Annotated in this window: 59 protein-coding genes (2 of these 59 cut by a window edge); 36 read left to right on the plus strand and 23 right to left on the minus strand. The window is 64.6% G+C overall.

Annotated features, from left to right (window positions below; all coding sequences use genetic code 11):
* On the minus strand, positions 1–53 hold the start of the coding sequence (locus tag C7G42_RS00270) for an arylesterase (protein WP_199580578.1). 592 nt of this gene lie to the left of the window's left edge; 53 of the gene's 645 nt are visible here — the first part of the coding sequence; its start codon is at positions 51–53; the stop codon falls past the left edge of the window.
* A 55-nt stretch (positions 54–108) separates the two neighbouring features.
* On the opposite strand from C7G42_RS00270, the gene C7G42_RS00275 reads away from it, so the two are divergent.
* From C7G42_RS00275 to C7G42_RS00290, 4 genes are all read left to right on the plus strand, one after another.
* A complete protein-coding gene (locus C7G42_RS00275) occupies positions 109–828 on the plus strand; it encodes an ABC transporter ATP-binding protein (RefSeq protein WP_106947128.1) in 720 nt (239 codons plus the stop codon).
* Positions 825–3,395 carry an ABC transporter permease gene (locus tag C7G42_RS00280; RefSeq protein ID WP_106947129.1) on the plus strand — a complete coding sequence of 857 codons (2,571 nt, stop codon included), beginning with the start codon at positions 825–827 and terminating at the stop codon, positions 3,393–3,395. Before C7G42_RS00275 ends, C7G42_RS00280 begins: the two co-directional genes overlap by 4 nt.
* Before the next feature lie 282 nt (positions 3,396–3,677).
* Positions 3,678–4,469 carry a Bax inhibitor-1/YccA family protein gene (locus tag C7G42_RS00285; RefSeq protein WP_028139228.1) on the plus strand — a complete coding sequence of 264 codons (792 nt, stop codon included), beginning with the start codon at positions 3,678–3,680 and terminating at the stop codon, positions 4,467–4,469.
* A gap of 222 nt (positions 4,470–4,691) precedes the next feature.
* Positions 4,692–5,222 (plus strand): GNAT family N-acetyltransferase, encoded by a 531-nt coding sequence (locus C7G42_RS00290; RefSeq protein ID WP_106947130.1) that lies wholly within the window; start codon positions 4,692–4,694, stop codon positions 5,220–5,222.
* Positions 5,223–5,332: 110 nt separating this feature from the next.
* Here C7G42_RS00290 and C7G42_RS00295 read toward each other — a convergent pair whose 3' ends face one another.
* The 3 genes from C7G42_RS00295 to acnA all read right to left on the minus strand — a co-directional run bounded on the left by C7G42_RS00295 (position 5,333) and on the right by acnA (position 9,936).
* Entirely contained in the window at positions 5,333–5,701 is a 369-nt protein-coding gene (locus C7G42_RS00295) for a DUF2794 domain-containing protein (protein ID WP_106947131.1), read from the minus strand.
* A 501-nt stretch (positions 5,702–6,202) separates the two neighbouring features.
* Positions 6,203–6,994 carry a DUF1223 domain-containing protein gene (locus C7G42_RS00300; protein WP_106947132.1) on the minus strand — a complete coding sequence of 264 codons (792 nt, stop codon included), beginning with the start codon at positions 6,992–6,994 and terminating at the stop codon, positions 6,203–6,205.
* A 221-nt stretch (positions 6,995–7,215) separates the two neighbouring features.
* Positions 7,216–9,936, minus strand: a complete 2,721-nt coding sequence (acnA, locus tag C7G42_RS00305) for an aconitate hydratase AcnA (protein ID WP_106947133.1) — start codon at positions 9,934–9,936, stop codon at positions 7,216–7,218.
* A gap of 239 nt (positions 9,937–10,175) precedes the next feature.
* On the opposite strand from acnA, the gene ccmA reads away from it, so the two are divergent.
* The 5 genes from ccmA to C7G42_RS00330 all read left to right on the plus strand — a co-directional run bounded on the left by ccmA (position 10,176) and on the right by C7G42_RS00330 (position 13,186).
* On the plus strand, positions 10,176–10,778 hold the full coding sequence (gene ccmA, locus C7G42_RS00310) for a heme ABC exporter ATP-binding protein CcmA (protein WP_106947134.1): 603 nt from the start codon (positions 10,176–10,178) through the stop codon (positions 10,776–10,778).
* Positions 10,779–10,845: 67 nt separating this feature from the next.
* A complete protein-coding gene (gene ccmB / locus C7G42_RS00315) occupies positions 10,846–11,514 on the plus strand; it encodes a heme exporter protein CcmB (protein ID WP_106947135.1) in 669 nt (222 codons plus the stop codon).
* A gap of 105 nt (positions 11,515–11,619) precedes the next feature.
* On the plus strand, positions 11,620–12,411 hold the full coding sequence (locus C7G42_RS00320; protein ID WP_106947136.1) for a heme ABC transporter permease: 792 nt from the start codon (positions 11,620–11,622) through the stop codon (positions 12,409–12,411).
* Positions 12,408–12,593 (plus strand): heme exporter protein CcmD, encoded by a 186-nt coding sequence (ccmD, locus tag C7G42_RS00325; protein ID WP_094890766.1) that lies wholly within the window; start codon positions 12,408–12,410, stop codon positions 12,591–12,593. The genes C7G42_RS00320 and ccmD overlap by 4 nt, the downstream gene beginning before the upstream one ends.
* The gene (locus C7G42_RS00330; RefSeq protein ID WP_106947137.1) at positions 12,590–13,186 is read left to right on the plus strand and encodes a DsbE family thiol:disulfide interchange protein; all 597 of its coding nucleotides are present in this window, start codon (positions 12,590–12,592) and stop codon (positions 13,184–13,186) included. Before ccmD ends, C7G42_RS00330 begins: the two co-directional genes overlap by 4 nt.
* 150 nt (positions 13,187–13,336) lie before the next feature.
* Here the strand turns inward: C7G42_RS00330 and C7G42_RS00335 are convergent, their stop codons facing one another.
* Both C7G42_RS00335 and ftsY read right to left on the minus strand, forming a co-directional pair.
* Positions 13,337–13,939: a septation protein A gene (locus tag C7G42_RS00335; protein WP_106947138.1), complete on the minus strand. Its 603-nt coding sequence runs from the start codon at positions 13,937–13,939 to the stop codon at positions 13,337–13,339.
* A 2-nt stretch (positions 13,940–13,941) separates the two neighbouring features.
* Positions 13,942–14,889: a signal recognition particle-docking protein FtsY gene (gene ftsY / locus C7G42_RS00340; protein WP_106947139.1), complete on the minus strand. Its 948-nt coding sequence runs from the start codon at positions 14,887–14,889 to the stop codon at positions 13,942–13,944.
* A gap of 60 nt (positions 14,890–14,949) precedes the next feature.
* Here ftsY and C7G42_RS00345 point away from each other — a divergent pair, with 60 nt between their 5' ends.
* On the plus strand, positions 14,950–15,651 hold the full coding sequence (locus C7G42_RS00345; protein ID WP_199580579.1) for an RluA family pseudouridine synthase: 702 nt from the start codon (positions 14,950–14,952) through the stop codon (positions 15,649–15,651).
* Positions 15,652–15,875: 224 nt separating this feature from the next.
* Positions 15,876–16,985 carry a DUF2336 domain-containing protein gene (locus C7G42_RS00350; protein WP_106947140.1) on the plus strand — a complete coding sequence of 370 codons (1,110 nt, stop codon included), beginning with the start codon at positions 15,876–15,878 and terminating at the stop codon, positions 16,983–16,985.
* A 42-nt stretch (positions 16,986–17,027) separates the two neighbouring features.
* Here C7G42_RS00350 and mtaB read toward each other — a convergent pair whose 3' ends face one another.
* Complete coding sequence (gene mtaB, locus C7G42_RS00355) at positions 17,028–18,281, minus strand: tRNA (N(6)-L-threonylcarbamoyladenosine(37)-C(2))-methylthiotransferase MtaB (RefSeq protein WP_106947141.1); 1,254 nt, start codon at positions 18,279–18,281, stop codon at positions 17,028–17,030.
* Entirely contained in the window at positions 18,281–19,156 is an 876-nt protein-coding gene (gene dapF, locus C7G42_RS00360; protein ID WP_106947142.1) for a diaminopimelate epimerase, read from the minus strand. The genes mtaB and dapF overlap by 1 nt, the downstream gene beginning before the upstream one ends.
* On the opposite strand from dapF, the gene C7G42_RS00365 reads away from it, so the two are divergent.
* The 3 genes from C7G42_RS00365 to C7G42_RS00375 are packed head-to-tail and all read left to right on the plus strand — an operon-like array spanning position 19,155 to position 20,888.
* Positions 19,155–19,379: a hypothetical protein gene (locus tag C7G42_RS00365; RefSeq protein ID WP_147250220.1), complete on the plus strand. Its 225-nt coding sequence runs from the start codon at positions 19,155–19,157 to the stop codon at positions 19,377–19,379. The genes dapF and C7G42_RS00365 overlap by 2 nt on opposite strands.
* Before the next feature lie 34 nt (positions 19,380–19,413).
* A complete protein-coding gene (locus C7G42_RS00370; RefSeq protein WP_106947144.1) occupies positions 19,414–20,169 on the plus strand; it encodes a GyrI-like domain-containing protein in 756 nt (251 codons plus the stop codon).
* 5 nt (positions 20,170–20,174) lie between these two features.
* Positions 20,175–20,888 (plus strand): SIMPL domain-containing protein, encoded by a 714-nt coding sequence (locus C7G42_RS00375; protein WP_199580580.1) that lies wholly within the window; start codon positions 20,175–20,177, stop codon positions 20,886–20,888.
* 162 nt (positions 20,889–21,050) lie between these two features.
* On the opposite strand, the gene C7G42_RS00380 is transcribed toward C7G42_RS00375, so the two are convergent.
* The gene (locus C7G42_RS00380) at positions 21,051–22,115 is read right to left on the minus strand and encodes an MBL fold metallo-hydrolase (RefSeq protein WP_199580581.1); all 1,065 of its coding nucleotides are present in this window, start codon (positions 22,113–22,115) and stop codon (positions 21,051–21,053) included.
* A gap of 315 nt (positions 22,116–22,430) precedes the next feature.
* Here C7G42_RS00380 and ffh point away from each other — a divergent pair, with 315 nt between their 5' ends.
* The 7 genes from ffh (at position 22,431) to C7G42_RS00415 (ending at position 28,438) form a co-directional block, all read left to right on the plus strand.
* The gene (ffh, locus tag C7G42_RS00385; protein ID WP_106947146.1) at positions 22,431–23,975 is read left to right on the plus strand and encodes a signal recognition particle protein; all 1,545 of its coding nucleotides are present in this window, start codon (positions 22,431–22,433) and stop codon (positions 23,973–23,975) included.
* A gap of 85 nt (positions 23,976–24,060) precedes the next feature.
* Positions 24,061–24,393 (plus strand): 30S ribosomal protein S16, encoded by a 333-nt coding sequence (gene rpsP, locus C7G42_RS00390; RefSeq protein WP_014438992.1) that lies wholly within the window; start codon positions 24,061–24,063, stop codon positions 24,391–24,393.
* An 8-nt stretch (positions 24,394–24,401) separates the two neighbouring features.
* Positions 24,402–24,953, plus strand: a complete 552-nt coding sequence (gene rimM, locus C7G42_RS00395; protein WP_106947147.1) for a ribosome maturation factor RimM — start codon at positions 24,402–24,404, stop codon at positions 24,951–24,953.
* Between the two features lie 116 nt (positions 24,954–25,069).
* On the plus strand, positions 25,070–25,825 hold the full coding sequence (gene trmD / locus C7G42_RS00400; protein WP_106947148.1) for a tRNA (guanosine(37)-N1)-methyltransferase TrmD: 756 nt from the start codon (positions 25,070–25,072) through the stop codon (positions 25,823–25,825).
* A 110-nt stretch (positions 25,826–25,935) separates the two neighbouring features.
* A complete protein-coding gene (rplS, locus tag C7G42_RS00405; protein WP_106947149.1) occupies positions 25,936–26,316 on the plus strand; it encodes a 50S ribosomal protein L19 in 381 nt (126 codons plus the stop codon).
* Between the two features lie 410 nt (positions 26,317–26,726).
* Positions 26,727–28,133 carry a 3-isopropylmalate dehydratase large subunit gene (gene leuC, locus C7G42_RS00410; protein WP_106947150.1) on the plus strand — a complete coding sequence of 469 codons (1,407 nt, stop codon included), beginning with the start codon at positions 26,727–26,729 and terminating at the stop codon, positions 28,131–28,133.
* Between the two features lie 95 nt (positions 28,134–28,228).
* On the plus strand, positions 28,229–28,438 hold the full coding sequence (locus C7G42_RS00415; protein ID WP_106947151.1) for a hypothetical protein: 210 nt from the start codon (positions 28,229–28,231) through the stop codon (positions 28,436–28,438).
* Between the two features lie 53 nt (positions 28,439–28,491).
* Here the strand turns inward: C7G42_RS00415 and C7G42_RS00420 are convergent, their stop codons facing one another.
* Entirely contained in the window at positions 28,492–29,055 is a 564-nt protein-coding gene (locus tag C7G42_RS00420) for a hypothetical protein (RefSeq protein ID WP_106947152.1), read from the minus strand.
* A gap of 177 nt (positions 29,056–29,232) precedes the next feature.
* Between C7G42_RS00420 and C7G42_RS00425 the strand changes: the two genes are divergently transcribed.
* A complete protein-coding gene (locus tag C7G42_RS00425; protein WP_106947153.1) occupies positions 29,233–29,532 on the plus strand; it encodes a DUF1330 domain-containing protein in 300 nt (99 codons plus the stop codon).
* Positions 29,533–29,537: 5 nt separating this feature from the next.
* Here the strand turns inward: C7G42_RS00425 and C7G42_RS00430 are convergent, their stop codons facing one another.
* A complete protein-coding gene (locus C7G42_RS00430) occupies positions 29,538–29,792 on the minus strand; it encodes a hypothetical protein (RefSeq protein WP_106947154.1) in 255 nt (84 codons plus the stop codon).
* A gap of 47 nt (positions 29,793–29,839) precedes the next feature.
* Positions 29,840–30,118 (minus strand): hypothetical protein, encoded by a 279-nt coding sequence (locus tag C7G42_RS00435; RefSeq protein ID WP_199580769.1) that lies wholly within the window; start codon positions 30,116–30,118, stop codon positions 29,840–29,842.
* 154 nt (positions 30,119–30,272) lie between these two features.
* On the opposite strand from C7G42_RS00435, the gene C7G42_RS00440 reads away from it, so the two are divergent.
* The 4 genes from C7G42_RS00440 to C7G42_RS00455 all read left to right on the plus strand — a co-directional run bounded on the left by C7G42_RS00440 (position 30,273) and on the right by C7G42_RS00455 (position 32,868).
* Positions 30,273–30,671, plus strand: coding sequence for a metallopeptidase family protein (locus C7G42_RS00440; RefSeq protein WP_106947156.1), 399 nt, complete (start codon positions 30,273–30,275; stop codon positions 30,669–30,671).
* Between the two features lie 80 nt (positions 30,672–30,751).
* The gene (leuD, locus tag C7G42_RS00445; RefSeq protein ID WP_094972712.1) at positions 30,752–31,357 is read left to right on the plus strand and encodes a 3-isopropylmalate dehydratase small subunit; all 606 of its coding nucleotides are present in this window, start codon (positions 30,752–30,754) and stop codon (positions 31,355–31,357) included.
* A 76-nt stretch (positions 31,358–31,433) separates the two neighbouring features.
* The gene (locus C7G42_RS00450) at positions 31,434–32,219 is read left to right on the plus strand and encodes a glycosyltransferase family 32 protein (RefSeq protein WP_106947157.1); all 786 of its coding nucleotides are present in this window, start codon (positions 31,434–31,436) and stop codon (positions 32,217–32,219) included.
* Between the two features lie 229 nt (positions 32,220–32,448).
* Positions 32,449–32,868, plus strand: a complete 420-nt coding sequence (locus C7G42_RS00455; RefSeq protein WP_106947158.1) for a hypothetical protein — start codon at positions 32,449–32,451, stop codon at positions 32,866–32,868.
* A gap of 79 nt (positions 32,869–32,947) precedes the next feature.
* Here C7G42_RS00455 and C7G42_RS00460 read toward each other — a convergent pair whose 3' ends face one another.
* Complete coding sequence (locus C7G42_RS00460; protein ID WP_106947159.1) at positions 32,948–34,624, minus strand: methyl-accepting chemotaxis protein; 1,677 nt, start codon at positions 34,622–34,624, stop codon at positions 32,948–32,950.
* Positions 34,625–35,148: 524 nt separating this feature from the next.
* Between C7G42_RS00460 and C7G42_RS00465 the strand changes: the two genes are divergently transcribed.
* Positions 35,149–36,111, plus strand: a complete 963-nt coding sequence (locus C7G42_RS00465; RefSeq protein WP_349627517.1) for an AraC family transcriptional regulator — start codon at positions 35,149–35,151, stop codon at positions 36,109–36,111.
* Between the two features lie 81 nt (positions 36,112–36,192).
* Here the strand turns inward: C7G42_RS00465 and C7G42_RS00470 are convergent, their stop codons facing one another.
* A complete protein-coding gene (locus tag C7G42_RS00470; protein WP_106947161.1) occupies positions 36,193–37,074 on the minus strand; it encodes an HpcH/HpaI aldolase/citrate lyase family protein in 882 nt (293 codons plus the stop codon).
* Positions 37,075–37,186: 112 nt separating this feature from the next.
* On the opposite strand from C7G42_RS00470, the gene C7G42_RS00475 reads away from it, so the two are divergent.
* Entirely contained in the window at positions 37,187–37,831 is a 645-nt protein-coding gene (locus tag C7G42_RS00475; RefSeq protein ID WP_106947162.1) for a carbonic anhydrase, read from the plus strand.
* Positions 37,832–37,966: 135 nt separating this feature from the next.
* Here the strand turns inward: C7G42_RS00475 and C7G42_RS00480 are convergent, their stop codons facing one another.
* Positions 37,967–39,001 (minus strand): aspartate-semialdehyde dehydrogenase, encoded by a 1,035-nt coding sequence (locus C7G42_RS00480; RefSeq protein ID WP_106947163.1) that lies wholly within the window; start codon positions 38,999–39,001, stop codon positions 37,967–37,969.
* 116 nt (positions 39,002–39,117) lie between these two features.
* Between C7G42_RS00480 and C7G42_RS00485 the strand changes: the two genes are divergently transcribed.
* Together C7G42_RS00485 and C7G42_RS00490 are read left to right on the plus strand one after the other, a co-directional pair.
* Positions 39,118–39,912 (plus strand): hypothetical protein, encoded by a 795-nt coding sequence (locus tag C7G42_RS00485; protein ID WP_106947164.1) that lies wholly within the window; start codon positions 39,118–39,120, stop codon positions 39,910–39,912.
* A 125-nt stretch (positions 39,913–40,037) separates the two neighbouring features.
* Positions 40,038–40,460 (plus strand): hypothetical protein, encoded by a 423-nt coding sequence (locus tag C7G42_RS00490; protein WP_106947165.1) that lies wholly within the window; start codon positions 40,038–40,040, stop codon positions 40,458–40,460.
* 73 nt (positions 40,461–40,533) lie between these two features.
* Here C7G42_RS00490 and C7G42_RS00495 read toward each other — a convergent pair whose 3' ends face one another.
* A complete protein-coding gene (locus C7G42_RS00495) occupies positions 40,534–41,169 on the minus strand; it encodes a DapH/DapD/GlmU-related protein (protein ID WP_106947166.1) in 636 nt (211 codons plus the stop codon).
* A 131-nt stretch (positions 41,170–41,300) separates the two neighbouring features.
* Positions 41,301–42,413: a 3-isopropylmalate dehydrogenase gene (gene leuB, locus C7G42_RS00500; RefSeq protein WP_106947167.1), complete on the minus strand. Its 1,113-nt coding sequence runs from the start codon at positions 42,411–42,413 to the stop codon at positions 41,301–41,303.
* Between the two features lie 221 nt (positions 42,414–42,634).
* Here leuB and C7G42_RS00505 point away from each other — a divergent pair, with 221 nt between their 5' ends.
* Positions 42,635–43,837, plus strand: coding sequence for a YbfB/YjiJ family MFS transporter (locus C7G42_RS00505; RefSeq protein WP_106947168.1), 1,203 nt, complete (start codon positions 42,635–42,637; stop codon positions 43,835–43,837).
* A 106-nt stretch (positions 43,838–43,943) separates the two neighbouring features.
* On the opposite strand, the gene C7G42_RS00510 is transcribed toward C7G42_RS00505, so the two are convergent.
* The 4 genes from C7G42_RS00510 to C7G42_RS00525 all read right to left on the minus strand — a co-directional run bounded on the left by C7G42_RS00510 (position 43,944) and on the right by C7G42_RS00525 (position 47,229).
* Positions 43,944–44,726 (minus strand): molybdopterin-binding protein, encoded by a 783-nt coding sequence (locus tag C7G42_RS00510; RefSeq protein ID WP_106947169.1) that lies wholly within the window; start codon positions 44,724–44,726, stop codon positions 43,944–43,946.
* Between the two features lie 70 nt (positions 44,727–44,796).
* Positions 44,797–45,426, minus strand: coding sequence for a cytochrome b/b6 domain-containing protein (locus C7G42_RS00515; RefSeq protein WP_106947170.1), 630 nt, complete (start codon positions 45,424–45,426; stop codon positions 44,797–44,799).
* Between the two features lie 183 nt (positions 45,427–45,609).
* Positions 45,610–46,164, minus strand: coding sequence for a fasciclin domain-containing protein (locus C7G42_RS00520; protein WP_106947171.1), 555 nt, complete (start codon positions 46,162–46,164; stop codon positions 45,610–45,612).
* A 303-nt stretch (positions 46,165–46,467) separates the two neighbouring features.
* Positions 46,468–47,229: an SDR family oxidoreductase gene (locus C7G42_RS00525; protein WP_106947172.1), complete on the minus strand. Its 762-nt coding sequence runs from the start codon at positions 47,227–47,229 to the stop codon at positions 46,468–46,470.
* Positions 47,230–47,314: 85 nt separating this feature from the next.
* Between C7G42_RS00525 and C7G42_RS00530 the strand changes: the two genes are divergently transcribed.
* Positions 47,315–48,844 carry a malonate--CoA ligase gene (locus C7G42_RS00530; RefSeq protein WP_106947173.1) on the plus strand — a complete coding sequence of 510 codons (1,530 nt, stop codon included), beginning with the start codon at positions 47,315–47,317 and terminating at the stop codon, positions 48,842–48,844.
* A 117-nt stretch (positions 48,845–48,961) separates the two neighbouring features.
* Here C7G42_RS00530 and C7G42_RS00535 read toward each other — a convergent pair whose 3' ends face one another.
* The gene (locus tag C7G42_RS00535; protein WP_106947174.1) at positions 48,962–49,822 is read right to left on the minus strand and encodes a sulfite exporter TauE/SafE family protein; all 861 of its coding nucleotides are present in this window, start codon (positions 49,820–49,822) and stop codon (positions 48,962–48,964) included.
* Between the two features lie 512 nt (positions 49,823–50,334).
* Between C7G42_RS00535 and sdhC the strand changes: the two genes are divergently transcribed.
* The 4 genes from sdhC (at position 50,335) to C7G42_RS00555 (ending at position 53,869) form a co-directional block, all read left to right on the plus strand.
* A complete protein-coding gene (gene sdhC, locus C7G42_RS00540) occupies positions 50,335–50,733 on the plus strand; it encodes a succinate dehydrogenase, cytochrome b556 subunit (RefSeq protein ID WP_094890231.1) in 399 nt (132 codons plus the stop codon).
* Positions 50,730–51,134: a succinate dehydrogenase, hydrophobic membrane anchor protein gene (gene sdhD / locus C7G42_RS00545; protein ID WP_106947175.1), complete on the plus strand. Its 405-nt coding sequence runs from the start codon at positions 50,730–50,732 to the stop codon at positions 51,132–51,134. Before sdhC ends, sdhD begins: the two co-directional genes overlap by 4 nt.
* 3 nt (positions 51,135–51,137) lie before the next feature.
* Positions 51,138–52,985: a succinate dehydrogenase flavoprotein subunit gene (gene sdhA, locus C7G42_RS00550; RefSeq protein WP_106947176.1), complete on the plus strand. Its 1,848-nt coding sequence runs from the start codon at positions 51,138–51,140 to the stop codon at positions 52,983–52,985.
* 101 nt (positions 52,986–53,086) lie between these two features.
* Positions 53,087–53,869, plus strand: coding sequence for a succinate dehydrogenase iron-sulfur subunit (locus C7G42_RS00555; RefSeq protein WP_106947177.1), 783 nt, complete (start codon positions 53,087–53,089; stop codon positions 53,867–53,869).
* Positions 53,870–53,890: 21 nt separating this feature from the next.
* On the opposite strand, the gene C7G42_RS00560 is transcribed toward C7G42_RS00555, so the two are convergent.
* On the minus strand, positions 53,891–54,226 hold the final stretch of the coding sequence (locus C7G42_RS00560; protein ID WP_199580582.1) for a GAF domain-containing protein. 840 nt of this gene lie beyond the right edge of the window; the window shows 336 of its 1,176 coding nt (coding positions 841–1,176); its start codon lies off the right edge, out of view — the gene reads right to left on this strand; the stop codon is at positions 53,891–53,893.

Consider the following 54,226-nt stretch of genomic DNA (forward strand, 5'->3'; position numbering starts at 1 on the left):
GACGGCGTTGTCGCGATCGTCATCAAACCGAGCATCAACACGGCTATGTGCATGAACAATCCGTAACGCCTCTCGACCGCGCTAGCGGAGTTGCCATATGACCGGACCATGGACACTCGCATCAATTCCTCTTCGCTCGCCGCTGCCGCGGACACCATCTCCATCTCCAACGTCAATCTCTCCTTGGGAACGGGGGCGGCACGCGTTCACATCCTGAAGGATATCAGCTTGCGCGTCGGCCGTAGCGAAACGATCGGCCTGATCGGCCCGTCAGGCTCGGGCAAATCCACGCTGCTGATGGTGATGGCGGGGCTGGAGCGTCCTGATAGCGGAGAGGTGGTGGTGTCAGGCACGCCTTTCAATGCCCTCGACGAGGACGCGCTGGCCCGCTTCCGCGGCCGGCAGGTCGGTATCGTCTTCCAGTCCTTTCATCTGATCCCGACCATGACGGCGCTGGAGAACGTCGCGGTGCCGCTGGAGCTCGCCGGCAATCCCGATGCCGCCAAGCGTGCGGCCCAGGAGCTGCAATCGGTCGGGCTCGGCGACCGCCTGCATCATTATCCGACGCAATTGTCCGGCGGCGAGCAGCAGCGCGTCGCGCTCGCCCGCGCGCTGGCGCCCGATCCCGCCATCCTGGTCGCGGACGAGCCGACCGGCAATCTCGACGAGACGACCGGAAAGCAGATCGTCGATCTGCTGTTTAGCAAGCATGCCGAGCGCGGCATGACGCTGGTTCTGGTCACGCACGATTCCTCGCTCGCGCATCGATGCGACCGCGTGATCCGCCTGCGCTCGGGCCGCATCGACACCCAGTCCGCACCGGCATGAGCATCGCAGCCGAACCCTTCGCGAGGCCAAATGGCATTGCGCTGTCGCTGCGTTACGCACTGCGCGAATTGCGTGGCGGCCTGCGCGGCTTCTACGTCTTCATCGCCTGCATCGCGCTCGGCGTGATGGCCATCGCCGGCGTCGGCTCGGTATCGGCCAGCCTCTCCGACGGCCTTGCCCGCGAGGGCCGCACGCTGCTCGGCGGCGACGTCTCTTTCGTGCTGTTCCAGCGCGAAGCCAAACCGGAAGAGGTCGCTTTCTTGCGCTCGCGCGGCACGGTCTCGACCGCGGCGACCCTGCGCGGCATGGCGCGCGCGGCCGATGGCCAGCTCGCTTTGGTCGAGATGAAGGCGGTCGACGATACCTATCCGATGCTGGGCCAGCTGACGCTGGCACCGCAGTTGCCGATGTCCGACCTGCTTGCGGAACGTGACGGTGCATTCGGCGCCGCCGCCGATCCCACGCTGCTGGCGCGGTTGTCGTTGAAGACCGGCGACCGCGTCACCATCGGCTCCGCGACCTTCCAGATCCGCTCGACCGTCGAGGCCGAGCCCGACAAGCTCGCCGGCGGCATCGGCTTTGGCCCGCGCTTCCTGATCAGCGAGGCGGGCCTGCGCGCCACCGGGCTGATCCAACCCGGCAGCCTGGTGCGCTGGGTCTACCGGGTGAAGCTGCCTGAGGCCGCCAACAGCGAGCGCGCCACCGAAGCCTTCATCGCGGACGCCCGGAGCGCCGCGCCGCAGGCCGGCTGGGAGGTTCGCAGCCGCTCCAACGCTTCGCCGCAGCTCGAACGCAACATCAACCGCTTCACGCAGTTCCTGACGCTGGTCGGTCTTGCCGCGCTGCTGGTCGGCGGTGTCGGCGTCGCCAATGCCGTGAAGAGCCATATCGACCGTAAGCTCGAGGTGATCGCCGCGTTCAAGGCTGTCGGCGCCACCGGACGCGACGTGTTCGGCATCTATCTGGCGCAGGTTCTCCTGCTAGCCGCGATCGGTTCGGTGATCGGCCTCGCACTCGGCGCGGCCATGCCCTTCGCCATCGTCGGCCTGTTCGGCAAGCTCTTGCCGCTGCCGGTGGCGCCGGCCGTGCATCCCGACGAGCTCGCGCTATCCTTCCTATACGGCCTGCTCACCGCGCTTGCCTTCGGCCTGTGGCCGCTCGGGCGCGTCCACGACGTGCCGGTTGCCGCGCTGTTTCGCGACACCATCAGCTCGGAATGGCACCGGCCACGTTTGGGCTATCTCGTGTTCATGGCCGTCGTGGTGGCACTGCTGATCGCGGTCGTGATCGGGCTGTCGTTCGACAAGCGCATCGCGGCGGTGTTCGTGGCCTCCTCCGTCGTCGTATTCGCCCTGCTGCGCGGCATCGCCGCCCTGCTGATGGCGATCGCGCGGCGGCTGCCGCGCTCGCGGCTGCCGATGCTGCGGCTCGCGATCGCCAATATCCACCGGCCGGGCGCGCTGACGCCGTCGGTCGTGCTATCGCTCGGGCTCGGGCTGGCCGTGCTCGTCACCATCACCCAGATCGACGGCAATCTGCGCCGGCAGTTCCTCGCAGCCCTGCCCGACCGCGCGCCGTCGTTCTTCTTCATCGATATCCCGAGCACGCAGGCCGCACCGTTCGACGACTATCTGCGCAAGATCGCGCCGGGCGCGACCGTCGAGGACGTGCCGATGCTGCGGGGGCGCATCGTGGGAGCGCGCGGCGTGCGCGCCGAGGAGCTCAAGCCGACCACCGATTCCGAATGGGTGCTGCAGAGCGACCGCGGCTTGACCTATACGGCAGAGCTGCCGAAGGGTTCCAAGGTGGTCGAGGGCGAATGGTGGCGCGCCGACTATTCCGGCCCGCTGCTGGTCTCGATGGAGAAGAAGATCGCCGACGGGCTCGGCCTCAAGCTCGGCGACGAAATCGTGGTCAACGTGCTCGGCCGCGATATCCCGGCCAAAATCGGCAATCTGCGCACCATCGACTGGCAGGGGATGGGCATCAACTTCGTTCTCGTTTTCTCGCCGAACGCGTTCAAGGGCGCCCCGCACACCCACATTGCGACGCTGACGGAAACCGGTGGAACTGCCGCCGGCGACGGCAGGATCATCAAGCAGGTCGCCGACGCCTATCCGATGGTGACGAGCGTGCGCGTGCGCGAGGTGATGGAGACGGTCGGCTCGGTCGTGACCAATCTGGCGCTGGCGATTCGCGGCGCCAGCGCCGTGACCCTGATCTCGGCGATCCTGGTGCTCGGCGGCGCGCTCGCCGCCGGCCACCGCCACCGGGTCTACGATGCGGTCATCCTGAAGACGCTGGGCGCGACGCGGCTGCGGCTGCTCGGTGCCTATGCGCTCGAATACCTCCTGATCGGGCTCGCGACCGCACTGTTCGGCGTGATCTCCGGCAGCATCGCGGCCTGGATGATCGTGACGCGGCTGATGACGCTGAGCTTCGTCTGGCAGGCCGGCAGCGCGACCGGCGTGGTCGCAGCCGCGCTCGTCGTCACCGTCGGGCTCGGACTTGCCGGAACGCTGCTGGCATTGAACAAAAAGCCCGCCACGGTGTTGCGGAATTTGTGACAAAATGTAGCGGATGGCCGCACGAGAGCGAAATCGCACGATTCCTGCGATTAACCACGACTGCTCGTCAGGTTCGCGTCAGGATTGCCGCCAAGGGCGACATTCAGCCGCGCGTGGAAGGTTGCAGCGGATGTGTTAGTTTCCCACATATCGAATGGGTTCGGAGTCCCGATTGTTAGCCCGAATTTAGTCGGCAGGCATCGGTATCCGAGATAGAATTTGACGAACCGGGCGGCATGGCGACCCTCATGCCGGACCGGACCAACCAACGGGAATTCGACCATGTCGGACCTAGACCGTAACTACGCTTCTCCTTTCGGCAGGGCCGCCGGGCGTGTTGACGCCGCGACGGTCGATGCCGGCCTGCGCGCCTACATGCTGCGCATCTACAACTACATGAGCATCGGCCTCGCCATAACCGGCCTTGCCGCGCTCGGCGTCTACATGGCTGCCGTGACGGACGTGCCGACCGCGGACGCCGTCCGCGTCGGCAAGCTGTTCCTGACGCCGTTCGGCTACGCGATGTTCGTCAGCCCGCTGAAATGGCTGTTCATGCTGGCGCCGCTCGCCATGGTGTTCGTGATCTCGGCGGGCATCAACCGTCTGGCTCCCTCGACCGCCCAGATCCTGTTCTGGGTGTTCGCGGCGCTGATGGGTATCTCGCTGTCGTCGATCTTCCTGGTGTTCACCCACACCTCGATCGTGCGGGTGTTCTTCATCACCGCGGCCACTTTCGGTGCGCTGAGCCTCTATGGCTACACCACCAAGCGTGACCTCACCGGGATGGGCTCGTTCCTGTTCATGGGCCTGATCGGCATCATCATCGCGAGCCTGGTGAACCTGTTCCTCGCGAGCTCGATGCTGCAGTTCATCGTGTCGGTGGTCGGCGTGCTGGTGTTCGCGGGCCTCACCGCCTGGGACACCCAGCGGCTGAAGAACGACTACATCTACGGTTACGCTTCGGCCGGCGGTGACATCGCAGAGCGTGCGGCCATCACCGGCGCCCTGTCGCTGTACCTGAACTTCATCAACCTGTTCACGCTGCTGCTGCAGCTCCTCGGCCAGCGCGACTAAGCGATAGGCCAGGACGAACGGACACGAACCCCGGCCGAGAGGCCGGGGTTTTTGTTTGGGGGCCGTGGCCTCTCCTCGTCATTGCGAGGAGCCCTGGCGACGAAGCAATCCAGAGTCCCTCCGCAGACGCATTTCTGGATTGCTTCGCTGCGCCCGCAATGACGGGTGTGGCAACACCGTTGCCCCTTCCAGCGCACGCGGGAACGCTCTAATCTTTCTCCCATGTCCGCACCTGAAATCAGGCCCACGACCGAGGCCGATCTTCCCGCCATCACCGCCATCTACCAGCAGGCCGTCCGCGAGGGTACCGCGACGTTCGAGCTGGAGCCGCCGGACCTCCCGGAGATGACGCGGCGCTACCGCACGCTGGTCGACGGCGGCTATCCCTATTTCGTCGCCGTGATCGACGGCCGCGTCGCCGGCTATGCCTATGCCGGCGCCTACCGCCCGCGCCCGGCCTACCGCTTCACGGTCGAGAACTCGATCTATCTCGATCCGTCCTTCCACCGCCGCGGCATCGGGGCACTCCTGCTGGACCGGCTGATCGTCGAATGCGAGTCGCGCGGCTTCCGCCAGATGATCGCGGTGATCGGAGATTCCGCCAATGCCGGCTCGATCGGCGTGCACACCAAGGGCGGCTTCAAGATGATCGGCACGCATCCCAATGTCGGGCTGAAATTCGGCCGCTGGCTTGATACGGTGATGATGCAGCGCGACCTCGGCGAGGGCGCGACCACGGTGCCGGGGAAGTAGGATTTGTAGGGTGGGCAAAGCGCAAGCGTGCCCACCATCTCCCCGCGATCGAGAAAAGACATGGGCACGGCGCTTTGCGCCTTGCCCACTCTACGGCACCGGCTTTGCCGCTACACCACCGCCAATTTCCGGTCGATCACCAGCAGCACGCGCTCCAGCTCGTGGCCGCGGCGCAGGATCAGGCCGGTCGCCGAGATCACGCTGTACATGCCCTGCTTGCGCGCCAGCCGCGGGTCCTTCTCGATACGGTAGATCGGCACTTCCGAGGCACGGCGATAGACCGAGAACACGGCGCGATCCCTGAGGAAGTCGATGGCGTAGTCACGCCATTCGCCGTCGGCGACCATGCGGCCGTAGAGATTGAGAATACGGTGCAGCTCGAGCCGGTTGAACGTCACCCGGCTCAGCTGCGTGGCCGCTGCAGCGGGGCGCGCCACCGCGCGCTGCTCGCTCGGATCGGCATCCTCCGACAGACTCATGAAGCGCTTCCTCATCGCACGGCATGACCCCGTCCGCGAAGACCGTCCCCGGAACCGGGATCATGACAGCTGCATGATTGCGCCAACCGGTCAGCGCCGCAAGGGGCTCACTGATTCAACCAATCGAACCGGGTGCGAATCAGTGCACACGCAATGGTGGAACTCTGTCGCGGCAAACCGTCACGGGATCGTTAGCAGGAATCACAGGATCGCCGCTTTTCCGCCTAGCGACTGCCGCCCTGGATTGCGAAAAGATTCGTGTGCGTTGACCCGGTCCTTTCGGTTCCGGATTCCTCAGCCCCCAGCCCCCCGGGGTCGAACAGGATCGGGTCTGTACGCACAACAAGGAGGGCCAACGCAAGTTGGTCCTTTTTTGTTTGTGTCGGGACGTTTCTGTTTCCAGTCATCCCGGGGGGCGTAGCGCGAGCTATGGTGCTCCCGCCAAGAGGCGCGGCCCGGAATGACGACAGACTGCTTATTCTGCGACGATCGTTACGCGCGTCAGTGCAGCGACGTGTAGGCAGCGCCGAGCATCGGTCCTGGCCGCTCGCGGCTGCCGTCCTGGACATAGACCACCGCGCCGTCGACGCCGTCACGCGTGAGGTTCTCGATCGGCACCGTCCAGCTTTCCGAACGCCCGGTCCAGTCCCCGACCTTGAGCAAATTGCGCACCACGTTGTGATAGGTGACCTGCTGACCGCGATTCTCGCCGCGGGTGATCTCAATCGGCACCGACTTGGCAATCGAACAGATCCAGACCTCGCCATGCGAGATGGCCGGCTCGTTGCTGGCAGCCACCGACACGTTGATCTGCTTGCCCGCGAGCGACATCGTCACCGGCACGCTCATTACGCCCTTGTCTTTGTCGCTCTTGCCGATCGCGCTCTCGATGCCGGCACGATCGCTGCCGATGACATGGGTGGAGCCGTTGACCACGACTTGCGGCGTGTAAACCTCGCGGTCGCCGCGCATGCGCGAATAAGCACGCTGCCGTGCAGAGAAGCGCGAATCCGCCAGCGTGTCCTTCCAACCAAGATAGTCCCAATAGTCGATCGGCATGCTCAGCGCGATGACCGAGGGATCCTTGGAGAGATCGCCGATGATCTTGTCGGCGGGCGGGCAGGAGGAGCAGCCCTGCGAGGTAAACAATTCGACGACGGCGCGGGGGTCGGCCTCGGCAGGACGGATGACGGCGACGATCGCACAGATGCCAAGAGCTCCCGACCAGAGCGCACCGGACCACCTTGAGATCACGTTGCGTGAAACCAGATGAGAAGCCGTCATTGCTGTCATGTCGAACGCCGCACACCTAAGCTCGTGGAAAGGAAAATCTTATCGCCTGATGGTCACCGTAGTCTTACGGGTACGGCATAACCCTGCCGTCCTGGGCGGAGTTTCCGCTGGACGGGCCCATCCGAAGCATGCCGCAAACGCGTGAAGGCGGCCTTGTGATAGGCCGCCTTCGTTTAACCTTCTACTCACGTCGCAGTGAGCCACCGTTCACAAATTCGCGCTTAGGCCGCGAGCTTGCGCAGCACGTAGTGCAGGATACCGCCGTTGCGGTAGTAGTCGAGCTCATCAAGCGTATCGATGCGGCAGAGCAGCGAAACGCGCTGCAGCGAGCCGTCGCCGGAGACGATCTCCGCGGTCAGCTTCTGGCGCGGCTTGAGGTCGCCTTGGAGGCCGCGCAGCGTGACCTTCTCGTCGCCCTTGAGGCCGAGCGACGACCAGGATGTGCCATCCTCGAAGGTGAGCGGCAGCACGCCCATACCGACCAGGTTGGAGCGGTGGATGCGCTCGAAGCTCTGGCAGATCACGGCGCGCACGCCGAGCAGACGCGTGCCCTTCGCGGCCCAGTCGCGCGAGGAGCCGTTGCCGTATTCGGCGCCGGCGAACACCACCAGCGGCACTTGCTCCTGCTGGTACTTCATCGCGGCGTCGTAGATCGACATCTGCTCGCCGTCGGGCCAGTGCTTGGTCAGACCGCCTTCCGGAATGTTGCCGTCGGCGCCCTTGAGCATGAAGTTCTTGATGCGGATGTTGGCGAAAGTGCCGCGCATCATGACTTCATGGTTGCCGCGCCGCGTGCCGTACTGGTTGAAGTCGGCGGGGCGCACCTGGTGCTCGCTGAGGTATTTTCCGGCGGGCGAGGTGAGCTTGATCGAACCGGCCGGCGAGATGTGGTCGGTGGTGATCTTGTCGCCGAACATGGCGAGGATGCGGGCCTCGACGATGTCGGTGACCGGCTCCGGCTCCTTCTTCATGCCGTCGAAATAGGGCGGATTCTGCACATAGGTCGACGACATGTTCCAGCGATAGGTCTCGCTCTCGACGGTCTTGATCTTGCGCCAGTTGGTGTCCCCCTTGAACACGTCGGCATACTTCTTCTTGAAGATCGCCGCGGTCACGAACTTCTTCATGAAGGCGTTGATCTCCTTGGTCGTCGGCCAGATGTCCTTGAGGTACACCGGCTTGCCGTCCTTGCCTTCGCCGAGCGGCTCGACCGCGAGGTTCTTGGTGACGCTGCCGGCAAGTGCGTGCGCCACGACCAGCGGCGGCGAGGCCAGATAGTTCGCCTGCACGTCCGGCGAGACGCGGCCTTCGAAGTTGCGGTTGCCCGAGAGCACGGCAGCGGCGACGATGCCGTTGTCGTTGATCGACTTCGAGATCTCCTCAGGCAGCGGACCGGAATTGCCGATGCAGGTGGTGCAGCCGAAGCCGACCAGGTTGAAGCCGACCTTGTCGAGATCCTTCTGCAGACCGGAATCAGCGAGATAGGCCGCGACCACCTGGCTGCCCGGCGCGAGCGAGGTCTTCACCCACGGCTTCGCCTTGAGGCCCTTCGCGGCTGCATTCCGGGCCAGCAGGCCGGCGCCGATCAGCACGCTCGGATTCGAGGTGTTGGTGCAGGACGTGATCGCGGCAATCACGACGTCGCCATGGCCAAGGTCGAAATTCTTGCCCTCGACGCCAAAGCGCTTCGCCGGCTCTTCGCCCTTCTTGTACTCATTGCTGAGCGCAAGCGAGAAGCCTTCGGCCACCGACGGCAGCGCGATGCGACCTTCGGGACGCTTCGGACCGGCCATCGACGGCACGACGTCGCCGAGATCGAGCGTCAGCGTCTCCGTGAACACTGGATCGGCCGACTTGGCAGTGCGGAACAGGCCCTGTGCCTTGGCATAGGCCTGCACCAGCGCGACGCGCGGCGCCGCACGGCCGGAGGTCTTGAGATAGTCGATCGCGGCAGCGTCGACCGGGAAGAAACCGCAGGTCGCGCCATATTCGGGCGCCATGTTGGCGATGGTCGCCTTGTCGGCGACGGAGAGATGGTCGAGGCCCGGGCCGAAGAACTCGACGAACTTGCCGACCACGCCCAGCTTGCGCAGCATCTGCGTCACTGTCAGCACGAGGTCGGTCGCTGTGACGCCTTCCTTCATCGCGCCCTTCAGCTTGAAGCCGACGACGGTCGGCAGCAGCATCGACAGCGGCTGGCCGAGCATGCAGGCTTCCGCCTCGATGCCGCCGACGCCCCAGCCGAGCACGGCGAGACCGTTGACCATGGTGGTGTGGGAGTCGGTGCCGACCAGCGAGTCGGGATAAGCGACCTCGAAGGTGCCGGTCTTCTTGCCGACCGTCATCTTCTCCTTCTTGGTCCAGACCGTCTGCGAGAGGTATTCGAGATTGACCTGATGACAGATGCCGGTGCCTGGCGGCACGACGGAGAAGTTCGAAAACGCCTTCTGGCCCCACTTCAGGAACTCGTAGCGCTCCTGGTTCTGCTTGTATTCCTCGGTGACGTTCTTGCCGAAGGCCTTGTTGTCGCCGAAGAAGTTCACGATCACGGAATGGTCGATGACGAGATCGACCGGCACCAACGGGTTGATCTTCTCGGCATCGCCGCCGAGCTTCTGCATCGCGTTGCGCATCGCGGCGAGGTCGACCACCGCGGGCACGCCGGTGAAGTCCTGCATCAGCACGCGCGCCGGGCGGAAAGCGATCTCATGCTCCAGCGACTTCTTCCGCAGCCACTTCGAGACCGCGACGATGTCTTCCTTCTTGACCGTGCGGCCATCCTCATTGCGGAGGAGATTTTCGAGCAGGACCTTCATCGAATAGGGAAGTTTCGAGATTCCCTTCAGACCATTCTTCTCGGCCGTGGGCAGGCTGTAATAGACATAGGTCTTGGCGCCGACCTTGAGGGTCTTTTTGCATTTGAAGCTGTCGAGCGAGGTCATGTAGGAATCCCAATTGTTAGCTATACCCGGCAGGGTATCTTAACACCGTCAGCGTATCAGGCTGGGCCGCTTGCAGGGGCAGGTTGAGTTGCTGCATCAAGTAGTTCCGGGCTTATAGAAGCTTTCTAACCGCGCCGCCACAGCCACAATCGTACCGCAGCATTCGCGAGCCAAAAATTCCCATGCGCTACCCCAAGTTTTCCTGAGGCCCGGCTTTGAGCGGGGTGGACCGAGACAAGATGCGGCTTTCCGGACGCGGGGTCGCCTGCGTGCGCGGCGGCCGCGAGGTGTTTGCCGGGCTCGATTTCGCGGCCGTGGCCGGCGAAGCGGTGGCGGTGACGGGGCGCAACGGGTCGGGCAAGACCTCGTTGCTGCGGCTGATCGCGGGCCTGCTGGTGCCGGCCGGCGGGACCATTGCGCTGGAAGGCGGCGATGACGAGCTGACGCTGCCGGAGCAATGTCACTATCTCGGCCACCGCGACGCCCTGAAGCCGGCGCTGAGCGTTGCGGAAAACCTGTCGTTCTGGGCCGATTTCCTCGGCGGGGAGCGTTTTGACTTCGCCGGGAGCCTCGCCACGGTGGGGCTCGCGCATGCCACCCACCTGCCGGCCGGCTTCCTGTCGGCCGGCCAGCGCCGCCGGCTGTCGCTGGCCCGCCTTTTGACCGTCCGACGCCCGATCTGGCTGCTGGACGAGCCGACCAACGCGCTCGACGTGACCGGCCAGGACATGTTCGGCGGTCTGATGCGCGATCACCTATCGCGCGGCGGCCTGATCGTCGCGGCCACCCACGCGCCGCTCGGGATCGAGACGCGGGAGCTGCGGATCGGGGGAGTGACGTGAGCTACCCTCAGCTTTCCAAGCGCCTGAGCGCGCCATTTTACGCTCCCGTCGTCGTTGGGAGCATCCCATGACCGCCCTCGCCGCGCTCATCCGCCGGGACGTCCGGATCGCGCTTCGCGTCGGCGGCGGGGCGCTGATCGGCGTGCTGTTCTTCCTGACCGTCGTCGTCCTGATGCCGTTCGCGGTCGGGCCGGATCTCGCGTTGCTGTCGCGGCTAGGGCCGGCCATCCTCTGGCTCGGTGCGCTGCTCGCGAGCCTGCTCACGCTGGACCGGCTGTTCATGGCTGACCACGAGGACGGCTCGCTCGACCTGATCACGATGAGCCGGACGCCCCTGGAACTCGCCTGCGCCGCAAAGGCGCTGGCGCATTGGCTGGCCGCCGGCCTGCCGCTGATTGTCGCAACCCCCGTGCTCGGCCTGCTGCTCAACCTCGACATGGTCGCGACCGGCGCAGTGGCGCTGACGCTGCTGGCCGGCACTCCGGCACTGACGTTTACCGGCATGATCGGCGCGGCGCTGGCGGTGACGCTGCACCGCGGCGGGCTGCTGATGGCGGTGCTGGTGCTGCCGCTGTCGATTCCCGTGCTGATCTTCGGTGTTGCGGCCTCGCAGGCCGTGATCGTCGGTCCCATGACGTTCGGTGCGCCGTTCTCGATCCTGTGCGCGCTGTCGCTGGTCAGCCTCGTGATCGGCCCCTTCGCAGCCGCGGCGAGCCTGCGGCATGGACTTGACTGAAATGGGCTCGACTGAGATGCGCGCGACTGACTTGACCCCGATCAACTTTCGCTGCGGGCTTTCGTGCTGATTGCCTGAGCGGCCACCGACGATTATCAGGGTACCATGACACTGATCGACCTCGCCAACCCCACGCGGTTCCTCGCGCTGACAGCGCGGGTCCTGCCGTGGCTTGCGGCCGCCACCGTCCTCCTGCTCGCGATCGGTCTTTATCAAGCCGCGCTCGCGCCCGACGACTACCAGCAGGGCGCGACGGTGAAGATCATGTTCATCCACGTGCCCAATGCGTGGCTGTCGATGTTCGTCTGGGGCGTCATGAGCATCGCTTCGCTGGGCACGCTGGTGTGGCGGCATCCGCTCGCCGACGTCGCCGCCAAGGCCGCAGCGCCGATCGGCGCCGCCTTCACCTTCCTCGCGCTGCTGACGGGCTCACTGTGGGGCCGGCCGATGTGGGGCACCTATTGGGAGTGGGATGCGCGGCTGACTTCGGTCCTGATCTTGTTCCTGATGTATCTCGGCCTGATGGCGCTGTGGCGCGCGGTCGACGATCCCTCGCGCGCGGCGCGCGCCGCCGCCGTGCTGACCCTGGTCGGGGCACTCAACCTTCCCATCATCAAGTTCTCGGTCGATTGGTGGAACACGCTGCACCAGCCGGCCTCGGTGATGCGCATGGGCGGCTCCGCTCTCGACAAATCGTTCCTGATTCCGCTGCTGGTGATGGCGATCGCATTCACGCTGCTGTTCGTCACGCTGCATCTGGCCGCGATGCGCAACGAAATCCTGCGTCGCCGCGTCCGCTCGCTGCAGATGATGCAGGCGAGCCGCGTGGCGTTCTCGAGCGAAATAGGCCCCGGCGCGCGCGGACAAAATGCGTCGAACGAAGTTGGGGCCGCCTGATCATGTCGCTCGGTCCCTATGCATCCTTCATCGTGACGTCCTATGCCGCGGCGGCCGTCGTGGTCGCGATCCTGATCGGCTGGATCGTGCTCGACTATCGCAACCAGACGCAGCGTCTGCGCGAGTTGGAGGAGCGCGGCATCACCCGCCGCTCCGGACGCAGCGCGATGGACGCGTCATGAGCGAACAATCGACTTCCGCACCGCCGCAGCGCCGCACCCTCCTGATGGTGCTGCCGCTGATCGCCTTCATCGGCTTGGCGCTGCTGTTCTGGTTCCGGCTCGGCAGCGGCGATCCCTCGCGAATTCCGTCTGCGCTGATCGGTCGTCCGGCGCCGCAGACGGCGCTGCCGCCGCTCGAGGGATTGCAGATCGACAACGCGCAGGTGCCGGGCCTCGATCCCGCCGCGTTCAAGGGCAAGGTCAGCCTGGTCAATGTCTGGGCGTCCTGGTGCGTGCCGTGCCACGACGAGGCGCCGCTGTTGACCGAGCTCGCCAAGGACAAGCGCTTCCAGCTGGTCGGCATCAATTACAAGGACGCGTCCGACAATGCGCGCCGCTTCCTCGGGCGCTACGGCAACCCGTTCGGCCGCGTCGGCGTGGATGCCAACGGCCGCGCCTCGATCGAATGGGGGGTCTACGGCGTGCCCGAAACCTTCGTCGTGGGACGCGAGGGCACCATCGTCTACAAGCTGGTCGGCCCGATCACGCCGGACAATCTGCGGACGGTGCTGTTGCCGCAGATGGAGAAGGCGCTGAAGGGGACGGGGTCTTAGCACCGCTCTCGTGCCCCGGACGCAGCGCAGCACAAAGTGGTGCGCTGCAGAGCCGGGGCCCATACCACATGGCGTGGCTTCGGAGAGAGCCTGGGTCCCGGCGCTGCGCAGCAGCGCTACGCGCTGCAGCGCGTCCGGGACACGAGGCTCTCACCCCTTCCGCACATCCCCCGCCTCGGCCTCGCTCGCCTCCAGCGATGCCGGCTCGAGGTGGTAGCGCTTGGTCAGCGGCATCTGGGCGATGGCGAAGATCATCGTGATCGGGGTCACGCCGAACACCTTGAAATTCACCCAGAAGTCCGTGCTCTGGGTGCGCCAGACGATCTCGTTCAGCACCGCCATGGCGGCGAAGAACAGCGCCCAGCGCAGCGTCAGGATGCGCCAGCCCAGCGGCGTCAGATTGAACATCTGGTCGAACATGACGGCGATGAAGGAGCGCCCGAACAGCAGCCCGCCGCCGAGGATCGCGGCGAACAGGCCGTAGATGATGGTCGGCTTGAGCTTGATGAAGGTCTCGTCGTGCAGCACCAGCGTCAGCGTGCCGAACACCAGCACGATCACGCCTGTGACAATCGCCATGATCGGGATGTGACGCGTCACCACATAGGAGGCGATCATCGCCGCCACGATCGCGACCATGAAGGCGCCGGTGGCGGCAAACAGATTGAACTTCGCATTCACGAAGAAGAACACGAGCAGCGGACCGAGCTCGGTCGCGAGCTTGAACAGCGGATGCGGCTGGGTCTTGTCCATTCTCAGCTTTCGATTCCGGCGATGGCGCGGGCGAAGTCGCGCGCGGTGAACGGCGCAAGATCGTCGACACCCTCGCCGACGCCGATGAAGTGCACCGGCAGTTTGAATTTTTCCGCGAGCGCGACCAGAATGCCGCCGCGCGCGGTGCCGTCGAGTTTCGTCATCACGAGGCCGGTCACCCCTGCCGTGCGATGGAACGCCTCGACCTGCGACAGCGCATTCTGGCCGACGGTGGCGTCCAGCACCAGCAGCACGGCATGCGGCGCAGTGTCATCCACCTTGCGGATCACACGCACCACCTTTTCGAGCTCGTTCATCAGCTCGGCCTTGTTCTGCAGGCGGCCGGCAGTGTCGATCAACAGCACGTCGATGGCCTGCTCCTTCGCCGCCGTCAGCGCGTTGAAGGCAAGGCTCGCCGAATCAGAGCCCTGCGCGCCCGCGATCACGGGCGTCTTGGTGCGTTCACCCCAGACCTTGAGCTGCTCGATGGCCGCGGCGCGAAACGTGTCGCCGGCGGCGAGCATCACCTTGCGGCCTTCGGAGGCGAATTTCTGCGAGAGTTTCCCGATGGTGGTGGTCTTGCCGGAGCCATTGACGCCGACCACCAGGATCACGAACGGTTTCTTGCCGGCATCGATCACGAGCGGCTTCGCCACCGCCGTCAGCACCTTCTCGACCTCGGTGGCGACGACGTCCTTGACCTCGTCCGCCGAGATCGCTTTGTCATAGCGGCCGGTGCCGACGGCTTCCGCGATCCGGACCGCGACTGACGTGCCGAGGTCGGCACGCAGCAGCACGTCCTCGATGTCGTCGAGCATGGCGCGGTCGAGCTTGCGCTTGGTGACAAGGTCGGCGACCGCGGTCCCGAGCGAGGACGAGGTGCGCTTTAGCCCGTCGGACAGGCGGCGCCACCAGCTCAGCTTGGGGGGATCTGACGTGGTATCGTTCATGATGGCGGTGTGTTAGCCGTTCCGGCTCCCAAACGAAAGTCTTGACCGAAAGTCCTGCGATTGCTCGATGTTCCCCAATTGACCGCCGATGAAATCCTGGCGCGCGTGCTTCATCGCGACGGGCTGATGCTGATCATCGACAAGCCGGCCGGGCTTCCCGTGCATCGTGGCCCCAAGGGCGGCGCCAATCTGGAGGCCTCGTTCGACGCGCTCTGTTTCGGCCTGCCGCGGCCGCCGGTGCTGGCTCACCGCTTGGACAAGGACACCTCCGGCTGCCTCGTGCTCGGCCGCCACCGCAAGGCAACGGCCTCGCTCGGCCTCCTGTTCAAGCACGGCAAGATCGGCAAGACCTATTGGACCGTGGTCGAGGGCGGCCCTGCCGAGGACGAGGGCACCATCGACATGCCGCTCGGCCGGCTCAACGCCGAACGCGGCTGGTGGCAGAAGCCTGATCCCGAGGGTCAGAAGGCGATCACCAACTGGAAAGTGATAGGCCGGGGCGACGGCTTCACCTGGCTCGCCATGGAACCGGTGACCGGTCGGACCCATCAATTGCGGGTGCATTCGTCGGCGACCGGCTGGCCGATCTTCGGCGATAACATCTACGGCAACGGCCCGCGCTTCGGCGAGCCGAAGCTGCACCTGCATTCCCGCGAGATCGTGGTGCCGATCTCCCGGAACAAGGAGCCGGTCCGGGTGGTGGCGCCGGCCCCGCCGCATATGTACGAGAAGCTCCGCGCCTGCGGGTGGAATGGGGAGTAATATCGGACCCTCATGGTGAGGAGGCGCGCCAGCGCCGTCTCGACCATGAAAGGCCCGTATCTCGCCCGCGGCCATCCTTCGAGACGCCCGCTACGCGGGCTCTCAGGATGAGGTTCAGTACTCTCCGCCCGCCCATGCTTTACGAAACGTTCAGTGCTCGTCCCTCATGATAGCGGTTGCTTAGAACAAGCTTCCGTCAATCTGCTCAGGACGAGCTGCGCGTCATGTCCACGGCCGGGCTATCGATCATCGACGAAGTCGAATCCGCGATTCGGCTCGGCTCGGCGGAAAAGGGCCTGGAAACGGCCCGGCGCGTCACCGACCTGTTCCTCTCCTCCGCCGGCAGTTTTGACGATGAGCAGATCGCGCTGTTCGACGACGTGCTCGAGCGCCTGATCGGCACGATCGAGCTGCGGGCACTTGCCGACATGGACGCACGCATTGCGCTCGCCGAGATCAGCGCGCAGCTTGCGCCGATCGCCCAGGCGCCGCCCTCCGTGATCCGCCGCCTCGCCAGCAACGACGAGATCCGCATCGCAGGTCCCGTGCTGCAGGAATCTGCCCGCCTCGACGACGGCGAGCTGGTGAAGATCGCCTCCGGCAAGGGCGAGCCGCATCTGCTCGCGGTCGCCGGCCGCTGGTGGTTGAAGGAGATCGTCACCGACGCACTTCTGGCACGCCGCTATCCCAGCGTCAGCCGCCGGCTCGCCGCAAATCCCGGCGCGCGCGTCTCCGGAAACGGATTCGCAGCCATGGTCGGGCAGGCCGAGGCGGATCCCGAACTTGCCGTCAGCGTCGGCGTCCGCGTCGACCTGCCGTCGGAATTGCGCCGCCGGTTACTGCGCTCGGCCAGCGATGCCGTGCGCGCCCGCCTGCTGTCGCGCGCGCCGCCGCATCTGTTCGAGGAAATCCAGAGCGCGATCGCGGCCGTCACCGTCGGTGTCGATCGCGAGATGTCGGGTGTCCGCGATTTCGAAGGTGCCAAACGCGCGGTTGCAATGCTCAAGGCGACCGGCCAGCTCGATGAGGCGACGCTGCTCGGTTTCGCCACGCAGCGGCGCTATGAGGAAACCGCAGCGGCGCTGGCCGCGCTGTCCGGATCGACCGTCGAGGTGATTCGCCCGCTGATGCAGAGCCTGCGCGACGACGGCCTCCTGGTGCCGTGCAAGGCGGCGCAGCTCAGCTGGGAAACCACCACCGCTGTGCTCCAATGCCGGTTTGCGACGGGTGCGATGAAGCCGGCGGACCTTGCAAGAGCGCAGGGAAATTACGCACGGATGACGGCGGAGAATGCCAGGCGGACGCTGCGGTTCTGGCAGGTCAGGGCGTCGTAGCTTCTTGCCCTTTCTCGCAAGGGGAGAAGGAAGAGCCGCGATTTATACGGTGAGCCGCTCACCATCACTGCCGCCCATCGTCAGCGGCACGACGCTGCCGACACGACCGCCCGCGATCGCCACCGGCAGATAATGCTCCGTGCGACCCTGTCCGTCGCTCTCGATCAGCACGTTGCGGGTCGCGCCGATCTCGGCTTGGAGGCGCTTGCGCAGCGCGGCTTCGCCCGCCGCCCGCAGCCGCTTCGCGCGCTCCTTGATCGCGCCGCCTGCGACCTGCGGCATCCGCGCGGCCGGCGTGCCGGGGCGGGGCGAATAAGGGAAGACGTGCAGGAATGTCAGGCCGCATTGCTCGACCAGATCGAGCGAGCGTGAAAACATGTCCTCCGTCTCGGTCGGGAAGCCTGCAATGATGTCGGCGCCGAACGCGATATCGGGACGCAGGCGGCGGACCTGCTCGCAGAACGTGATCGCGTCCCGCCGCGAATGCCGCCGTTTCATGCGCTTCAGGATCATGTCGTCGCCGGATTGCAGCGACAGATGCAGATGCGGCATCAGCCGCACATCGCCGGCGATGGCATCGAGCAGATCGGCATCCGCCTCGATCGAATCGATCGAGGAGATGCGCAGGCGCCTCAACTCCGGCACGTGTCGCAGGATCTGCCTGGTCAACATGCCGAGCTTCGGTGCGCCCGGCAGATCCGAGCCGTAGCTGGTGAGGTCGACGCCGGTCAGCACGATCTCGGCATGGCCGCGTTCGGCCAGCGTGCGCACCTGATCGACCACCGCGCCCATCGGCACCGAGCGCGAATTGCCGCGGCCGAACGGGATGATGCAGAAGGTGCAGCGATGGTCGCAGCCGTTCTGCACCTGCACGAACACGCGCGGAAGGCCGCTCGCAAAGCCGTCGATCAGATGCGGCGCCATCTCCTTGACGGCCATGATGTCGCTGACGGCGATCTTCTCCCCGGCGCCGAGATCGAAAGCGCTGCGTGTCTCGCGCCACGCGGATGACCGCATCTTGTCGTCATTGCCGACGACGCGGTCGACCTCGCTCATGTCGGCGAACATGCTACTTTGCGTCTGCGCCGCGCAACCGGTGACGACGATGCGCGCATCGGGCCGCTCGCGCTTCAATTTGCGGATCGATTGCCGCGCCTGCGCCACCGCCTCGTTGGTGACGGCGCAGCTGTTGATGACGATGGTGTCCTTGAGCCCCGCAGCTTCCGCCTCGCGACGGATCACCTCGGCCTCGAACGCATTGAGGCGGCAGCCGAAGGTGACGACGTCGACCGCCATCAGGCGGCCGGCGCGAACAGCGCCGGATCGAATCGGCCCTCATATTCGAAGGTCGCCGTGCCCGTCATCAGCACGTGATCGTCGCGCTCGCGCCACTCGATGCCGAGCTTGCCGCCGGGCAGCGTGATCTCGACATTGCGTTCGGTGCGCTTCAGCCGCGCGGCGGCAACCGCGGTCGCGCAGGCTGCCGAACCGCAGGCCCTGGTCAGCCCGGCGCCGCGCTCCCAGGTGCGGATCGTGATGTGCTTGTCATCGACGATATGGGCGAGCGTGATGTTGGCGCGCTCGGGGAAGATCGGGTGGTTTTCGAGCAAGGGACCGAAACGCTCGAGATCGTAGGCATTGACGTCCTCGACCCAGAAGATCGCATGCGGATTGCCCATGCTCACCACCGAGGGCGAATGCAGGATCGGATTGTCGATCGGCCCGATCTGCAATTCGATGTAGCGGGTGTCGCGAAACTCTTCCGCCAGCGGAATCTCCTGCCAGCCGAACTTCGGCGCACCCATGTCGACGGTGTAGAGATCCGGTGCCGGGCCCTGCCAGGCATTGAGCAGGCCGGCCGCGGTCTCGAACGTCGCAGAGGTCTGCCCGGTCTTCTCGAAGATGCGCCGCACCACACAGCGCATGCCGTTGCCGCAGGCGCCGGCCTCCGAGCCGTCATTGTTGTAGATGCTGATGAAGGCCTCGGTGCCGTCGAACCGGGGCCTCGAGAGCACCATGAGCTGGTCGTAAGCCACGCCGCCATGTGCCGACGCCACCGCGCGGGCGTCGTCCGGCGTCACCCCGCCTGCGGAATCGCGCATGTCGACGACGACGATCTCGTTGCCGATGCCGTTCATCTTGGCAAAGGCGTGGTTGGCCAGCGCGCTCATGAAAATTCCTGAATTTCGCCTGCCTTATATGGCGATCCTTGGCGGCTTGGCCAGTGATTTGCGGTCGGTGGTCGAGGTCCGGCATGACGCATCTGTCATGAGACGAATTCCGCGCCCGCGTGTTAGAACGGCGCAGCTCGCCGCGAACCGGGATGCGCAGCTGGGCTGGAGCCGGATTTGGGCCTTGGCGGGCAAGGTCTTGCCGATGAAGGGCCTTGGTTAAGGCCTTAATAGTGAAGGCCTTGGGGAGAATGAAAATGATCAGGTTTCGTCGTCTTGCTCTGGCCGCGCTGATCCCGGCAGCGGCCTTGTCGCTTGGTCTGCCCTCGGTTCTGGCGCAAACCCCAAGCCCGGCACCGGCGGCCTCGGCAAGTCCCTCGCCCGCCCCGTCGGCATCTCCAGCCCCGGCCGCGAGCGCCTCGCCTGCCCCAGCGGCCACGCCCTCGCCTGCCGCCAGCGCGTCGCCGGCACCGACAAATTCACCCTCGCCCGCCGCCAGTGCCTCGCCCAGCCCGGCAGCGCCGGCCGAGACCCCTGGACCGGTGCAGACCGCCGATCCGTTCGGCCTGGAGACCACGCTCGAGGCCAAAAAGGTCGTGATGGTCAAGGGCACCGCCAATTGGGACTCGGCCTTCGACACGCTGGTCGACGCCTTCAAGGCGCTGAACACGCTGCTGGACAAGCAGGGCATCAAGCCAGCCGGCAATGCGATGATCGTCTACACCTCGACCGACGATACCGGCTTCACCTTCCTTGCCGAGATACCGGTCGAGCAGGATCCCAAGAACCTGTCCAAGGACATGAGCATCGGCAAGTCGCCGGAGGGCAAGGTGCTGAAATTCGTCCATCGCGGTTCCTACGACAACATGGACAACACCTACGAGGCGATCACCAATCACCTCGACGACAAGAGGCTGGAAGCCAAGGACACCTTCATCGAGGAATACCTCACTGACCCCCTGAAGACCGCAGAAGACAAGCTCGTGATCAATGTGTTCGTGCCGCTGAAGTGAGACCAATGAAAAAGCCTGCCGTACTCGTTACGTCCCTTGCCGCCGTTTTCGCCGCCACGCTGCTGACAACGCCTGCGCTTGCCGATGATTTTCCATCCGCCATTACGGTGAGCGGCGAAGCCAGCGTGTCCGCGGCGCCCGATCTCGCCCAGATCGACGCCGGCGTCGCCAACGACGCGAAGACGGCGAAGGAAGCCTCCGACGCCAACAATGCCGCGATGGGCAAGGTGCTGCTGGCGCTGAAGGGCGCCGGCATCGCCGAGAAGGATTACCAGACCTCGCGGCTGTCGCTGCAGCCGCAATACGGCCAGAACAAATCCACCGGCGCATCGCCCGTGGTGGGTTTCCGCGCCTCGAACCGCGTCACGGTAAAAATTCGTGACGTGACCAAGGTCGCCGGCATCATCGACACGCTGGTCGGTGCCGGCGCCAACGATATCGGCAACATCTCCTTCGAGGTGACGCAGGCATCAAAGCTGCTCGACGATGCGCGTGAGCAGGCGGTCGCCGACGCGCGCCGCAAGGCCGAGATCTACGCCAAGGCGACCGGCGTGACGCTAGGCGCTCCGCTGAGCGTGTCCGAAGGCGGCGCTCCGGTGCCGCTGTTCAAGGCGCGGATGGCGACGCCGCAAATGGCGCCAGCCGCAGTTGCGCCGGGCGAAGAAACGCTGTCGGTGACGGTGAATGTAAGCTGGGCGATCAAGCCGAAAGAGCAGTAGGTCTCGTGTCCCGGACGCGCTGCAGCGTGAAACGCTGCTGCGCAGAGCCGCGACCCAGCAGGCAACACGGTACACTACGGCGACATGGGCCCCGGCTCTGCAGCGCACCGTCGAAAGGACGCTGCGCTGCGTCCGGGGCAAGAGCGGTGTGAGCGGAGAGACCTAAATCTCCACCACCTGCCCCGGCTTCATCGCCACGAACCGCTCCTGCGAAATCTCCGCCGCGTCGAGTGCTTCCATCAGGGCCTTGGCCGGCGCGTCGATCGCTTCGTCGGTGAGCTGGAACGTGCCGTGATGATGCCCGAGCGCTTCCTCGGCGCCGCAATCGGCCAGCGCCTTCACCGCGTCTTCCGGGTTCATGTGCTGGTCGCGCATGAACCAGCGCGGCTCGTAAGCCCCGATCGGAAGGATCGCCAGGCGCAGCTTGCCGTGCCTCTCGGCGACGCGGCGGAAATGCCGGCCGTCGCCGTAGCCGGAATCGCACACGACGTAGATTTTCCCCGCACGGGTCTCCAGCACGAAGCTCGCCCACAGCGCCTTGTTGCGGTCGAACATCCCGCGCGCCGTCCAGTGCCGGGTCGGCACCAGATGCACGGCGATGCCGCCGCCGAGCTCGACGCGGTCGTGCCAGTCGAACGCTTCCGCCTTGATCGTGGAATCCCAGCTGCGCATCGTCACGTCGTTGCCGAGCGGGGTGACCACGCGCGGGGCAAAATTCTTGGTGAGCCGCGACAGCGTCGCGATGTCGAGATGATCGTAATGGCCGTGCGAGACCAGCACGACGTCGATCTGCGGCAATTTCTCGAAAGCGATGCCGGGATCATTGTGCCGCTTCGGCCCGGCAAAGCTGACCGGCGAGACCCGCTCCGACCAGACGGGATCGACCAGGATGTTGAGGCCGCCGGTCTGGATCAGCCAGCTGGCGTGGCCGACGAAGGAGAGCCGGACCTTGTCGCCATCGACACGGGCGGGCGGGGTGTCGGCATGCGGGCTGGGCGCCCAGTCGGGCCATTTCGCCCGCTGCCGCTTGCCGCCGAACTGCCAACGCATCACCTCACGGAGCGATTTCGGGGGCGCACCGTCCGGATCGAAGAAGGTCAGGCCGTCGAAATGGTCGGAGACCGGGCCGTCATAGGTTTTCATGCGGGACATCCAGAGGGAGGGGATACCGGCCAGCGCGCCAGCACCGGCAAGCAGCCCGAAAACGCGGCGGCGGGTGACCGGCATAGGCTGGCTTCAAGGCTGGCGGGAAAGGTAAGTCATCACCTTCTATATGGGCGGGACCAACGGAAAAAGAACCGCCGGCAAAAGAGGCCTGTTTTCAGGACCTTAAGCTGATAAAGCCGCCCCGGAGCCCTAACATTCCTTGACTTTTAGGCGGGAGCGGCGTTTAACCCCGCCACTTTCTCGGAAAGGCTTTCTTTTCGACCCGCCGACTGGCCCTGGAGGCCGGAGGTCAACGCCCGACAGCGCGATGCGCCCTCGGGCGTAAAGGTGTTTGGAAGATCGCCATTCTGGCGAGCAGGAATAAGGACGACTTCATTGTTCGACAATCTGTCGGAACGGCTTGGTGGCATTCTCGATCGTCTGACGGGGCGCGGTGCGCTGACCGAAAAGGACGTCGACGCCGCGATGCGCGAGGTGCGCCGCGCGCTGCTGGAAGCCGACGTCGCGCTCGAAGTGGTTCGCAGCTTCACCGAGCGCGTCCGCGAGCAGGCGATCGGCGCCACCGTCGTCAAGTCGGTGACCCCCGGCCAGATGGTGGTCAAGATCGTCCATGACGAGCTGATCAACACGCTCGGCGCCGAAAGCCAGACCATCGACGTCAATTCCGTGCCGCCGGTGCCGATCATGATGGTCGGCCTGCAAGGCTCCGGCAAAACCACCACCACCGCGAAGCTCGCCCGCCGCCTGGTCCAGCGCGACAAGCGCAAGGTGCTGATGGCCTCGCTCGACGTCTACCGTCCGGCGGCGATGGAGCAGTTGGCCGTGCTCGGCCGCGATCTCGACATTCCGACGCTTCCGATCGTCGCCGGACAGCAGCCGCCGCAGATCGCCAAGCGCGCGATGGAAGCCGGCAAGCTCGGCGGCTACGACGTCGTGCTGCTCGACACCGCCGGCCGCACCACGCTCGACGAAGACATGATGGCGGAGGCGGCCGCGATCAAGGCGGCTGCGAATCCGCATGAAGTGCTGCTGGTTGCGGACTCGCTCACCGGTCAGGACGCCGTGAACCTCGCGCGCGCCTTCGACCAGCGCGTCGGCCTCACCGGCATCGTGCTGACCCGCGTCGACGGCGACGGCCGCGGCGGTGCGGCGCTGTCGATGCGCGCGGTCACCGGCAAGCCGATCAAGCTGATCGGCACCGGTGAAAAGACCGACGCGCTGGAAGATTTCCATCCCGACCGTATCGCCGGCCGCATCCTCGGCATGGGCGACGTGGTCTCGCTGGTCGAGCGCGCCGCCGCCAACATCGACGCCGAGAAGGCCGCGCGCACCGCCGAGCGCATGCGCAAGGGTCAGTTCGACCTCAACGACATGCGCGAGCAGCTGTTGCAGATGGCCAGCATGGGCGGCATCAGCGGGCTGATGGGCATGATGCCCGGCATCTCCAAGATGAAGAACCAGATCGCGGCCGCCGGCATCGACGACAAGATCCTGAAGCGCCAGGTCGCGGTGATCGATTCCATGACGCGCGACGAGCGCCGTCATCCCGATCTGCTCAAGGCGAGCCGCAAGAAGCGCATCGCCGCGGGTTCCGGCCAGAGCGTCGAGCAGGTCAACAAGCTGCTCAAGATGCACCGGAACATGGCCGACGTGATGAAGGCGATGGGCTCGGGCAAGCGCGGCCCGCTCGCCGGCATCGCACAGGCCATGGGCTTTGGCGGCGGCATGAAGCCGCCCTCGCCGGAAGAGATGAAGGCGCTGCAGGAAAAGATGCAGAGCGGCGGCGGTGGCCTGCCGAATCTGCCGAAGGATTTGCCGGCCGGGCTACGCCAGGGCCTGCCGAACGTTCCAGGGCTCACCGGGCTGAGTGGCAAGCCGATGCTGCCGGGCCTCGGCGGTTTCCCGGGCAAGAAGAAATGAGGAATTCGTCGCACGGGATCGCATCGGTCTCGCGCGACGCGGAATACCAATCAACCGAACAAAACGTACTTTAAAGGAGAACTGAATGTCCGTCGTCATCCGCCTCGCCCGCGCAGGCACCAAGAAGCGTCCCGTCTATCACGTCGTCGTCGCCGACTCCCGCTTTCCCCGCGATGGCCGCTTCATCGAGCGTCTCGGCTATTTCAACCCGCTGCTGCCGAAGGACAATGAGACCCGCCTCAAGCTCGACATGGACAAGGTGAAGGCCTGGCTCGCCAAGGGCGCGCAGCCGTCCGACCGCGTGTCGCGTTTCCTCGATGCCGCCGGCGTCAAGAAGCGCGAAGCGCGCAACAACCCCGAGAAGGCCGTGCCGCGCAAGGAGCGCAAGGCGCAGGCCGAAGCTGCCGCGAAGGGCTAAGCTAGATCATGTCGGCGCTGGTCTGCGTCGCGCGGATCGGCGCCGCGCATGGGGTGCGCGGTGCGGTCAAATTGTGGACCTTCACCGAAGATCCCTTTGCCGTGAAGCGGTACGGTCCGCTACTGTCCAAGGACGGCAAGCGCCAGTTCGAGGTCGCAACGGCGCGCGAGGCCAAAGATCATCTGATCGCGACGTTCAAGGGCGTCACGACCCGCGAAGAGGCCGAGCGCCTCAACGGCATCGAGCTCTACGTCGCACGCGACAAGCTGCCTGCGACCGACGACGACGAATATTACCACACCGATCTGATCGGGCTCGCCGCCGTCACCACGGAAGGCGATGCGCTCGGCCGTGTGCTCGCGATCCATAATTTCGGCGCCGGCGACATCATCGAGATCGCGCCGCCCAAAGGCGCGACGCTGCTGCTGCCGTTCACCAACGCGGTCGTGCCCGAGGTCGACATCGCCGGTGGCCGCGTCGTGATCGCGTTGCCGCAGGAGGTCGAGGGGGATGATGGCGATCCCTCCGCGAGTCGTCCCCGCGAAGGCGGGGACCCATAACTACAGATCGTGGTTTTGGCTAAGCTGGCGGCTCCGATCATCGCAAAACTGGCTGCGGTGATTATGGGTCCCGGGCTCGCGCTCCGCGCGCCCCGGGACGACGAGATCGGGAAACAATGACCAATCCCTCACCCTGGCGCGCGACGGTGCTGACGCTGTTCCCGGAGATGTTTCCGGGGCCGCTCGGCGTGAGCCTGGCCGGCCGGGCGCTGGCGTCCGGGCTCTGGGAGATCGAGGCGCGGGACATCAGGGCGTCGGCAACCGACCGCCACCGCAGCGTCGACGATACCCCGGCCGGCGGCGGGCCGGGCATGGTGCTGCGGGCGGATGTTCTGGCGGCGGCCATCGATGCCGCCGAGATTGCCCTTGAGCGGCCACGCCTGCTGATGAGCCCCCGGGGTCGGCCATTGACCCAGGCTCGCGTCACGGCGCTCGCCCAGGGCCCAGGCCCCCTGATCGTCTGCGGCCGGTTCGAGGGGATCGACCAGCGGGTCATCGACGCTCGGGGTCTCGAGGAGGTCTCGGTCGGCGATTATGTGCTGTCCGGGGGCGAAATCGCAGCTCTGGCCCTGATCGACGCCTGCGTGCGGCTGTTGCCGGGGGTGATGGGCAAGGAGGCCTCGGGAACCGAAGAAAGCTTCTCCGACGGCCTGCTCGAATACCCCCAATACACCCGTCCGCAGCTGTTCGAGGGGGCCCCGATCCCGGAGGTCCTGACCTCGGGCGACCACGCCAAGGTCGCGGCTTGGCGGCGGGCGCAATCCGAGGCCCTGACAGAGGCCCGGCGACCCGATTTATGGGCCCAGATCCCGGCAAAGGCCCCGAATCGGACCGGACGCCAAAAAACGCCAAAAAACAAGACAGACGGGTGACAAACGCTCCGGCTTGCCTTATAGGAGCGGCCACATCCGCAATAGCTGGATCGACGAATTTCGCGCAGCCCCCGTGTCTCGCGGCTGGGCGCGCCGATGGAGATTACCCCATGAACCTGATCCAACAGCTCGAAAAAGAGCAGTTCGACAAGCTGTCCGCCGGCAAGGACATCCCGGAATTCGGTCCCGGCGACACCGTGATCGTCAACGTGAAGGTCGTCGAAGGCGACCGCACCCGCGTGCAGGCCTATGAAGGGGTCTGCATCGGCCGTTCCGGCGGTGGCCTCAACGAGAGCTTCACCGTCCGCAAGATCTCCTACGGCGAGGGCGTCGAGCGCGTGTTCCCGGTGATGTCGCCGATGATCGACTCGATCAAGGTGGTGCGCCGCGGCAAGGTGCGTCGCGCCAAGCTCTATTACCTGCGTCAGCTGCGCGGCAAGTCGGCTCGTATCGTCGAGAAGACCGACCACGCCAAGGCCGTCAACGAGTAAGCTTTCGCTTACAGCCGGGTTTTTCGAAAGCGCGGGGCTCGGCTCCGCGCTTTTTTGTTTGCCCCGCTGTCATTGCGAGGAGCCCTTGCGACGAAGCAATCCAGACCGTCTCCGCGGATGCATTTCTGGATTGCTTCGCTGCGCTCGCAATGACGAACTTGAGACACTCGCGCTTTTACTCCCGCGTGCTATATATCCTTGGAATGTTTCCAGATCCGACCAGCCTCGCCCCCGTCAAGCGCATCGTCATCGACGATCGCTCGCGGCTGCCCGGCCGGTTCTTCGGACGCTTCGCGACCTCGGCAACGTCAGAGCTTAGCCGCGCAGCCTAAAAGCTGCGCTGACGATTTGTTGCCCGCGCGCCGCGCGCGCCTATCCGCTGACCCAACATTCTTTCGGAGCTCAAGCTCATGTCCAAGCCCACCACCCTGTACGACAAGATCTGGAACGACCATCTGGTGCACGAGGCCGAGGATGGCACCTGCCTGCTCTATATCGACCGCCATCTGGTGCACGAGGTGACCTCGCCGCAGGCGTTCGAAGGCCTGCGCGCCACGGGGCGCAAGGTCCACGCGCCCGAGAAGACGCTCGCCGTCGTCGATCACAACGTGCCGACCACCGATCGCACCAAGCCGAATCCCGATCCTGAAAGCATCGAGCAGATCAAGGCGCTGGCCGAGAACGCCAAGGAATTCGGCATCGAATATTACAACGAGTTCGACAAGCGCCAGGGCGTCGTCCACGTCATCGGCCCCGAGCAGGGCTTCACGCTGCCCGGCACCACCATCGTCTGCGGTGACAGTCACACCTCGACGCATGGTGCGTTCGGCGCGCTCGCTCACGGCATCGGCACCTCCGAGGTCGAGCATGTGCTGGCGACGCAGACGCTGATCCAGAAGAAGGCCAAGAACATGCGCGTCACCGTCGACGGCAAATTGCCGGACGGCGTGACGGGCAAGGACATCATCCTCGCCATCATCGGCGAGATCGGCACCGCAGGCGGTACCGGCTACGTGCTGGAATATGGCGGCGACGCGATCCAGGCGCTGTCGATGGAAGGCCGCATGACGGTCTGCAACATGTCGATCGAAGGCGGCGCGCGCGCCGGCCTGGTCGCGCCCGACCAGAAGGCGTTCGACTTCCTGCGTGGCCGCCCCAAGGCACCAAAGGGCGCGGACTGGGATGCGGCGATGCGCTACTGGGAAAAGCTGCGCTCCGACGAGGGCGCGCATTTCGATCACGAACTGCGCCTCGACGCGGCCAAGCTGCCGCCGATCGTGACTTGGGGCACTTCGCCTGAGGACGTGATCTCGGTGACGGGCTTCGTTCCGGACCCCGACAAGATCGCGGACGAAGCCAAGCGCCTCTCCAAGCATCGCGCGCTGAAGTACATGGGCCTGACGGCGGGAACCAAAATCACCGACATCAAGGTCGATCGCATCTTCATCGGCTCCTGCACCAACGGCCGCATCGAGGATCTGCGCGCCGCCGCCAAGATCGCGGAAGGCAAGCAAGTCTCGGCCAACGTCAACGCCATGGTCGTGCCTGGCTCCGGCCTCGTGAAGGAGCAGGCCGAGGCCGAAGGTCTGGACAAGATCTTCCTCAAGGCCGGCTTCGAATGGCGCGAGCCGGGCTGCTCGATGTGCCTTGCGATGAACCCGGACAAGCTGGCTCCGGAAGAACGTTGCGCCTCGACCTCGAACCGCAACTTCGAGGGACGCCAGGGCTTCAAGGGCCGCACCCATCTGGTGTCGCCGGCGATGGCGGCAGCGGCGGCGATCGCGGGTCACTTCGTCGACGTCAGGGACTGGCGCTAGGCCACTCCTTGCAATTGTAGCGATCGCGGCAAACCGCCGTTACACGATCGCCTGACACTCTCGTCCTCGCGAGGTTTTCGCGAGGACGCGCGCCAATGGCCAACAAGCCTGAATATGTCGACCTGATCGGCGAAGCCACGCGGCAGCACCGCCGGCGCGCGCCACGATTGCGCATCATTGCCAAGCCGGAGGTCGAGGAGACCTCGAAGCTCAGCCACTGGCCGCCCGCGATGTTCAAGCAGTGGAAGATCGAGAATTTGATGCCGTGGAAAGCTTCGTCATGGAAGCTGAAGGATTGGCTTTAGCCGCCAGGCAAACAAAGGACGCCGATGAGGCGCCCTTTTCACGTCGATCTTGCTTACCAATAGCGATACGGATGGTGCCAACGATGCCAGCGGCAGATGCGGCGCGGGCCGTAATAGGTCCAGATGACCCGGCAGCGGCGCGGATGATGGTAAGCGGGATAATAGCCGCCGACATAATAGCGCCGGTGGAAGTGGCGGTGGCCGTAATGATGAGGCCGGTAGATCCCGTAGCGATGGAATCCGCCGTAACGGTGAACGCCACCATAGCGGTGAAGCCCGCCATAGCGATAGCCGCCGCCGTGGAAGGCCGGCGCGGCGCGGAAGCCGCCGATATGGCCGCCGTGAAATCCACCGCCGCGAAAACCGCCGACATGTCCTCCGCCGCCGCGGAACCCTCCGCCACCGTGAAAATGCCCGCCGCCATGTCCACCGCCACCGTGGCGAACCTGCGTGACGAGGTCGTCGGTCGCCGCCTTCGTCGCAGGTGACGTCGCCGGATTGATCAACGTCAGCGCTTCAGCACGGCGCGCGGTTCCGGCCGACAGCATCAACGTCGCGGCCGCCGCAATCCCGAGCAGACGCATCGGCCCTATCCTGAAACCCAAACTCGTCAGCATGGAATTCTCCCTGAATCTGAACAGTGGAATTGCGATGCTCGTTCCCGGCCCGCATCATCCCTGTTCATTGCAGTCGCGCCCGGGATTAAATTGCAGACAGCGATGTGAATGCGCCATGAATGAACAAGGCCGGCAATTGCGATGCGACGCGGTGCCGCGACGAAGGAGTTTTGAAAGATGACCGTCTACGCAATCGCGCAACTGAAGATGACGGACCGCGCGGCCTATGACCGCTATCAGGCGCGCTTCTTCGACGTGTTCAGGAAGTATGACGGCCGGCTGCTCGCCGCCGATGAACGCCCGCGCGTGCTCGAAGGGGCCTGGCCGCACGACAAGCTGGTGATGATGTCGTTTCCGGACGAGGCCGCTTTCCTCGCCTTCTCGACATCACCCGACTACGAGGAGATCTCGCGCGACCGCAAGGCCGGCGCGCAGGCGACCGTGCTGCTGGTCAGGGGATTTACGCCCTCCGGCTAGCGTCATCAGAACGGCCCAAAGCCGAACACGAACGGTGCGGGCACGCGGTAAGGATAGGGACGGTAGTGGACCGGCCGCGCGTAATAGCGCGGATCACGGCGCGCGGCAGGCCGTACGAGATAGGTCCGCGCGGGCCGTCGCACATCGAAAATTGCGATCCCCGCCGAGGCCTCCGGAACCGTCACCACTGGTGCCGCGGACGCGCGAGGCAGACTGACGGCAAGCGCGACGGCAACGGCCAATGCAAACCATCTCGCCATGACGCCTCCTTGAGGCTCCTGTGCTGCGCGCCGGCGTCCTATCAACGCTAACCGGGGCGCCAAAAGCAGCTCACGCGCGGCACGATCACCGTGCCGCTCGGCCGAAATTCCTGGACATAGGTCGCGTTGCATTCGCGGACGGCATTGGGGCCGGGATTGTAGCGCGGATAGACGCCGTCAGGGCTGTAATAGGGCGTCACACGCAAGCGCGGCGGGGGCCGCTTGCGCGGCCGTGCATCAGGCGGGACCGCCTGGGCGAGACGGAACTCAGGGCCCGCCGCCGTCTGGGCCTCGGCGCTACCCCAAAATTGCGAAAACAACCCCATGCACAGTAGCGTCAGCGCTGTTTTTGCTCGCATTTTCTTGCCCACCCGAAACCCTCAATCGAGGCCCACGCTCCCCGTTTTGGCGGCGCCCGTCAACCTCGACGCGCTTATAAAGCGGGATGCATCAGCGGGAAACCCGCGCTAAGAGAGCCCCATGTGGACGGAATTGAAAGCGCCCTCGCTGGCCGAGATGGAAGCGACGGCGCATGAGATCTTCGAGCGCCTGCCGGCGGAGTTTCGCGGGCTGTGCGAGGGCGTGATCCTTCGCGTCGAGGACTTCCCGACCGAGGAGGTCCTGGACGAGATGGAATGCGAGAGCGAGTTCGACCTGCTCGGCCTGTTCCAGGGCGTCGGCCTGCCGCAGCAGAGCCTTGGCGACGTGGCGCGGCTGCCCAACATGGTCTGGCTCTACCGCCGGCCGATCCTGGATTACTGGGCCGAGCACGACGAGAGCCTCGGCCATATCGTCCGCCACGTCCTGATCCACGAGATCGGCCACCATTTCGGGCTGTCGGACGACGATATGGAAGCGATCGAGGCTCAAGCAGACTAGATCTGCCGAATTCGGCCTAGGATTCCCGCCTCGATCGCGATAAATACCGGTTCCCTGAACCACCCCCGGAAAGCCCAACCATGGACAAGTTCACCACGCTGGAAGGCGTCGCGGCGCCGCTGAAGATCATCAATGTCGACACCGACATGATCATTCCGAAGCAGTACCTCAAGACCATCAAGCGGACCGGCCTTGGCAAGGGGCTCTTCTCCGAGCAGCGCTACAAGGACGACGGCAGCGAGAACCCGGATTTCGTGCTGAACCAGCCCGCCTATCGCAATTCGAAGGTGCTGGTGGCCGGCGACAATTTCGGCTGCGGCTCGAGCCGCGAGCACGCGCCCTGGGCGCTGCTCGACTTCGGCATCCGCTGCGTGATCTCGACCTCGTTCGGCGACATCTTCTACAACAACTGTTTCAAGAACGGCATTCTGCCGATCCGCGTTTCGCAGGAAGACCTCGACAAGCTGTTCGACGACGCCGAGCGCGGCGCCAATGCGACGCTGACGATCGACCTGCCGAACCAGGAGATCCGCGGCCCCGACGGCGGCAAGGTGAAGTTCGAGATCGATCCGTTCCGCAAGCACTGCCTGATCAACGGCCTCGACGACATCGGTCTCACCATGGAGAAGAAGTCCTCGATCGACACCTATGAGGACAAGCTCAAGCGCGAACGCGCCTGGGCCTGAGTTCGCGTCGTCATTCGAGCCCCGGTGCTGTCGCGCCGGGGCTTTTTCTTTGCCTTAAATATTATAGCTTCTGCACATGCTGCCCGACATCGTCACCTTCTGGCACGGCTCAATGGATGCGCTGCGCCAGACCTGTCTGCGCTCGCAGCTGGCGGCCGGCCACAAGGTTACGGTCTACAGCTTCGACACCATTCCCGGCCTGCCCGCCGGCGTCGCCAATGCGGATGCCGAAGCGATCCTGCCGCACGCGTTCTCTGAGCGCTTGCGGCCGCCGCAACCGGATGGAAGCTGGCGCGACTGGACCACGCTGCAGTTCAGCGATTTCTTCCGCATGAAGCTGATGGCGAAAGGCCTCGGCCTCTGGCTCGACGCCGACGTGCTGCTGCTCAAACCCGTCGAGATCGATCCGGCAAAGCCCTATTTCGCGTGGGAGCGGCCGCGCCAGCTCGGCAATTCCGTGATCTACCTGCCGCCCGGGCACGGCATCGTTGCAGCCTTCGAGGAACTGATGGAGCAGGAGGAGCTGACGCCGAACTGGCTGTCGGTCCGCCATCGCATCACCTTCATGATGCGGCGCCTGCGCGGCGGCTCGAGCCGTCTTGCGGATATCCGCGTCGCGATCTTCGGGCCCGCGGCCCTCACCGCGCTCGCGCGCCGAACCGGCGAACTCGCCTGCGCGCTGCCGAAGCAATCGTTCTACGCCGTGCATGCCGAGCCAAAACTGTTCTTCGATCCCTCGAGCTATCTCGGCCTCGTCACCAACCCGGAGATCATCGGCCTGCACATCTCGCCGAAGGGCCGCGGCGGCGAAAAGCCGATTCCGGGCAGCCTGTATGCCTGGGCGGCGGAGCGGTTCGTGTAACTCTCCGTTCTTGTCCCGGACGCGGTGCGGCATGCAATGCCGCTCCGCAGAGCCGGGACCCAGCAAGTGGCGAGATGGGCCCCGGCTCAGCGGCGCACCACTGCGTGCTGCGCCGCGTCCGGGGCGAGAGCAATTTCCTCGCGCTCTTCTCAATTTGATCCAGCGCAACGCGCCTCCTGCAACATTGTGCGTAATTCGCTCCAATTCCGCTGTCCGAAGGGAGCTTTCCATGAGCACCGCAAGCAGGCCTTATCCCATCGTCCAGGACCTCATCGACTCCTTTGCGAGCTGGCTGAAGCATCGCCGCGAGCTGAACGAGATCAGGCAGCTCGATCGCGCCGATTTCGACCGGATCGCGAGCGACCTGCGAATCGCGCCTGACGATCTGGAGGAGCTGGTCCGTCACGGCAAGCATTCCGCCGACGAGTTGCCGATGATGCTGCAGCAGCTCGGCATCAGTGCCGAAGGCCTCGGCCGCGCACAGCCGCTGCTGCTCCGCGACATGGAGCGGGTTTGTTCGCTTTGCGCCCACAAGGCACAATGCGACCGCGATCTCGCCGACGGCACCGCCGCGGAGAACTATCACGGCTATTGCGGCAACGCGTCGACGCTGGAGTCGCTCGATCGTGCCGACGTCGCGCCGCGCTGAGCGGCGCGGGAGATCCCCGGCCAGCCGCGTGCTTCTCCATTTGCGCAGCGGAGAATGCTCGACGCGGCCGCTGACCTGATCAGGCCCGACCCGCCATCGCCGCGGCTTCCGCCGCGGCGCGCTGCATACTGGTCGACATCTCGTTCGTCACCGTGCTCTGCTCCTCGATCGCCGCGGCGGTCGACGTCACGTATTCGCTGACATTGTTGATCGCCTGCTTGATCGAGCTGAGCGCGCCGACGACGTCGCCCGAGATCTGGTTGAGGCTCCCGATCTCCTGACCGATCTTGTCGGTCGCCTGCTTGGCCTGGTTGGCGAGGCCCTTCACCTCGGAAGCGACGACAGCGAAGCCGCGGCCGGCCTCACCGGCGCGGGCGGATTCGATCGTCGCGTTGAGCGCGAGCAGATTGATCTGTCCGGTGATGTTGCTGATCATCTCGACGATGCCGCTCATCGCCTGCGCGGCGTCGGTGAGACGCTGGGCCTGCGCGTCGGCAGAGGAGACCTGCTCCACGGCGCCTGCTGCCGTCTCGCGTGACTTCGTCATGGCCTCGGAGATTTCGCGAACGGAGGCGTTCAGCTCTTCCGAGCCGGCGGCGACGGATTCCATCATGGAACGGACGCGCTCATTGCCCATGCGAACGAGCACCTGTTGCGTGGTGTCGGTCGCGTATTTCACGACCTTGAAGGGCTTGCCGTTGAGATCGAGGATCGGATTGTAGGAAGCTTGGATGTAAACCTCCCTGCCGCCCTTGCCGATGCGCTTGTATTCGGCCGCCTGGTATTCACCGCGGTTGAGCGCGGCCCAGAACTCGCGATAGGCCGCACCGTCGCGCTCACTGGGCTCGACGAACATGCTGTGGTGCCTGCCCTTGATCTCCGCCAGCGAATAGCCGAGCGCACCGAGAAAATTGCCATTGGCGGTGATGATCGTGCCGTCCATGTTGAACTCGATCACGGCCTGGGCCTTGTCGATCGCCGCGATCTGGCCGGCGAGATCTGCATTCTTCAGTTTCTCCGCCGTGACGTCAGTGGCGAACTTGACCACGCCGTACGGCTTGCCGGTCTCGTCGAGCAGCGGATTGTAGGAGGCAAGAATCCAGACCTCGCGGCCGCCCTTGCCGATGCGCTTGAACTCGCCGGCCTGGTACTCGCCCCGGTCGAGCGCGGCCCAGAAGTCGCGATAGGCCGTGCCGTTGCGGTCGGCCTCGGCGACGAACAGGCTGTGGTGCTTACCCTCGATTTCCGACAATGAATAGCCGAGCGCGCTGCAGAAATTCTCGTTGGCGGTGACGATGGTGCCGTCGAGCTTGAACTCGATCACGGCCTGGGCGCGGCTGATGGCGGCAATCTTCGACGCATCCGTCATGCTCCGGATCTTCTTCGCGGTGATGTCGGTCGCGACCTTGGCGACCATCACCGTCTTACCGTTGCCGTCGAAGACCGGATTGTAGGATGCTTCGATCCAGACTTCACGACCGCCATTCGCGATCCGTTTGAACTCGCGCGCCTGATACTCGCCACGGTTCAATGCCGCCCAGAACGCCTTGTACTCGGCGCTGTCGCGCTGGTCGGCCGGCACGAACATGGAATGGTGCTTGCCCTTGATCTCGTCAAGCCGATAGCCGAGGGCGTCGAGAAAATTCTTGTTGGCTGCGATGATCGTGCCATCCAGATTGAATTCGATCATAGCCTGGGATCGGCCGATCGCATCGATCCGCGCTTGTGCATCAACCTGGGACTTGCGACCAAACATTTATCTTGCTCCAAAATTGATGTTCAGGCCGCCGCACAGAGCGAACCGGCCTCTCAGCATTCACTGTCTTCGCGGAGCGCGCGGTCCGAGTTTCGCTCGACGGGCGGTCCGTTTGAACGGAGCAGATATCTGAATCGAATTATCAGAGTATTTGTCCGATCGCAGACACAATGGCCGCTTTTTGCCAAGGCGATTAACCTGACAGCGACACACGACGACCTCGGCGGCGCCATCGGTCCTGAGGTGCGAAGGTGACGCTAAATTCGCTATCGGTATTCGGCAAAACGTCGATCGCGAGCCACCAAATGCGCAGCTCGCATGGCCGCGCATGGCCGATGCGCGAGCGAAAAGAAATGAATTCGCATAGAAAGTCCCGGCAATTTGTCGCACCGGCAAGCAACTGCCCGCTGTTGCGCGGCATGTGATCAGTCACGACCGCCGGCCGTTCCGTGCAATCTCCAATTGGTAGCGCTCGGATTGCGATTCAGTAGTTTTGGCATTTTGAGGGTTCTGATTTGGGCTCCGTGTCCTATCTTGACCGCTATGCTTTGCTACGATCGCGCGACAGCGAGTACGCGCGCGACCGCCTGTTCGCAGCGTATGGCGCCGATCGGTTCGAGACGCATGACCGCGAGTTCGGTATTCAGGCCAATCTTGCCCGCTTGAGTTCGATCGGCCTCGCCTTCTGCGCCTACGATGGTGCCGCGTCACTTTCCTTTCCGGAATCGCAGATCCTCCGCCAGTTCTTCTCCATTCAGGGAGCCGCCCGCCTCAGGACCAAAGCACATAACCAGCCGATCGCGGCCTGGAGCCCGATGATCCGCGGCGACGCCAGGCTCGATCTCGACTTTGCGCCGGGCTACCGGCAACTGGTGCTGAGGATGGATGCCACCGCACTGGAGCGTCTGGCGAAGAGCCTGGTCGGCGACGACAGCAGCACGAAGCTGCATTTCGTCGACGGCAACGCCGATCCGGCGATGATGGCGCATGTGCGCCAGGACGTCTTCAGATTTGCCGAGGAGCTGGAACGGTTCGGACAGGATTACGCGCCCATAGCCATCGCCGAGCTCGAGCGGGCGCTGATGGTGCGAATTCTTCTGGCAAATCCGCACAGCTTCTCGGATCGGCTTCACCGCGCTCCGCCCCGCGCCAATCGGACCGTGGTCGATCTCGTGGAGTCCTATATCGCGGCGCATTGGGACGAGCCGCTCGATCTGGAAGAGATCGCCGAGATCGCCAATGTGAGCGTGCGGACGGTTTTCCGCGAATTCTCCGATGCTGGACGGGGATCACCCGGCCAGTTCGCGCGGCGCATTCGGCTCGACCGCGCGGCGGAACTGTTGCGACGACCCGACGAGCAAACCAGCGTGCTGGCCGTGGCGTTCAAATGCGGCTTTCAGAACCTTGGCCGCTTCGCATCCGAATATCGTCGGACCGTGGGTGAGCTGCCATCCGAGACGTTGAAGAATGCGAGACGCAGGCAGTAAGGGACCCGCGCGCTCAACGACGGCGCCGCGCTGCGAATGAGCAACGCGTCGTCTTGAATGGCGCGGCAGCTGAGTACGTCCTCAACCCTTCCCCATCGCTGCGATCGCGTCCGCGATCTCGATCGTGCGCCGCGCCATGTCGGCGTGCAGGCGCTCCACCATCGCGCCGTCCAACCGGATCGCGCCGCGCGAGACGTTCTCCGGCAGTTCGAACGCCGCGATGATTTTTCGCGCGCGCGCGATGTCCTCTTCGGGCGGGGTGAAGATCGCGTTGCAGGCGTCGATGTGCGAGGGGTGGATCAGCGTCTTGCCGTCGAAACCGAGATCGCGGCCTTGCGCGCATTCGGTGGCAAAACCGTCGGGATTGGCGATGTCGCTGTAGGGGCCGTCGAGGATTTCGAGGCCATGAGCGCGCGTCGCCAGGATGCAGTGGGTGATCATCGGAATCATCGCGGCGCGGCCCGGCAGCATCCTGATGCGCGTCTCGCGCGAGATGTCGTTCGGACCGAACACGAAACCGGAAAGCCGCCGCGAGGGATCGCGCCCCGCCTCGGCCAGTTCCTCCGCATGCAGCACCGCGCGCGCGGTCTCGATCATGGCCCAGACCTTCACCGTCGGGGCTGCGCCAAGTTCGGTGAGACGAAAGCCTATCCTGTCGAGATCTTCGATGCTTGAAACTTTTGGAACCAGGATGCCGTCGGGCGAGGCCTTGGCGGCCATCGCGACGTCGTCGGCCCACCAGGGTGTGTCGAGGCCGTTGGTGCGGATCAGGATCTCGCGCTTGCCGAACCCCTTGGCCGCGATGGCAGCCGCGATCCCATCGCGCGCAGCGGCCTTGGCGTCGGGGGCGACGGAGTCTTCGAGATCAAGGATCAGGCCGTCGGCGGCAAGGTTGCGCGCCTTTTCCAGCGCGCGGGGATTGGAGCCGGGCATGAACAAATGGCTGCGGCGCGGACGGGTCATGCAAGCGTTCCTTCCGGTTTCCTCAAACGGGATCTCGACCGGAGCCGATAGCACCTGGCCTGCCTGTTCGAAAGGCTTGTTCGCCCCCGCGGTATATGATTAGGCATAGGCCATGATGACATTCCCGAAGCATTTGCTGGAAGGCTATCAGGCCTTCGCCACCCAGCGGCTGCCGACCGAGCAGAGCCGCTACCGCGACCTGTCGGTGAAGGGGCAGTTTCCGGAAGTGATGGTGATCGGCTGCTGTGACAGCCGCGTCTCGCCCGAGGTGATCTTCGACGTCGGCCCGGGCGAATTGTTCGTGGTCCGCAACATCGCCAATCTGGTGCCGGTGTATCAGCCCGACGGCAACGCCCACGGCGTCTCGGCCGCGCTGGAATATGCGGTGACGGTGCTGAAGGTGAAGCACATCGTGGTGCTCGGCCACGCCCAATGCGGCGGCATCCGCGCCTTCGTCGACAAGATCGAGCCGCTCACGCCCGGCGACTTCATCGGCAAATGGATGCAGATGTTCATCAAGCCAGGCGAAGTGGTCGAGCAGCGCGACCACGAGACCATGGCGCAATTCGTCGAACGGATCGAGAAGGCCGCGGTGTTCCGCAGCCTGGAAAACCTCATGACGTTCCCGTTCGTGCAGAAGGCGGTCGACAGCGGCCAGATGCAGACCCACGGCGCCTATTTCGGCGTCGCGGAGGGATCGCTGTTCGTGCTCGACAAGGCGAGCAAGGAATTCAAGAACGCGCGGAACGTGGTGTAGGCCTGCGTCGGCTCGGCTTGAAGTCGTAGGGGGCAAAGGCGCAACGCGCCGTGCCCACCATCTCTGCCGATCGAAAAACGCAGATGGTGGGCACGCTTCGCTGTGCCCACCCGACAAGATCTCGCTACGGCAGCGTCAGGCCGCCTTCTTCTTCGCGCTGATCAGTTTGCGGTTGATCAGCACTTCCGCGATCTGGATCGCGTTGAGGGCTGCGCCCTTGCGGAGGTTGTCCGACACGCACCACAGCACGAGGCCATTCTCCACCGTCGCGTCCTCGCGGATGCGGCTGATGTAGGTGGCGTCCTCGCCGGCCGCTTCGTACGGCGTGGCGTAGCCACCGGGCTCGTGCTTGTCGATGACGAGGCAGCCGGGCGACTTGCGCAGGATGTCGCGCGCTTCATCCGCGCTGATCGGATTCTCGAACTCGATGTTGACGGCTTCGGAGTGGCCAACAAACACCGGCACGCGCACGCAGGTGGCGGAGAGCTTGATCTTGGAATCAAGGATCTTCTTGGTCTCCGCCATCATCTTCCACTCTTCCTTGGTGTAGCCGTCCTCCATGAAGACGTCGATCTGGGGGATGATGTTGAAGGCGATGCGCGCGGGAAACTTCTTATTGACGATCTCGCTGTTGGTGTAGACGGCCTTGGTCTGCGAGAACAGCTCGTCCATCGCGTCCTTGCCGGCGCCCGACACCGATTGATAGGTCGAGACCACCACACGCTTGATCGTCGCCTTGTCGTGCAGCGGCTTCAGCGCGACCACGAGCTGCGCGGTCGAGCAATTCGGGTTGGCGATGATGTTCTTCTTCTTGAAGCCGGCAGTCGCATCCGCGTTCACTTCGGGAACGATCAGCGGCACGTCCGGGTCCATGCGCCAGGCCGAGGAATTGTCGATCACGACAGCGCCGGCGGCGCCGATCTTCGGCGACCATTCCTTCGACACCTCGCCGCCGGCCGACATCAGGCAGATGTCGACGTCGGAGAAGTCGTAATGCTCGAGCGCCTTGCACTTCAGGGTGCGGTCGCCATAGGAGACCTCGACGCCGACGCTGCGGCGTGACGCCAAAGCCACGACCTCGTCCGCGGGGAATTTGCGCTCGTCGAGAATGTTGAGCATTTCCCGTCCGACATTGCCGGTCGCGCCGACGACTGCGACTTTGTAACCCATCGTTCACTCTCCGATGAAATAGCCCGTTCCCGAAGCTGACGCTTAAACAGGAAGAGCAGCGCTTCTATGCGAGAACCAGCTGCAAGACAACGTTGGACCATGCCTTAGGGACGTGGATGCACTCGCTCGAGGCCGGCACGGCCGCAATCCCCACCCGGACCAGTCTCTATCTGACGCTGGCGGCCTTCGCCGACGAGGTGGTCGGCACGCTGGCACGTCTGATTGCCTATGTGGGGACGCTCGCTCTGTTTGCCATCCTCGCCCTCGCCGCGCTCGGCCAGCTGCCCGAACTGCGCGACGACGAGCCGGCGCTGCGGCCGGGCTGGAGCACGGCCGACCGCTCGCACCCGGCCTTCGCCCTGAGCCGGATCGATTCATCAGAAAAAACAGCCTCTTACACCATCCTTCGGCATCCCGAAGGCGGCCGCAAAGACGTCATGCGCTGGACGAGTGCGGCGGACCACCCGCTGGCCGAGCTCGAAATCTATCGGGAAGGGGGCGAATTCGACGTGACCCGTCCTGTCGCGATGGACCTCGCCGTCCAGATGGGCCTCGGGGCGCCCACCCCGCTCGAGCAGGCCGGCCTGATCGAGACGAAATTCGGCCCCGTCGCTCTGTTCCGGCCGATTGGCACGGACAAGGGGACGCCGGCCTGCCTCGGCTACCTCAAGCGCAACGAGGAGCCAGGCTTGCAGATCTCCGGCTTCTCCTGCCAGGGCGATACAATGCCCGCCCGGCGTGCGGCGATCGCCTGCACGCTGAACCGGCTGACGCTGCTGACCTCAGGCAACGAGCCGAAGCTGGCGGAATTGTTCGCGCGTGCCGAGCTGAAGCGCCGTGCTTGCGACCCCGCGGGCTCGCCGGACTGGCTGCTGGGCGCGGCAAACGCGCAATTGCGCGGGGCGCTTTGACTTACGTCAAGCTCCTGCATCAAGCTCAAGTGGCTGGTATTGATGCAACTTTTGTCAGCGCGCACGATTATTCCAAGCCGGTGTGACCCAATAGACCTAGTTGCGCTCACCCCGGCCGGGCTAGTATGGGGATGAAATCGACTGGCGGCCTGCCGCCTGAAGGGGACGTGATGAGCTCGAAATTCTCTGCCAAATTGGCGACCATGCTTGCAGCGGGCGCCGTGATTGCAACGTCCCTCGTGACGCCCGCCTCGGCCGACAACAAGACCAAGCGCTATGACGAGCGTGGCCGGCACTATTACGGCCCGAGCGGCCCCAACGCCGTCTACCAGCAGGGCCGTACCCGCATCTATGTGAGCAAGCGTTCCTGGCTCGACGGCGGCACCGAGGTCAATCCGGGCGACCGCAAGTTCTCCGACTACGCCTTCCCGCCGGCCGTGGGCTATCCGTCCTTCGCCCGCGAGAATCTCAATCGCCCGATCGACCGCCAGCCACTCTCGCCGCCGCAGGACGTCGGCGGCTATCCGCAGAATTTCCCGCTGTACTGAGCGGCGTTATCGACCGAATCAAAATGGCCGGGCTCGCGCCCGGCCATTTTTGTTTTTGCGAGGTGCGTCCTTCTTATGCGTTGGCTGCCGGATCATAGCGCCTGCAAAAGTCCTCAATCTCCTCGGAGCGAAAATCGCCCAGGCGCTCGAAGATGAGCTCGTCCGGCCAATCCCACCAGGCAATGCGGCGCAGGCTGTGGGCAACGGTATCGTCAAAGCGCTTGCGGATGGGGCGCGCGGGAACGCCGCCGACGATCGTGTAGGGCTCGACATCGCGGCTGACGACCGCGCCCGCCGCAATCACCGCGCCGTCGCCGACAGTCACGCCGGGCAGCAGGATGGCGGCGTGCCCGATCCAGACATCATTGCCGACGATGACGCGGTCGCCGCGACGGTCCGCGAAGAAGTCACGGTCGCGCGTCACGCCCGCCTCGTAATATTCCGGGCAATAGGTGAAGCGATGCTGCGACGGCCGGCCCATCGGATGATTGGGCGCACCGATCCGCACCGAATTGGCGATGGCCGTGAACTTGCCGATTTGCGCGTCGGCGACCTCGCAATTCTCGCCGAGATAGGAGTAGTCGCCGAGCGAGGCATATTCGATGCGGGTGTTGCCGAGAATTTCGCAGCGCCGCCCGATCTGCGCCTCGCGCTGGCGCACCGTGTCATGGATGATGGTTTCCGCGAGCTTGGGGCGGGGCGTGTCCATGATTTAGCTCCGGGAGCAGGTGCCGTAGGGTGGGCAAAGGCGCGAAGCGCCGTGCCCACCATCTCTGTTCAACAGTTAGGAAGTGGTGGGCACGCTTGCGCTTTGCCCACCCTACGAAAGCCGTGCAAACCTCACGCGTGCAGCTTTTGCAATTCCTTCAGGATCGCTTCGCCCATCTGCGTGGTCGAGGCGGCCGTGGTGCCCTCCGACTTGATGTCGGCGGTGCGCAGGCCGCTGGCGAGCACCGCGGCGATCGCGGCATCGACCTTGTCGGCGAGCGCGCCCATGTCGAAGGAATAGCGCAGCGCCATGCCAAAGGACGAGATCATCGCGATCGGATTGGCGAGGCCCTGGCCTGCGATATCAGGCGCCGAGCCGTGCACGGGCTCGTACAGCGCCTTGCGCTTCTTGGTCTTCACATCGACCTCGCCGAGCGAGGCCGACGGCAGCATGCCGAGCGACCCCGTCAGCATCGCGGCAATGTCGGACAGCATGTCGCCGAACAGATTGTCGGTGACGATGACGTCGAACTGCTTCGGCGCCTTCACCAGCATCATGCCGCCGGAATCGGCGAGCTGATGCTCGAGCGTGACGTCAGGGTATTCGCGCTTGTGGACCGCCGTCATGACCTCGTTCCAGAGCACGCCCGACTTCATGACGTTGCGCTTTTCCATCGACGTCACCTTGTTCTTGCGCTTCCGCGCGAGTTCGAAGGCGACGCGGCCGATGCGCTCGATCTCATAGGTGTCGTAGACCTGGGTATCGATGGCCCGCTTCTGGCCGTTGCCGAGATCGGTGATGGTCTTGGGCTCGCCGAAATAGACGCCGCCGGTGAGCTCGCGCACGATCATGATGTCGAGGCCTTCGACGGCCTCACGCTTCAGGCTCGATGCATCGGCCAACGCCGGGTAGCACACGGCGGGACGCAGGTTGGCAAACAGAGCCAGATCCTTGCGCAGCCGCAGCAGGCCGGCTTCAGGGCGCACCTCGTAGGGCACCGCGTCCCACTTCGGACCGCCGACCGCGCCGAAGATGATGGCATCGGCGGCAAGCGCCTTGGCCATGTCGCCCTCGGAGATCGAGACCTTGTGAGCGTCATAGGCGGAGCCGCCGACGAGGCCGGTGTCGGTCTCGAATTTGGCGATCCCGGCCGAATTGAGCCAGTCGATCAGCCGCTTCACCTCGCCCATCACCTCGGGGCCGATACCGTCGCCGGGAAGCAGCAGCAGTTTCTGGGTCGCCATGGTCGTGTCCTCAGTGTTTCCCTGTCATTGCCGGGCTTGACCCGGCAATCCATCGGTCTGCGACGATGATGGATGCCCGGGTCAAGCCCGGGCATGACGGGCAGGATGAATTTCGGCCGGATTGCTAGAGCGGCGTTGCGCGCTTGGCAAGACACCATTGCCGCGCCACGGCTGTGCAAGCCGGGCGGGGCCTGCCACAGTGGAGGCTGCCGGAGTATCCCTTGCACACCCCTGATCGCCCCCCGCCCGACGCACATCCTGCGCGGCTGATCCTGACCCTGTCGCTGGCGGCGACGGTGGGGCTTGGAATCGGCCGCTTTGCCTATGCCCTGGTGCTGCCGGACATGCGGGAGGACCTCGGCTGGTCCTACTCGGCAGCCGGATTCATGAACACCATCAACGCCGTCGGCTATCTCGTCGGCGCGCTGGTGGCCTCGCGCCTGATCCAGCGCGTCGGCTGGGCGGCCGCGATCCGCGGCGGAACGTTGGCCTGCGTCGCCGCACTCGCGACCTGCGCGCTGACGGGGAATTTCGTCGCGCTGAGCCTGGCGCGCCTCGTGCTGGGCCTCGGCGCCGCGGCCGGGTTCGTCGCCGGTAGCGCGCTCGCGGCAACCATCGCCCAGTCGCGCCCCGAGCGGGCCAATTTCCTGCTCAGCCTGTTCTATGCCGGGCCCGGCATCGGCATTCTGTCCTCCGGGCTGATCGCCCCGTTCACGCTGCAATATTTCGGGCCGGGCTCATGGTGGATCGTCTGGTGGGCGCTGACGCTGCTGTCCATCGCGATGGCGATCCCGCTGTTCCTGATTCGCATCGATAGCAGCGTCCGCTTCTCCGAAGGCAGCCACGCGTCGTTCGCAGTTTTCCCCGTGCTGATCTATCTCGCCGGCTACTTCCTGTTCGGCGCCGGCTACATCGCCTACATGACCTTCATGATCGCCTATGTGCGCGACGGCGGCGGCGGAGCCACAGCGCAGGCGGCGTTCTGGGGCCTGATCGGCCTGTCCGCTTTCGTCACGCCGTGGGCCTGGCGCGGCGTGCTGGCGCTCGATCGCGGCGGATTGCCCACCGCCATCATCCTCGGCACCAACGCACTGGGTGCGGCGCTGCCGATGCTCGGGCATTCGCCGGCGTGGCTCGCGGTCTCGGCGATCGTGTTCGGCGTCGCCTTCTTCGCCGTGGTCGGTTCGACCACCGCCTTCGTCCGCTTCAACTATCCACCGGCAATGTGGCCGACCGCAATCGCGGCAATGACGATCTCGTTCGGCGTCGGCCAGACGCTGGGGCCGATCGTGGTCGGCGCCATCACGGACGCGCTGGGTAGCTTGAGCTACGCGCTCAATGTATCGGCGGCATTGCTGGCGCTGGGGGCGGTCGCGGCGTTGTGCCAGCGGAAGGTGGGGCCGGCCAAGCAATCGGTGCCGTAGGGTGGGACAAAGGCGAACTTGTGCCGTGCCCACCATCTCTCTCGAATCGCAACAAATGCGTGGGCGCGCTTCGCTTTGCCCACCCTACGAAACTACGGCAGCGGTCCTAGCTCCCGCTGAACGAATTATACCCCTGGTCTTCCCAATAGCCGCCCTTGTAGTCGTTGGTGACTTCCATCGAGACGACGTATTTCGGGTTCTTGAAGCCGAGCTTTGTCGGCACGCGGATCTTCATCGGGAAGCCGTAGGCGCGCGGCAGGATCTCGTTCGCGTATTTGAACGTCATCTGGGTCTGCGGATGCAGCGCAGAGCGCATGTCCAGAGGCGAGTTGTAGCCGTCCTTGTCGGCGCACTGGAACCAGACGTATTTGGCGCGCGTGTCGGCACCGATCAGCTTGAGGAAATCGCGCAAGGGCGTGCCGGTCCAGCTGCCGATCGCACTCCAGCCCTCGACGCAGATGTGGCGGGTGATCTGCGAGACCTGCGGCAGCTTATACAGTTCGTCCAGCGTCCACGACTTCTTGTTGTCGACGAGGCCGCGCACTTCGAGCTTCCAGTCTGCAGCCGAGACGTCAGGCGCATCGTCGAGATCGTAATAGGCGTTGAACGGAAACGGCTTCGTGATCGCGCTCTCGGGAAAGGTCGGCGCCAGCGCATCGGGATTGAAGATGAAGGCCTGCACCGCGTCGTTGAATTTCGAGATCTGGGCCAGCATGTTTTCAGCCGAGGACGAATCGACCACGTCGCAGCCGGTGAGCAGCGTCAACGCGCCGAGGCTGGCGCCGCCCGCGATGAAGCGGCGGCGGGTGACGTCGGGCATGGTCTTGATGGAGTCCTTGATCAGCAGTCGCTTGTCGACGCCGGGGATCAGGAATGAACGCTTTGCCATGTTCTCCTCACATATCTACTTTGAGCATGATCTTGTCGGAAAACCGCTTCACACTTTTCCGGATCATGCTCTAGCGACCGATGATCATGGCGCGCAGGCTTTTTGGCACCAGCAGCGCGAGCAGGACGTGAACGACGAGGAACGCGCAGATCGCGGCCATGCAGAAGAAATGGATGTAGCGCGCGGTCGGGTAGTCGCCGAACAGCATGACGAGCCAGTGCAGCTGGACCGGCTTCCACATCCCCAAGCCCGTCAGCACGATCAGCACGCCGACCAGGATGATGCCGGCATAGAGCAGGCGCTGCACGTAATTGTAGACGGTGAGGTCGTCATGGCCGAGCTTGAAGGTCAGCGCAGCCCTGACGTCGTGGAGCACGCCCGACGGGGTGATTGGAAACAGCTTCTTGCGGAAGCGGCCGGTGACGAAGCCCGTGACGAGATAGGCGAGGCCGTTGATCATCAACAGCCACATCGCGGCAAAGTGCCAGAGCAGGCCGCCGCCGAGCCAGCCGCCGAGCGTGTACTCCCGCGGAAAACTGAAGCCGAACAGCGGCGAGGCGTTGTAGATCTGCCAGCCCGACAGGATCATCAGGATCATGGCCAGCGCGTTGACCCAGTGCATGACGCGGACCCAGGCCGGCTGGATCACTTTGGCCGCAGTGGCCCTGACTTGCTCGTCGGTGACTGTGAGGCTCGCCATGATGGTTCCGTCCTGGGGATCGTGTGTCGGCAATTATACGCCGAGCCGCCGGCTTTCGTTACGCCCTTCTCGGCCATTGAATCGATGCCGCCAGGCTATGGCGGTCACAAAAAAGCGAGCCGGGCACCCCCGGCTCGCCGTCTAGAAACATCCTGTTCGGGGATGAAACAGGCGCGTGCGGTGTTACGACGCCGGCATCAGCACGGTGTCGACCACGTGGATCACGCCGTTGGACTGGTTGACGTTCGGGATCGTGACGGTCGATGAACCGCCCTTGGCGTCGACGATCATGACGGAGCTGCCGGACTTCTTCACGGTGAGTTCCTCGCCCTCGGCGGTCTTCAGCTTCTGGCCGTCCTTGAGGTCGGAGGCCTCGAGCTTGCCGGGCACGACATGGTAGGTGAGGATCTTGGTCAGCGTCGCCTTGTTCTCCGGCTTGACCAGATTGTCGACGGTGCCGGCCGGCAGCTTGCCGAAGGCGGCGTTGGTCGGCGCGAACACGGTGAACGGACCCTTGCCTTCCAGCGTCGGCACCAGGCCAGCCGCCTTCACCGCCGCCACCAGCGTGGTGTGGTCCTTCGAATTGACCGCGTTCTGCACGATGTTCTTGGACGGGAACATCGCGGCGCCGCCGACCATGACGGTCTTCTCCTCAGCGCGGGCAGGCGCGACGACGGTCGCGGTGATGGTGAGGGCACTGAAGGCAGCGGCGGCGAGATATGCAATGCGCTTCGACATGGAGAAACTCCCGATTGGATTGTGACCGGCGATGGCCGGTCTTGAGTTGGGGCAACAACGTCGGCTGCGACCTTTTGGCGTGGAGCAGCAGCGCCGTCGTTGCACCGAACTACGGGAGCGTTCGCCGTGCGGTTTCGGGAAATAATTTATCGTGATGCGTGAAACTATGGAGGAGGGAGTTCGTGGGGTGCCTCCGCGCCGTCATTGCGAGGAGCGAAGCGACGAAGCAATCCAGACTGCCTCTGCGATCTCTGGATTGCTTCGCTTCGCTCGCAATGACGAGCTTGAAGCTAGGATCTCGTCTCAATCCCTGTTGTTCGGCGTCTGGATGAAGCCGCGATTATGCGTCGGACTGATCAGCACCTCGTTGATGCAAACGCGCGCCGGCATGCTCGCGATGAATGCGATGGTGCGGCCGAGATCTTCCGATTGCAGCATCTTCGCCTGCTCCTCCTCGCTCGGCACCACCGGACGCAGCTTGAGGATGGGAGTAGCCACCTCGCCCGGCATCAGGCAGCAGGCGCGCAGGCCGTTGACGCATTCGTCCATGTTGAAGGAATGGGTCAGCGCCAGCACCGCATGTTTGGTGGTGGTGTAGGCCGGCCCCGGCATCTTCGAGACGTGGCGGCCGGCCCAGGACGAGACGTTGATGATCGCGCCGTCCTGCTGCTTGCGCATCGTCGGCAGCACCGCGCGCATGCAATAAAGCACGCCGTTGAGATTGACCTGGACCAGCTGGTCCCAGCCTTGCAGTTCCATGTCCTTCCAACTGCGCTTGGGGACATTGATACCGGCATTGTTCACCAGCAGGTCGATGCGGCCGTGCTTTGCGACGATCTGGTCGGCCGCCTTTTGGGCTTCGGCGGCATTGGACACGTCGAGGGCGATGGCTTCCGCCGACCCGCCGGCCCCGGTAATCTTCGCCACCACGGCATCCAGCGCGTCCTTCCGCCGGCCCGACACCACCACCGTCCAGCCGTCGGCAGCCAGTGCCTCGGCGCCGGCCTCCCCGATCCCGCTGCCGCCACCCGTGACCCAGGCCACGCGTTTCCCGTTTTTTGACATGCAAACTGTCTCCGTTGCTTCATCGGGGCGGTTTTTGCTAATCCAGCCCTCGGTTTGACCGGCCTTCGCCGGCGAGGAATGTTGCATGAACACAGCTGCCAACGCCAATCTGTTTTCCCGCCTGTTCGACGGCCTCGACAACCCTGCGCGCCTCGCGATCGAGACGCATGACGGCGGCCACATCAGCTATGGCGACCTGATCGCGCAGGCCGGGCAGATGGCGAATGTGCTGGTCGCGCGCGGCGTGAAGACCGGCGACCGCGTCGCGGTGCAGGTCGAAAAGTCCGTCGCCAATATCGTGCTGTATCTCGGCACGGTCAGGGCCGGCGCGGTTTATCTGCCGCTCAACACCGCCTATACGCTGAACGAGCTCGACTACTTCATCGGCGATGCCGAGCCCTCGCTGGTGGTCTGCGATCCCTCCAAGGCCGACGGGCTCGCTGCGATCGCCGCCAAGGTGAAGGCCAAGGTCGAAACGCTCGGAGCTGACGGCAAGGGTTCGCTGACGGAAGCCGCCGACAAGGCGAGTAGCGACTTCGCGACGGTGCCTCGCGAAAACGACGACCTCGCCGCGATCCTCTACACATCGGGCACCACCGGCCGCTCGAAAGGCGCGATGCTGACGCATGACAATCTGGCGTCGAACTCGCTCTCGCTGGTCGACTACTGGCGCTTCACCGACAAAGACGTGCTGATCCACGCGCTGCCGATCTACCATACCCACGGCCTGTTCGTTGCGACCAACGTGACGCTGTTCGCACGTGCCTCGATGATCTTCCTACCGAAGCTCGACCCGGATTTGATCATCAAGCTGATGGCGCGGGCCACGGTGCTGATGGGCGTACCGACCTTCTACACGCGCCTGCTGCAGAATTCCGCGCTGTCGCGCGACACCACGAAGCACATGCGGCTGTTCATCTCTGGCTCGGCGCCGCTGCTTGCCGAAACGCATCGCGAATGGTCGGCGCGGACCGGCCACGCCGTGCTCGAGCGCTACGGCATGACCGAAACCAACATGAACACGTCGAACCCCTATGACGGCGAGCGCGTCCCCGGCGCGGTCGGTTTCCCGTTGCCGGGTGTTTCAGTGCGCGTGACCGATCCCGAGACAGGGAAAGAGCTGCCGCGCGAGGAAATCGGCATGATCGAGGTCAAGGGCCCGAACGTCTTCAAGGGCTACTGGCGCATGCCGGAGAAGACCAAGTCCGAATTCCGGCCCGACGGCTTCTTCATCACCGGCGACCTCGGCAAGATCGATAGCAAGGGCTACGTGCACATCCTCGGCCGCGGCAAGGATCTCGTGATCTCCGGCGGCTTCAACGTCTACCCCAAGGAAATCGAGAGCGAGATCGACGCCATGCCCGGCGTGGTGGAATCAGCGGTGATCGGCGTGCCGCATGCCGATTTCGGCGAAGGCGTTACGGCGGTGCTGGTCTGCAACAAGGGCGCCGATGTCACCGAAGCCGCCGTGCTGAACGCGCTCGACGGACGGATCGCGAAGTTCAAGATGCCCAAGCGCGTCTTCGTCGTCGACGAGCTGCCGCGAAATACGATGGGCAAGGTACAGAAGAACATCTTGCGCGATACGTACAAGGATATCTACGCGAAGAAGTGAGGGGGCCCCGCTCTATCGCCGTCATTGCGAAGAGCCCTTGCGACGAAGCAATCCAGAATCTTTCCGCGGAGGCAGTCTGGATTGTTTCGCTGCTCGCAATGACGGCGGACGCGGCGGCTACAGCCCACCCACCAAACTCAGCACAAACCTGCTGCCGACAATGAACAGATAACAGCCGAACGCCACCTCCAGCGTCCGCTTCGACATCGCATGCGCGGCTCTCACGCCCAACGGCGCGGTGACGAGGCTCATCGGCATCACCAGCACCGCGCCGATCAACGAGACGTAGCCGAGCGCGAACGGCACTTGCAGCGCTGCGACGGCCGGATAGTTCGCCGCCGCCGGCCAGCCGGCATAGATGTAGCCAAGCGCGCCTGGGATCGAGATCAACACCGCGAGCGCCGACGAGGTTGCCACCGCCTGATGGATCGGACGGCCGTAGAACGTCATCAGCAGATTCGAGAACAGGCCGCCGCCGATGCCCATCAGCGTCGACAGGATGCCGACGCAAAAGCCGTAGGCGCGCATCAGCGGGCCCTTCGGCAGGTCGTCGCCGAACTTCCAGCCTTCGCGCGCGAAGATGAGCCGCGCCGCCGCCGAATAGGCGACGGCAACGAACACGATCTTGAACAGCCGCTCGGGCGCGTAGCGCGCGACCACGCTGCCGGCGATTACGCCGAACACGATCGGCAACCACCACGCGCGCAGGATCGACAAATCTACGGCGCCGCGCTTGTAATGCGCCTGGAACGAACGGATCGACGTCGGGATGATCACCGCGAGCGACGTGCCGATGCAAAGCGGCATGCGCACCTCCAGCGGCACGCCGGCGATGCGAAAGCATTCGTAGAACACCGGCACGAGAATGGCGCCGCCGCCAATGCCGAACACGCCGGCCAGGAATCCCGAAAGCGCGCCGGTTGCGATCAGCAACAGCGCGAGCTCGACGATGTCCTTGATATCAAGCCCTGCAATCACCCCTGACCTGCCCCGGCGACTGGTCGCAACTCCTCCGAGACGCGGGTTCGAAGACGGCTGCGCCCGCAGCTGTAGGCGATCTGATGGGCCCGGTCGACGCTCGCAACGTTCTGGCTGGGGTGGGATGCGGGCCGCGCATATCCGCAACCGCAGCGGACAGAGTTGGCGCAGGGGAGACCGGATCGCGTCCACCCCAGGGGCGGCCGCGGCGACATAGAGCAATGGGCGGCAGCGACAGGCCCGGACGACGGTTAGAGGCGTTCCAATAGCGATTTCAATGCGCCTCGCACAGCTCATAAAAGAGTGAATTTGAATTCGTAGTTTGGCTGGCGGACCGACGCTCTGGTATACCAAGCCACTGATTGGCCTTGCTTCATCAAGGCCCTAGAGCTGAACCGCCGTTCGATTTATGTCAATTTGGAGATTGCGCAGGCCAAATCGACTCCGTAAATAGAGCCGACCTTTCCGATCCCCGCGCGCCCCTGCAGGGCCGCCATAAAACATCAAAGCCCATGACCGCACGGATCGAACGACCACTTTCGCCGCACATGCAAGTGTACCGCTGGACGTTGACGATGGCGCTGTCCATCATCCATCGCGCCACCGGCATCGCTCTCTATTTCGGAACCCTGCTGCTGGTCTGGTGGCTGGTTGCCGCGGCGTCCGGCCCTGCTGCTTACGCGCACGTTCAGGCCTTCGCCGGCAGCATCATCGGACGCCTGATCGTGTTCGGCTACACCTGGGCGCTGATGCACCATATGCTCAGCGGCATCCGGCATTTCATCTGGGACCTCGGCTACGGCTTCAAGGCCAACGAGCGGGAAGCGCTGACCTGGGGCGCCCTGATCGGCGGCATCGCGCTGACGGTGCTGATCTGGATCGTCGCCTATGCGAACGGAGGTGGCCGATGAGCACATCCGATACGCCGAAGCGCAGCCTGCGCACCCCGCTCGGTCGCGTCCGCAATCTCGGCGCCGCGCATTCCGGCACGTCCGATTTCTGGCGCCAGCGCATCACCGCCGTCGCCATGACGCTGCTGATGATTCCGGCGTTGGTGATCATCGTGATGCTGCTCGGCCGCAACCAGGTCTACGCTGCACAGACGCTGAGCTCCATTCCCGTCGCGGTAATCCTGCTCCTCTTCATCTTCGCCAGCGCCTGGCACATGAAGATCGGCATGCAGGTGGTGATCGAGGACTACGTCCATAACGAGAAGCTGAAGCTCGTCTCGGTCATGCTCAACAATTTCTTCTCGGTCGCCGTGGCGCTCGCCTCGACCTACGCGATCCTGAAACTTTCCTCCGGAGTGTAACCCATGGCAACCGGAACATCGTCCGCCACCAATGGCAAGGCCAACGGCGCTCCCGCCACGAACGGAAAAGCCTATCCGATCGAAGACCACACCTATGACGTCGTCGTTGTCGGTGCCGGCGGCGCGGGACTGCGCGCCGTGGTCGGCTGCAGCGAAGCGGGCCTGAAGACAGCCTGTATCACCAAGGTGTTTCCGACCCGCTCGCACACGGTCGCGGCGCAGGGCGGCATCTCCGCCTCGCTCGGCAACATGCACAAGGACGACTGGCGCTGGCACATGTACGACACCGTGAAGGGGTCGGACTGGCTCGGCGACCAGGACGCGATCGAATACATGGTGCGCAACGCGCCCGACGCGGTCTACGAGCTCGAGCATTGGGGCGTGCCGTTCTCGCGCACCGAGGACGGCAAGATCTACCAGCGCCCGTTCGGTGGCATGACCATGGACTTCGGCAAGGGCCAGGCGCAGCGCACCTGCGCCGCCGCCGACCGCACCGGTCACGCCATGCTGCACACGATGTACGGCCAGTCGCTGCGCCACGCCGCCGAGTTTTTCATCGAATTCTTCGCCATCGATTTGATCATGGACGACCAGGGCACCTGCCGCGGCGTCATCGCGCTCAAGCTCGACGACGGCACGCTGCACCGCTTCCGCGCCCAGACCGTGATCCTGGCGACCGGCGGCTACGGCCGCGCCTATGCGTCCTGCACCTCGGCCCATACCTGCACCGGCGACGGCGGCGGCATGGTGCTGCGCGCCGGCCTGCCAATGCAAGACATGGAGTTCGTGCAATTCCACCCGACCGGCATCTACGGCTCGGGCTGTCTCGTCACCGAGGGCGCGCGCGGCGAAGGCGGCTATCTCGTCAACTCCGAAGGCGAGCGCTTCATGGAGCGCTATGCGCCGTCGGCCAAGGACCTCGCTTCCCGCGACGTCGTCTCGCGCGCGATGACCATCGAGATCCGCGAGGGACGCGGCGTCGGCAAGAAGAAGGATCACATCTTCCTTCATCTCGACCATCTCGATCCCGCGGTGCTCGCCGAGCGGCTGCCGGGCATCTCCGAATCCGCAAAGATCTTCGCCAATGTCGACGTGACGCGCGAGCCGATCCCGATCGTGCCGACCGTGCACTACAACATGGGCGGCATCCCGACCAACTATCATGGCGAGGTGCTGACCAAGAAGGACGGCGACGACAACGCCATCATCCCCGGCCTGATGGCGATCGGCGAAGCCGCCTGCGTCTCCGTGCACGGCGCCAACCGCCTCGGCTCTAACTCGCTGATCGATCTCGTCGTGTTCGGCCGCGCCGCGGCACTCCGTCTCGCCGAGAAGCTGACGCCGAACGCCAAGCAGCCCGAGCTGCCGGCGAACTCGTCGGATCTCGCGCTGGGTCGCCTCGACCATTACCGCTACGCCTCCGGCGGCACGCCGACTGCGAAGCTGCGCGAAGGCATGCAGAACGTGATGCAGACCAATTGCGCGGTGTTCCGCACCGGCGAAGTCCTCAGCGAAGGCCAGAACCTGATCGAGAAGGTTCACAGCGGCATCACCGACATCGCGGTGTCCGACCGCTCGCTGGTGTGGAATTCGGACCTCGTCGAGACCCTCGAATTCGACAATCTGATCTCGCAGGCGGTGGTGACGATGAACTCGGCCGCCAACCGCACCGAAAGCCGCGGCGCGCATGCGCGTGAGGACTTCTCCGAGCGCGACGACAAGAACTGGATGAAGCACACGCTGGCCTGGCTGGAGGACTCCGGCAAGGTCAGGATCGAGTATCGCCCGGTTCACGACTACACCATGACCAACGACGTGCAGTACATCCCGCCCAAGGCGCGCGTTTACTGATTACTGCTCGTCATTGCCGGGCTTGACCCGGCAATCCATCCCCTAAAGATGGATGCGCGGGTCAAGCCCGCGCATGACGAAAGAAACCAGAGGCAGGACTAATGGTTGAATTCGCACTTCCGAAGAACTCCAAGATCACTGGCGGCAAGACCTGGCCGAAGCCCGCGGGCGCGACCGAGACCCGCGAGTTTCGCGTCTATCGCTGGAATCCGGACGACGGCAAGAATCCGAGCGTCGACACCTATTACGTCGACACCAATGATTGCGGTCCGATGGTGCTGGACGGCCTGATCTGGATCAAGAACCACATCGACCCGTCGCTGACCTTCCGCCGCTCCTGCCGCGAAGGCGTCTGCGGCTCCTGCGCCATGAACATCGACGGCCAGAACACGCTGGCCTGCACCCGCTCGATGCACGACGTGAAGGACGGCGCGGTGAAGATCAATCCGCTGCCGCACCAGCCGGTGGTGAAGGACCTCGTCCCCGACCTCACCAATTTCTACGCGCAATATGCCTCGGTCGAGCCGTGGCTGAAGACGACGTCGCCGACGCCGCAGAAGGAATGGAAGCAGAGCCACGAGGACCGCGAGAAGCTCGACGGCCTCTACGAGTGCATCCTGTGCGCCTGCTGCTCGACCTCGTGCCCGAGCTATTGGTGGAACAGCGACCGCTATCTCGGCCCCGCCGCGCTGCTCCAAGCCAACCGCTGGGTGTCCGATTCGCGCGACGAGGCAACCGGCGAGCGGCTGGACAATCTCGAAGATCCGTTCCGCCTCTACCGCTGCCACACCATCATGAACTGCGCCAAGGCGTGCCCGAAGGGACTGAACCCGGCCGAGGCCATCGCCGAGCTCAAGCTCAAGATGGTCGAACGCCAGATCTGATCAGCGTTGCGTGACACCCACTTAACCCTGGGTGACACCTTCCTTGCGTGTCGCGACGCCCTGCCGATGCTCGGCGTCGCGCTTGTTGTCGGACCGGGCTGGCGCCGCGGCCGCGCTTCCCCTTGAAGTCCCGTGCTCGACCGCCCGGCGCAATTGGCGGTCGGTGACGCGCAGCTTGATCTCGTCCGAAGCAAGCGCAGCGAGACTGGCGAGGATCTGCCTCTGGGTGTCGTCGAGCGCGCGGGGCCTCGTGTCGATCACGCAGAGCGAACCGAGCGTGAAGCCGTCGGGATCGACCACCGGGCAGCCGGCGTAGAACCGAAATCCCAGCTCTCCCGACACGGCCGGATTCTCCAC

It is taken from the genome of Bradyrhizobium sp. MOS003 (assembly GCF_003020125.1).
In the GTDB taxonomy this organism is placed as follows: domain Bacteria; phylum Pseudomonadota; class Alphaproteobacteria; order Rhizobiales; family Xanthobacteraceae; genus Bradyrhizobium.

What these genes read in the sequence shown, in the direction of transcription:
- C7G42_RS00365 (WP_147250220.1), top strand. Translation starts at nt 19,155, where the DNA reads ATGAAAATTCCTGAATTTCGCCTGCCTTATATGGCGATCCTTGGCGGC.
- ccmB (WP_106947135.1), top strand. Translation starts at nt 10,846, where the DNA reads ATGACCGCCCTCGCCGCGCTCATCCGCCGGGACGTCCGGATCGCGCTT.
- C7G42_RS00375 (WP_199580580.1), top strand. Translation starts at nt 20,175, where the DNA reads ATGAAAAAGCCTGCCGTACTCGTTACGTCCCTTGCCGCCGTTTTCGCC.
- C7G42_RS00420 (WP_106947152.1), bottom strand. Translation starts at nt 29,055, where the DNA reads ATGCTGACGAGTTTGGGTTTCAGGATAGGGCCGATGCGTCTGCTCGGG.
- C7G42_RS00275 (WP_106947128.1), top strand. Translation starts at nt 109, where the DNA reads ATGGACACTCGCATCAATTCCTCTTCGCTCGCCGCTGCCGCGGACACC.
- C7G42_RS00415 (WP_106947151.1), top strand. Translation starts at nt 28,229, where the DNA reads ATGGCCAACAAGCCTGAATATGTCGACCTGATCGGCGAAGCCACGCGG.
- sdhD (WP_106947175.1), top strand. Translation starts at nt 50,730, where the DNA reads ATGAGCACATCCGATACGCCGAAGCGCAGCCTGCGCACCCCGCTCGGT.
- C7G42_RS00440 (WP_106947156.1), top strand. Translation starts at nt 30,273, where the DNA reads ATGTGGACGGAATTGAAAGCGCCCTCGCTGGCCGAGATGGAAGCGACG.
- rpsP (WP_014438992.1), top strand. Translation starts at nt 24,061, where the DNA reads ATGTCCGTCGTCATCCGCCTCGCCCGCGCAGGCACCAAGAAGCGTCCC.
- ccmA (WP_106947134.1), top strand. Translation starts at nt 10,176, where the DNA reads ATGCGGCTTTCCGGACGCGGGGTCGCCTGCGTGCGCGGCGGCCGCGAG.
- C7G42_RS00530 (WP_106947173.1), top strand. Translation starts at nt 47,315, where the DNA reads ATGAACACAGCTGCCAACGCCAATCTGTTTTCCCGCCTGTTCGACGGC.
- dapF (WP_106947142.1), bottom strand. Translation starts at nt 19,156, where the DNA reads ATGAGCGCGCTGGCCAACCACGCCTTTGCCAAGATGAACGGCATCGGC.
- leuC (WP_106947150.1), top strand. Translation starts at nt 26,727, where the DNA reads ATGTCCAAGCCCACCACCCTGTACGACAAGATCTGGAACGACCATCTG.
- C7G42_RS00425 (WP_106947153.1), top strand. Translation starts at nt 29,233, where the DNA reads ATGACCGTCTACGCAATCGCGCAACTGAAGATGACGGACCGCGCGGCC.
- C7G42_RS00300 (WP_106947132.1), bottom strand. Translation starts at nt 6,994, where the DNA reads ATGACAGCAATGACGGCTTCTCATCTGGTTTCACGCAACGTGATCTCA.
- C7G42_RS00510 (WP_106947169.1), bottom strand. Translation starts at nt 44,726, where the DNA reads ATGGCAAAGCGTTCATTCCTGATCCCCGGCGTCGACAAGCGACTGCTG.
- C7G42_RS00285 (WP_028139228.1), top strand. Translation starts at nt 3,678, where the DNA reads ATGTCGGACCTAGACCGTAACTACGCTTCTCCTTTCGGCAGGGCCGCC.
- C7G42_RS00290 (WP_106947130.1), top strand. Translation starts at nt 4,692, where the DNA reads ATGTCCGCACCTGAAATCAGGCCCACGACCGAGGCCGATCTTCCCGCC.
- C7G42_RS00520 (WP_106947171.1), bottom strand. Translation starts at nt 46,164, where the DNA reads ATGTCGAAGCGCATTGCATATCTCGCCGCCGCTGCCTTCAGTGCCCTC.
- C7G42_RS00450 (WP_106947157.1), top strand. Translation starts at nt 31,434, where the DNA reads ATGCTGCCCGACATCGTCACCTTCTGGCACGGCTCAATGGATGCGCTG.
- C7G42_RS00370 (WP_106947144.1), top strand. Translation starts at nt 19,414, where the DNA reads ATGATCAGGTTTCGTCGTCTTGCTCTGGCCGCGCTGATCCCGGCAGCG.
- leuD (WP_094972712.1), top strand. Translation starts at nt 30,752, where the DNA reads ATGGACAAGTTCACCACGCTGGAAGGCGTCGCGGCGCCGCTGAAGATC.
- C7G42_RS00480 (WP_106947163.1), bottom strand. Translation starts at nt 39,001, where the DNA reads ATGGGTTACAAAGTCGCAGTCGTCGGCGCGACCGGCAATGTCGGACGG.
- C7G42_RS00430 (WP_106947154.1), bottom strand. Translation starts at nt 29,792, where the DNA reads ATGGCGAGATGGTTTGCATTGGCCGTTGCCGTCGCGCTTGCCGTCAGT.
- C7G42_RS00515 (WP_106947170.1), bottom strand. Translation starts at nt 45,426, where the DNA reads ATGGCGAGCCTCACAGTCACCGACGAGCAAGTCAGGGCCACTGCGGCC.
- C7G42_RS00470 (WP_106947161.1), bottom strand. Translation starts at nt 37,074, where the DNA reads ATGACCCGTCCGCGCCGCAGCCATTTGTTCATGCCCGGCTCCAATCCC.
- C7G42_RS00330 (WP_106947137.1), top strand. Translation starts at nt 12,590, where the DNA reads ATGAGCGAACAATCGACTTCCGCACCGCCGCAGCGCCGCACCCTCCTG.
- sdhA (WP_106947176.1), top strand. Translation starts at nt 51,138, where the DNA reads ATGGCAACCGGAACATCGTCCGCCACCAATGGCAAGGCCAACGGCGCT.
- C7G42_RS00380 (WP_199580581.1), bottom strand. Translation starts at nt 22,115, where the DNA reads ATGCCGGTCACCCGCCGCCGCGTTTTCGGGCTGCTTGCCGGTGCTGGC.
- rimM (WP_106947147.1), top strand. Translation starts at nt 24,402, where the DNA reads ATGTCGGCGCTGGTCTGCGTCGCGCGGATCGGCGCCGCGCATGGGGTG.
- mtaB (WP_106947141.1), bottom strand. Translation starts at nt 18,281, where the DNA reads ATGGCGGTCGACGTCGTCACCTTCGGCTGCCGCCTCAATGCGTTCGAG.
- C7G42_RS00295 (WP_106947131.1), bottom strand. Translation starts at nt 5,701, where the DNA reads ATGAGTCTGTCGGAGGATGCCGATCCGAGCGAGCAGCGCGCGGTGGCG.
- C7G42_RS00280 (WP_106947129.1), top strand. Translation starts at nt 825, where the DNA reads ATGAGCATCGCAGCCGAACCCTTCGCGAGGCCAAATGGCATTGCGCTG.
- rplS (WP_106947149.1), top strand. Translation starts at nt 25,936, where the DNA reads ATGAACCTGATCCAACAGCTCGAAAAAGAGCAGTTCGACAAGCTGTCC.
- C7G42_RS00525 (WP_106947172.1), bottom strand. Translation starts at nt 47,229, where the DNA reads ATGTCAAAAAACGGGAAACGCGTGGCCTGGGTCACGGGTGGCGGCAGC.
- C7G42_RS00335 (WP_106947138.1), bottom strand. Translation starts at nt 13,939, where the DNA reads ATGGACAAGACCCAGCCGCATCCGCTGTTCAAGCTCGCGACCGAGCTC.
- ftsY (WP_106947139.1), bottom strand. Translation starts at nt 14,889, where the DNA reads ATGAACGATACCACGTCAGATCCCCCCAAGCTGAGCTGGTGGCGCCGC.
- acnA (WP_106947133.1), bottom strand. Translation starts at nt 9,936, where the DNA reads ATGACCTCGCTCGACAGCTTCAAATGCAAAAAGACCCTCAAGGTCGGC.
- C7G42_RS00460 (WP_106947159.1), bottom strand. Translation starts at nt 34,624, where the DNA reads ATGTTTGGTCGCAAGTCCCAGGTTGATGCACAAGCGCGGATCGATGCG.
- leuB (WP_106947167.1), bottom strand. Translation starts at nt 42,413, where the DNA reads ATGGCGACCCAGAAACTGCTGCTGCTTCCCGGCGACGGTATCGGCCCC.
- trmD (WP_106947148.1), top strand. Translation starts at nt 25,070, where the DNA reads ATGACCAATCCCTCACCCTGGCGCGCGACGGTGCTGACGCTGTTCCCG.
- C7G42_RS00350 (WP_106947140.1), top strand. Translation starts at nt 15,876, where the DNA reads ATGTCCACGGCCGGGCTATCGATCATCGACGAAGTCGAATCCGCGATT.
- C7G42_RS00490 (WP_106947165.1), top strand. Translation starts at nt 40,038, where the DNA reads ATGGGGATGAAATCGACTGGCGGCCTGCCGCCTGAAGGGGACGTGATG.
- C7G42_RS00320 (WP_106947136.1), top strand. Translation starts at nt 11,620, where the DNA reads ATGACACTGATCGACCTCGCCAACCCCACGCGGTTCCTCGCGCTGACA.
- C7G42_RS00455 (WP_106947158.1), top strand. Translation starts at nt 32,449, where the DNA reads ATGAGCACCGCAAGCAGGCCTTATCCCATCGTCCAGGACCTCATCGAC.
- C7G42_RS00475 (WP_106947162.1), top strand. Translation starts at nt 37,187, where the DNA reads ATGATGACATTCCCGAAGCATTTGCTGGAAGGCTATCAGGCCTTCGCC.
- C7G42_RS00485 (WP_106947164.1), top strand. Translation starts at nt 39,118, where the DNA reads ATGCACTCGCTCGAGGCCGGCACGGCCGCAATCCCCACCCGGACCAGT.
- C7G42_RS00555 (WP_106947177.1), top strand. Translation starts at nt 53,087, where the DNA reads ATGGTTGAATTCGCACTTCCGAAGAACTCCAAGATCACTGGCGGCAAG.
- sdhC (WP_094890231.1), top strand. Translation starts at nt 50,335, where the DNA reads ATGACCGCACGGATCGAACGACCACTTTCGCCGCACATGCAAGTGTAC.
- C7G42_RS00435 (WP_199580769.1), bottom strand. Translation starts at nt 30,118, where the DNA reads ATGGGGTTGTTTTCGCAATTTTGGGGTAGCGCCGAGGCCCAGACGGCG.
- C7G42_RS00495 (WP_106947166.1), bottom strand. Translation starts at nt 41,169, where the DNA reads ATGGACACGCCCCGCCCCAAGCTCGCGGAAACCATCATCCATGACACG.